Raw genomic sequence first — 54,320 nt, forward strand, 5'->3', positions numbered from 1 at the left:
CAGGGGGTACGGCGCCCGCAAGGTCCCGTTGATCATGGAGAGGTCGGAGTGGCAGACGCCGGCCGCGCGCACCCGCACGCGCACCTGGCCCGGACCGATCTCGGGCAGCCGCAGCTCGGCCACGGCGGGCCGCTCCCCGGATGAACGGACTACCACGCCATTGAAGTAAGTCGTCATCTCTGAATCGCTTTCACCTGACGGAACTCAGCAAGACCGTACTCGCCCAACTCGCGCCCGATGCCCGACTGCTTGTATCCGCCGAACGGGGCGACCGGGTTGAAGGCGCCGCCGTTGATGTCGACCGCGCCCGTGCGCATCCGCCGGGCCACCGCGAGCGCCCGCTCGTCCGACCCCCACACGCCGCCGGCCAGGCCGTACCGCGAGTTGTTGGCGATCGCCACGGCCTCGTCGTCGTCGGCGAACGGGATGATCGACAGCACCGGGCCGAAGATCTCCTCCTGGGCCAGCTCGCTGCCCGGGTCGACGTCGGCGAAGACGGTGGGCGCCACGAAGTGTCCTGTGCCGGGCACCGGCGCGTCGAGGCCGCCGGCGACCAGGCGGGCGGTGGCGCGCTCGACGAAGCCGTGGACTCGCTGACGCTGCGCGCCGGAGACCAGCGGACCCAGCCGGGTGGCCTCGTCGAACGGGTCGCCCACGGGGTAGCCGGCGGCGGTCTTGGCGGCCAGCGAGACGGCCTCGTCGTAGAGCGAGCGGTGCACCAGCATCCGGGTCCACGCCGTGCAGGTCTGCCCCGAGTTGAGGAACGCGTTGCCGACCCCGACCTTCACGGCCTTGACCAGGTCGGCGTCCTCGAGGATCACGTTGGCCGACTTGCCGCCGAGCTCGAGCGCGACCCGGGCGATGCGGTCGGCGGCGGCGTGCGAGATCGCCCGGCCGGTCGCCGTGGACCCGGTGAAGGACACCATGTCGACCCCCGGATGCCCGGCGATGGCCGCGCCGACCACCGGGCCGGTGCCGGTGACCATGTTCAGCACCCCGGCCGGCACGCCGGCCTCGGCAGCCGCGTCCATCAGGAGGTACGCCACCAGCGGCGTCAGCTCGCTCGGCTTGAGCACCACCGTGCAGCCGGCGGCCAGCGCCGCCGCCACCTTGGCCACCACCTGGTGCAGCGGGTAGTTCCAGGGGGTGATCGCGCCGACAACGCCCACCGGTTCATGCTCGATCAGGGAATTTCCGATTTGTTCCGGCGGCACCGGCCGGGCGGCCAAGTCGGCGTACCCGCGAAGGACCGTGAGCGGAAGTCCGGCCTGCACCCGCTGGGCCACCTTGAGCGGGGTGCCCAGCTCGAGGCCGACCGTGCGCGCGATGTCGCCGGCCCGGGCAGCCAGCGCGGTGTGCAGCCGATCCAGGACCGCGCCGCGCTCGGCCGGCGGCAGCGCGGACCACTCCTCGAAGGCGTCGCGGGCCGCCGCCACCGCGCGATCGACGTCCGCGGCCGTGCCCGCCGGCACGTGCGCGATGACCTCCTCGGTCGCCGGGTTCTCCACCGGGATCGTCTCGGTCGAGGCGGGCGGCACCCACTCCCCGCCGAGGAAAAGATGCGGACGGTCCAGGGAAGTCATCGTCGGCTCCCAATCTCTTGACGGGCCATCAGGCCACTGATCATCAGGTCGAGGCCCAGCTCGAAGGCGCCTTCGTCCACGGCCTCGTGATGCGCCGCGAGCAGCGGCGCGCGGTGCAGATGGGGGTACTGGTCGTAGAGGGCCGGGTCGATGTCGAAGCCCAGCGCGAACGAGCCGAGCGCCGAGCCGGTCACCAGGTACCGCATCAGCGCGCCGATGTGGGTGGCGCGCGCGGGCGGCCAGCCGGCGTCGACCAGCGCCCCGAACACCGACTCGGCCATGGCCAGACCGGCCGGGCGGCGGCCGGGCCCCTGCGCGAGGACCGGCACGATGTTCGGGTGCTCGGCCAGCACCGCGTGGTACGCCTTCGCCCAGGCGCGCAACGCCTCGTGCCATTCGAGGCGACCGAACACCGACAGGTCGACCTGCTCCACCACCGCGTCGGCCACGGCGTCGACGATCTCGGCCTTGGTGGCGAAGTGGTTGTAGAGCGACGGCCCCTGCACACCCAGCTCGGTGGCGAGCCGGCGCACCGACAGCGCGTCCAGCCCTTCGGCATCGACCAGCGCCGAAGCCGCCGCGACGATCCGCTCGCGGGTCAGCAACGCCTGCCTCGGTCGCGCCATCTCAGCGAACTCCCATCGAATGCCGAACAACTTGCACTGGACATGCTAAAACTTACGCCGCTAGTTTAAGCGACATGGACTTCTCGCTCACCGACGAGGAACGTGCGATTCGCGACACCGCTCGTCAGTTCATCACCAAAGAGGTCATGCCGCTGGAGCAGGAGGCGCTGCTGCGCGAGCGCCGCCACCAGCCCGGCCTGGAGCTCAGCGAGCTGCGCGAGCTTCAGCAGAAGGCGAAGAAGTTCGGCTTCTGGGGCCTGTCGACGCCCGAGGAGTACGGCGGGATGAACCTGCCGGCCGTCCTCCAGTCGCTGATCTGGACCGAGCTGGGCCGCACCTTCGTGCAGTTCAAGTTCGGCGGCGAGGCCGACAACATCCTCTACTACGCCAATGACGCGCAGAAGGAGGAGTTCCTGCGGCCCACGATCGAGGGCGACCGGATCTCCTGCTTCGCGATCACCGAGCCGGGCGCGGGCTCGGACGCGGCCAACATCAAGCTACGGGCCGTCCGCGACGGCGACGACTGGGTTCTCAACGGCGAGAAGACGTTCATCACCAACGGCAACGACGCCGACTTCGCGATCGTGGTGGCGGTGACCGACCCGTCCAAGAAGGCCAGCAACGGCGGCGCCACGGCCTTCCTGGTGGACCGCTCGATGGGCTGGCGGTCCGAGTTCATCCAGACCATGGGCGAGGGCGGTCCCGCTTCGTTGATCTTCGAAGACGTACGGGTGCCGCACCGCAACATCCTCGGCGAGATCGGCCAGGGCTTCGAGCTCGGCATGAAGTGGATCGGCAAGGGCCGCTACCTCATCCCGTCGCACGCGCTGGGCATCGCCGAGCGGGCGCTGGGCATGGCCATCGAGTACGCGAACACCCGCGAGACCTTCGGCGCCAAGATCGGCACCAACCAGGCCATCCAGTGGATGATCGCCGATTCCGAGGTCGAGCTGGAGGCGGCCCGCTGGCTGATCCTGCGCGCCGCCTGGACGGTGGACCAGGGCGGGGATCCACGGCATGCCTCGTCGATGGCGAAGCTGTACGGGGCCGGCATGGTCAACCGGGTCGTGGACCGGGTGATGCAGATCCACGGCGGCATGGGATACACCCGCGAGCTCCCGATCGAGCGGTGGTACCGCCAGGTCCGCCTGATGCGGATCTACGAGGGCACCGACGAGATGCAGCGACTGATCATCTCCCGCGATCTCCTCCGGGGATACACCAAGATCGGAGGACACCTTTCATGACGCAACTGTCGCTGGCCACCGTCCTGGCCGAAGCGGCCCGGAAGTATCCCGACAAGCTCGCCGTGATCGATTCCGCGACGACCGAGCGCATCACCTACCGCGACCTGTGGCAGCAGACCCTCGCGTACGCGGCGGGCCTGCGCGAGCTCGGCATCGGGCCGGGCGACACGGTCGCGATCCAGATCCCCAACCTCGCCGACTTCCCCCGGGTCTACTACGCCGTCCTGTCGGTCGGCGCCACGATCGTCCCGATGCACCTGCTGCTCACCCCGTCCGAGAACGCGTACGTGCTCTCCGACAGCGGGGCCAAGCTGCTGGTGGCGCACTCCAGTCAGCTGGCGAACGCGACCGAGGCCGCCAAGATCGCCGGGATCTCCGTCGTCTCGGTCGGCCCGGCGGTGCCCGGCGTGCCGCGGCTGGAGGACGCCGCCGCAGCGGTGCCGCCGCTGCGGACCTACGTCTCGCGGGAGGCCGAGGACACGGCGGTGGTCTTCTACACCAGCGGCACCACCGGCAAGCCCAAGGGCGCGCTGCTCACCCACCTCAACCTCGTGATGAACACGATGGTCAACGTCTTCGACATCCACGACCTGCACGAGGACGACATCGTGCTGGGCTGCCTGCCGCTGTTCCACACGTTCGGCCAGACCGTGGGGATGAACGGCACGTTCCGGCTGGGCGGGACGATCGTGCTGCTGGCCCGGTTCACCGGGGAGGCCGCGATCGACCTGATGGTCAAGGAGAACGTGACCATCTTCCACGGCGTGCCGACCATGTACATCGGGCTGCTCGAGGCCGCGGCCAAGGCCGATCGGCTCCCCGCGCTGCGACTGTGTGTGTCGGGCGGCGCCTCACTGCCCGTGGCGGTGCTGGAGAAGTTCAACGAGACCTTCCACGCCACCGTCTTCGAGGGGTACGGCCTCTCCGAGACCTCGCCGACGGCCACCACCAACCAGCCGGCGTTCGGGGTCAAGCCCGGCACCGTGGGACACCCGATCTGGGGCGTCGAGGTCGAGATCGCCCGGCCCGAGATCGACGAGCGGATCGAGTTCATGGCGACCGGGGAGCTCGGCGAGATCGTGATCCGCGGGCACAACGTGTTCTCGGCGTACCTGAACAACCCGGAGGCGACCGCCCAGGCCGTCGTCGACGGCTGGTTCCGCACCGGCGACCTCGGCACCAAGGACGAGGACGGGTTCATCACGATCGTCGACCGCAAGAAGGACCTGGTGATCCGGGGCGGCTTCAACGTCTACCCGCGCGAGGTCGAGGAGGCGCTGGCCCGGCACCCGGCCGTGCAGCAGGTCGCGGTGATCGGCGTGCCCGATCCGGTGCACGGCGAGGAGATCTGCGCCGTGGTGGTGGCCGAGCCGGGCGGGATCACCGCCGAGGAGCTCATCGAGTGGTCGCGGGAGAAGCTCGGCCGGCACAAGTACCCGCGTCAGATCCGCTTCGCCGAGTCGTTGCCGCTCGGGCCCAGCATGAAGGTGCTCAAGCGGGAGCTACGCAAGACCTACGGTCAGTAGCGGCGGCAGGGCGGCGACGATCGGCTTGTCCGCGGGCAGCCAATGGACCGAGTCCAGCTCGTTCGCGGACAACCAGCGCATGGCGGTGTGCTCGAGGGCCCTCGGCTCGTCGCCGTCCAGCAGTCGCACCGCGAAGACCCGCAGCACCGCGCGGCCGTGCGCCAGCGGCACGTCGGGGCCGATCCGGGCGCCGACCTCGACGCGTACGCCCAGCTCCTCGACACACTCGCGGGCCAGGGCCTGCTCGTCGGTCTCGCCCGGCTCCACCTTGCCGCCGGGAAACTCCCACCGGCCGGCCACCTCGGGCGGCGCCGAGCGCTCGCAGGCCAGCACACGACCCTCGGTGATAATTGCGGCCGCAACGATCACTTTGCGTGACTTGACGGCGCTGGCGTGCTGTTCCCCCGGCATGAGGTCAAAGGATCCCACAAAAGTTCACCATTCAGGTTGCCCGAGGCGTCCCGATCGTCACGCAAACACGTATATGTGGGCGTGGACATGGTTGACGTGGAAGGCAAGACTGTGGGGCACCGACCATGACGACACGGCGACAGTTTGGCCACAAGCCGGCAACGACGCCTAGGGGGTGCGGCGATGCGGGCCAGAAGACGTCGGGCACACGGCTCCGACTATCTGAGCGACGCACTTGCTCTGCTGAGCGGATGGACGCGGGATGGCGTCCAGCTCAAGCGTGAGTTGGCATGCGACGAAAGTCAGCATGCCGCATTGACGGAACGGATCAAGGTGGCGGCCGACACACTGCACATTCGCCCCAGCATCCGGCGACACGACGGTCACACCCAGATCTGCCTGGGCGCCCGCGACGGCGACGCCATCACCGACGGCGAGGTGACGCTCGCCGCTCGTATCGAGGACTTCTACCGCACGGTGGTCGGCACGACCTCGCCCACGCCATAGAGGCGGCTCGTTAGGCTGCGCCCATGACTGACGTCATCTACGACAACAAGGGCCAGCTCCAGCAGATCGAGAGCGGCCTGCTCGACGGCGAACAGATCATCGCCGTCTACGACGCCATCGGGGCCGGCACCGGCTTCATCGGGCTGACCAACCGGCGCATCATCATCCAGGACAAGTCCTTCGTGGGTAAGCGCGTGGCGATCACGAGCATCCCGTACTCGAAGGTCAGCAGCGTGAGCGTGGTCAGCAACAAGAGCTGGGCCGGCGAGTTCTTCTCGTCCGGCACGATCGTCATCACCGTCGGCACGCATCAGCACGAGGTCGAGTTCCGCGGCGTGGAAAAGACCCAGCACGTGCACAACGTGATCCTGCACTACGCCGCGTAATCAAGGACCCGGGCAGGCAGCGGCGTCTCCACGACCGAGCCGTCCGCTGCCCGCTTGAGCTCGTATCCCCGCGGGCCGTCCCGGTCGGCCACCACCTCGGCCAGCTCGACACCGCGGTAGACCAGGCCGGCCCCGTCGTCGGTGGCATAGCCGTCGCCGAGCGCGCCGGCCGCGATCAGCTCGTGCATCTTGGGCCGGCGTTGCGGCTCGCCGTCGTAATGCACGCCGTTGCTGTACGGCAGCCAGCCCAGGCCGTCGGTGAAGCCGCGCAGCTCGGGCCCGCCAGACCGCGCAGAGGTTGGCCACGCTGCCGCCCTCGACCCAGATGATGTCCTGGCTCACCGGCGCTGGTGGCGAGGATCGTGGGGGCGTCGGCGGTCACCGGATCATCATGGCGCACGCGTCCGCCGCGTCGAGGACCGCAGTCTTCCCGGGCTGGGGTCGTCGTACACGATCGGGTCGGCTCCGGCGAGGGTCAGCAGGCCAAACCCTCGAGATAGCTCAGGTCGCCGGCCGCGAGGGCGAGGTCGGGCATCGGGACCGACGCGTCCTCCTCGCGGCCCTTGCCGGGGCAGATCGCGTTGCGGCCCAGCGGCACGCAGAAGTTGAGGGCCTCGCCGCAGTTCTTGCGGCCGGCGCCGCGGTGTGTGCCGAGCGCGACCACGCGGTGCCGCGGCTGGCGGGTCACCACCGCGTCGATCAAGGTCCGGCCGGTCGGTCGGCCGTCGGTGAGGGTGACCAGGTAGCGCAGCGTCTCGACGCCCTTGACGCCGGGCGACTCGACCTTCGTGGCGCCGCGCGGCAGCGTGGGGTCGCGCACGAGCTTCGTCTCGTAGGGGATCTCGCGGGTCTCGACCTCGGTACGGGTCGTGCGCACCGGTTCGGCGGAAGCCGGCGGCGGCGCGGCCGGCGCGACCACCGCGGGACGGGAGGCCGCGGGAGCGGCCGCCGCTGTGGTTCGGGGCGGTCGGGCCGCCGTACGATCTGATCGTTTTGTTAAATGACGCTGAGCGCGAGGTTTTTCCGCAGCCGGCGTTGCAGCTCCCGGCTCTTCGCTGGTTCCCGGCGCCGGCGCCGCCTGCCCCACCTCGGTCACGATCCGCGGCCCCGCGCCGCCGCCACCGGTGAGGGTCGCGATGCCGACGACCCCGCTCGCGATCACTGCGAGAACGGCGCCGGCGCCGGCTGCCATCCGGACCCCGAACGGCAGCCTGGCCCACCAAGACTTTCGTGGCATTTCGAGCAGTTGCTGCCAAGAGTCACTAGTTGTCTGGTTTTGCACCAGAGCATTGTGCCGGTCGACGCCCGGAATGCCAACCCCGGGGCCCTTTGTCCGCTTCGGCGGCCGTTAGCCGGCCGCGCCCTCGCGGATCGGCGCGAGCGCCTTGCTCCACGCCACGACCTGGTCGAGCACCGCGGTCAGCGCCTGCTCGTGCTGCTCCTTGGGAAGGAAGATGCGGTAGTTCTCGAAATCCTGCGCCAGCGACAGATGCACCGATGCACGGACGTCGGCCAGCATGAGCTCGCCGGCGATCAGCCGCAGGTGCTCGACCGCGCGGGCGCCGCCGACCGAGCCGTAACCGACGAACCCGGCCGCCTTGTTGTTCCACTCGGCGAAGAGGAAGTCGATCGCGTTCTTGAGCGCGCCCGAGGTCGAGTGGTTGTACTCCGGGGTGACGAAGATGAAGCCGTCGAGCGAGCCGATCTTCTTGGCCCACTCCAGCGTGTGCGGCTTGGTGTACTGCCCCATCGACGGCGGGATCGCCTCGTCGAGGTGGGGCAGGTTGTAGTCGAGCAGGTCGACCAGCTCGAACTCGGCGTCGGTGCGCTTGCTCGCGACGTCCAGCACCCACTTGGCGACGGCTTCGCCGTTGCGCCCCGGGCGGGTGCTGCCGAGGATGATGCCGATCTTCGTCATTGGTGCTCCCATGTTGTGCTTGCGGGTCACGTAATTGATACGTCAAACAAGTACCTGGGCGCAAACGACGTAGGATCGATGTCATGACCGCCACACCCCCGGTTCCGCCGCTGAGCGCGGAAGAGGAAGCGGTCATGCGTGCCCTCGGGCGCCTCATGCTGGTGCTCCCCCGCTCGCTCAACCACGACCTCGAGCGCGGCCAGCGGATGGCGCTCAGCGAGTACAGCGTGCTGCGCCATCTCTCCGAGTCGGAGGGCGGGCTGATGCGGATGAGCGAGCTCGCCCAGGCCTGCGACATGTCACTGAGCGGGATGACCCGGCTGGCGGCCAAGCTCGAGGCGAGCGGTTACGTCAAGCGCATCAAGTGCGAGGACGACGCCCGCGGGTGGAACGCGGTGCTCACTCCCCAGGGGCTGGCTCGCCTCCAGGAGGCCTGGCCGACGCATCTGGTCAGCGTCCGCCGCCGGATCTTCGATCACCTCGGCGATCTCGATCTGCCGTCGCTGGCCAAAGCCCTGGACGCCATCGCCGGCGACGTCTGATTCGCGTTCTACCCGGCCGGCCTCAGTTCGCGGCTTGACGTATTCCGTTATGGGTATACGATTGGCCCATGGCACGAGCGGCAACGACGGCAGACGCGTTCAACGCGGTGGCCGAGCCCCGGCGGCGGCAGATTCTCGACCTGCTGGCCCAGGGCGAGCGTCCCGTCAACGATCTGGTCGCCCTGCTCGGCCTGGCCCAGCCGCAGGTCTCCAAACACCTGCGGGTGCTGCGCGAGGTCGACCTGGTGCGCGTCCGCGACGAGGGGCGGCAACGGCTCTACCGGCTGAACGCCGAGCCGCTGCGCCCGATCCACGACTGGTTGCGCAAGTACGAGCAGGTCTGGAACGAACGTTTCGACCTGATGGACACCATCCTGGCGGAGCTCAACGAGGAGGATTCTCATGGCGACGACTAGCGGCACCGCGAAGGTGACCCTTCCGGCCGACACCCAGATCCTGATCACCCGCGAGTTCGGCGCGCCGCGCGCGAACGTGTGGCGGGCCTACACCGAGCCCCAGTTCATCAAGCGCTGGTGGGCCGGCCAGAAGGGCACGGTGACCAGCGTCGAAGTGGACCTGGTGGTCGGCGGGCGCTGGCGCTACGTGATGGAGGCCAACGGCGGCTTCGAGGTCGCCTTCCACGGCGAGTTCCGCGAGGTCGCCGCCCCGGAGCGCCTGGTCAACACCGAGGCCTTCGAGGGGATCCCCGACCCGGACGACAACGCCGGGCTGGTCACGGTGACGCTGACCGAGAAGGACGGGCGTACGTATCTGGAGGCGCTCTGCGAGTACAAGGACAAGGCGACCCGGGACGCGGTCATCGAGTCCGGCATGGAGTCGGGGATGCAGGAGTCGTATGACGCGCTCGAGCAGGTCGCGATCTCGCTGTCCTGATCACCCTCGCGGCGGCCGGCCGCCCGTGCCCGGGCCACCGGGGATGGGCGGCTGCCGCCGGGTGAGACCGCTCAGATGACCGGGTCGCCTTCGCCGAGGGCGACGGTGGGCAGGTGGCCGTCGAAGTCGACGGCGGAGTAGAGGGCCAGTTTCTCCAGCCGGTGGTAGCTGTCGATCACGCGGATCGTGCCGCTCTTGGACCGCATGACGATCGACTGGGTGTGCGCGCCGCCGGAGCGGTAGCGGACGCCCTTCAGCAGGTCGCCCGAGGTCACGCCGGTGGCGACGAAGAAGCAGTTGTCGCCGGTCACCAGGTCGTCCGTGGTCAGCACGCGGTCAAGGTCGTGGCCGCCCGCCTCCGCCTTCTCGCGCTCGGCGTCGTCCCGCGGCCACAGCTTGGCCTGGATCATGCCGCCCAGGCACTTCAGCGCACACGCCGCGGTGATGCCCTCGGGCGTGCCGCCGATGCCCATCAGCACGTCCACGTCGGACTCGATGCGGGCGGCCGAGATGGCGCCGGCGATGTCGCCGTCCGAGATGAACTTGATGGTGGCGCCGGCCTGGCGCACCTCTTCCACCAGGGTGGTGTGGCGCGGCCGGTCGAGGATGCAGACCGTCACGTCGGAGACGCTGGAGCGCTTGGCCTTGGCGATGCGGCGCAGATTTTCGGCGGTGGGCGCGTTGATGTCGACAACGTCGGCGCAGTCGGGGCCGACCGCGATCTTCTCCATGTAGAAGACGGCGCTGGGGTCGAACATCGCGCCCCGCTCGGCGACCGCGAGAACGCTCACCGACCCGGGCATGCCCTTGCTCATCAGCGTGGTGCCGTCGATCGGGTCGACGGCCACGTCCACCTCGGGCCCGGTGCCGTCGCCCACCTGCTCGCCGTTGAAGAGCATGGGCGCTTCGTCCTTCTCGCCCTCGCCGATGACCACGGTGCCGCGCATCTGGATCGAGTTGATGAGCTTGCGCATGGCGTCCACGGCCGCGCCGTCGCCACCGTTCTTGTCGCCTCGGCCCACCCAGCGGCCCGCGGCCATGGCTGCGGCCTCGGTCACGCGGACCAGGTCAAGGGCGATGTTGCGGTCGAGATCCTGCGGAACCCGGGCCGGCATGGTGCGCCTCCTCGCGACGTTGCGGGGCTTGGTAGTCCCACGATCCTCACATGGGCGGACGCGCAAAGTCCCGCTTCAGCGACATGGTTAACAATGGGTGAGTGGAACCAGCGCCGCGCACCCAGCCCGCGTCCGACCAGCCGCCGTCGACGGCCGCCGGCGATGACGCGGCCCGCCCCGCCAGCGATGACGCGACCCACCCGGTCGGCGGTGATGACGGGGCCCGCCCGGTCGGCGGCGATGACGCGGCTCGCCCGGTCGCCGGCGATGACGCGGCCGTGTCCGAGGGGAACCCGCGTCTCGGCCGCGGGGGTGAGCGCTCGCCGCGCGACATGGTGATGTCGCTGGCGGTGCTGCTCGTGCCGATCGCGCTGCTGCTGATCTTCTACCGGGTGGTGCTGAGCGGGGACGCGCCGATCACGGTCGACCCGGCGCCGACCATCCAGGAGGCGCAGCACGCGGCGGCGTTCACCGTGGTCGTGCCGCAGGGGCTCGGCGACGACTGGCACACCTCCAGCGCCACCTTCAAGCGGCAGAGCGACGGCGCGACGCTGCGGCTCGGCTACGTCGACCCCGACAAGGACCCGGTGCAGCTGGTGGAGAGCAGCGTGCCCACGGCCACACTGCTGCCCGGCGAGCTGGGCGAGAACGCCAAGGCGCTGGGCAATTTCCGCAGCCCCGCCGGGGTGTGGCGGGTGTACGACGGCCGGCCGGGCGAGAAGGCGCTGGTGCTGGCCGACCAGAGCCGCACGATCGTGGTGGTCGGCAAGACCGACATGAAGAACCTGGAAACTCTCGCGACTTCGCTGCGATGAGCGCCGACCGTTAGCCGGCCGACTCGGCGCGAGCAGCCCAGCGGGCGCCGCCGACGCTAACCGGCCGACTCGGCGCGAGCGGCCCGGGCGGCGTCGATGCGCTCGCGGGCGCCGTCGAGCCAGCGCTGGCACACGTCGGCCAGTTTCTCGCCGCGCTCCCACAGGGCGAGCGACTCCTCCAGCGAGCTGCCGCCCTGCTCGAGCCGCTCCACCACGGCGGCCAGCTCGGTGCGGGCCTGCTCGTAGGACAGGGTTTCGTCGGTCATTCGCTCTCCTTGATGGCCGCGTGGAGCTCACCCTCGGCGAGCCGCACCCGTACGATGTCGTCGATTTTGACCTCGGTGGCCGCGCGGACCACGTGGCCGTCGTCGCGCTGCACGATCGCGTACCCCCGCTGCAGGGTCGCCGCCGGCGACAGCGCGCGCAGCCGGGCCAAGGTGTGCCGCAGGTCGTCGTCGGCCCGGCGCAGCCGGTGCTCGAGGCTGCGCGCCGCCCGCTCGCGCAGCGCGGTCACGTCGGTCGCGCGCTGATCGACCAGCAGCTCGGGGCGGGCCAGCGACGGCCGGGACCGCCACTGCTCGATGCGGTGCTCCTCGCGCTCGATCAGCATGAGCAGCGACCGCTCGATGCGGCGGCGGGCGACGTCGATGAGCTGCCGCTCCTCGGCCAGGTCGGGGACGATGCGCTTGGCCGCGTCGGTCGGCGTCGAGGCGCGCAGGTCGGCCACGTAGTCGAGCAGGGGCGTGTCGGTCTCGTGGCCGATCGCGCTGACCACCGGGGTGCGGGCGGCGAAGACCGCGCGGCAGAGCGCCTCGTCGGAGAAGGGCAGCAGGTCTTCCACGCTGCCGCCGCCGCGGGCGATCACGATGACGTCGACGGACTCGTCGCCGTCGAGCACCTTGAGCGCCTCGATGATCTGCGGCACCGCGGTCGGGCCCTGGACCGGCACGTTGTAGACCTTGATGTCGACGGCGGGCCAGCGACGACGCGTGTTCATCAGCACGTCACGCTCGGCGGCGCTGGCCCGGCCGGTGATCAGGCCGATCCGCCGCGGGAGGAACGGCAGGCGGCGCTTGCGCTCGCGGGCGAACAGGCCCTCGGCGGCGAGCAGCTTTTTGAGCCGCTCGAGCCGGGCGAGCAGCTCGCCGAGGCCGACCTGGCGGATCTCGTCGGCGCGCAGGCTGAGCGTGCCGCGGGCCGGATAGAACTCCGGCTTGGCATGCAAGGTGACCCGAGCGCCCTCGGCGAGCTCGGGGGCGCCGGCGTCGAGCACGTCGCGGTGCGCGGTCACGGTGAGGCTGAGATCGGCCGACGGGTCGCGCAGGGTGAGGAACACCACCGCGGAGCCGGGGCGGCGGCTGATCTGGGCGACCTGGCCGTCGACCCAGACCCAGCCGAGCTTGGCGATCCAGGCGCCGACCTTTTGGCTGACGACCCGCACCGGCCACGGCTCGTCGGCGGTGCTCTTGGGCGTCGCGTTCTGGTCGGGCTCGCTCACCGGGCCAGACTACGGAAGGCCTCCGACACTTTCGTCGTCCGCTACCTCGGCCCGCTGTTCGGCATGCGCGGTGTGCCCGGCCGGGTGATCCGGCGCCGGCTCGGCGCGCGGCGCCACGAGGGCGATCACGACCAGCGGCAACAGGCCGGCACAGGCCCAGAAGACCAGGTCGGCGACGGCGCGCCAGGGGTCGAGGTGGCCGCCGGCCAGGAAGGCGAACGGGAAGCCGTGCGGATGGTCGTAGCCGGCGAGACGGCAGCACACCACGGCCGAGGCCCGCGGCAGCGCGGAGATCACCAGGCCGAGCACGGCCACCGCGGCGCCGGCCAGGTAGGCGATCGGCCGCGGGCGCCGGAACATCGGCCGGAAACCGAGCATGGCCAGCCCGGCGACCAGCAGCACCGCGTGGAAGATCACGTAGTGGGTGTCCGCGAAGCCCATCAGCAGGCCGAGCGCGCCGAGCGCGGCGATGCACCACGCGACCAGCAGCCGCAGCATGATCAGGACCGATGCCAGCGGGCCTTGATCGTCCGTCCCGGCATCGCCCATGCGCCGAGTATCTCCGCAGAACCGGCCCTTTCGGGCCGAATCCGGCGGGTTGTCACGCTCGGCGGCGACGCGCCAGCACGCCGATCACCACGATCAACATTCCCGCGTACGCCCACAGCAGCAGGTTCGCCGCGAGCGAGACGAGATCGACCGTCCAGTTGGCCGACCCGGCGAGGCGCTCGGCGGAGGTCGGGTCGGGGCCCACCGCGGCGCGCTGTGCCCAGGTGATCGGGAAGCCGCGGTCCAGCACATACGCGTACGCGCAGCAGGTGCGCTCGGTCGAGGCGGTCAGGCCGGCGGCCGTGCCGGCGATCGCCGTCATCGTCATCACGATCGTGGTGACCAGCCGCGGCAGCCGGATCCGGTGCGGCATCAGCAGCACCAGGCCGGCCGCCGCGAGCACCAGCCCGACCGCGAGGTCGAGCAGCGCGGTCGGCCCGTGCACCGTGAACAGGATCCAGGTCAGCCCCGCGACCAGGGAGAACGCGCCCAACAGCCCGCGGGTCAAGCGGCCGGCCCGAACCCAACGGCCGGGTGGCCCATCGATCCTCGTCTCGTCCGTGGTGTCCGTCACCGGACGAGTATCGCTCAGGTTGTGGCGCTGCTCGCAGCCGAGCAGGCCGCTGGGGACGGCACGTACCATGGCCGGGTGACCGAACCTCGTAAGCGTGTGTTGCTGGCCAAGCCGCGCGGCTACTGCGCCGGCGTCGACCGGGCGGTGCAGACCGTCGAGGAGGCGCTGAAGCTGTATGGAGCCCCGGTCTACGTGCGCAAGCAGATCGTGCACAACAAGCACGTGGTGAGCACGCTCGAGGCGCGCGGCGCCGTCTTCGTGGAGGAGAACGAGGAGGTTCCCGAGGGGGCCACGGTCGTCTTCTCCGCGCACGGGGTCGCGCCCGAGGTGCACGAGCAGGCCCGCGCCCGCAACCTCAAGGCGATCGACGCGACCTGCCCGCTGGTCACCAAGGTGCACCACGAGGCCAAGCGGTTCGCCGCCGACGACTACGACATCCTGCTCATCGGCCACGAGGGCCACGAGGAGGTCATCGGCACCTCCGGCGAGGCCCCGGCGCACATCCAGCTGGTCGACGGCCCCGACGCGGTCGACCAGGTCGTCGTGCGCGACCCGGCCAAGGTCGTCTGGCTGTCGCAGACCACGCTCTCGGTCGACGAGACGATGGAGACGGTGGCCCGGCTCAAGACCCGGCTGCCGCTGCTGCAGTCACCGCCGAGTGACGACATCTGCTACGCCACGCAGAACAGGCAGCACGTGGTCAAGGAGATCGCAGCCGAGTGCGACGTGGTGATCGTCGTCGGCTCCAAGAACTCGTCGAACTCGGTGCGCCTGGTCGAGGTGGCGGTCGACGCCGGCGCGCGCGCCGGTTACCTGGTCGACTACGCCGCCGAGATCCAGGACGCATGGCTCGCCGACGCCACCACGGTCGGCGTCTCGTCCGGCGCGAGCGTGCCCGACGACCTGGTCATGGACGTGCTGGCGCACCTGGCGTCGCGGGGCTTCGGCGAGGTCACCGAATTCACGACGGCCGAGGAACGGCTGACGTTCTCCCTGCCGCAGGAGCTGCGCCGCGACATGAAGAGAGCTGAGTTGAGCTAGAAGGCTCAGCTGAGCTCGGGGGCCTGAGGCTGGCGCGGGGCGACCTCGACCTGGGGCGGGGTGGGCAGCTCCTCGCGCGCGACGCCCATCTCGGCCAGCTTGCGGGCGCTCACCAGCACGCGTGACTCCAGCGAGCCGACGGCCTTGTTGTAGGCCGTGACCGCGCCGCCCAGCGCGGTGCCGACCTTGCCGACGTGGTCGCCGAGGGTAGCCAGCCGGGCGTAGAGCTCGCGAGCCAGGCTGTGCACCTCGGCCGCGTTGCGGGCCAGCTCCTCCTGCCGCCACGAATACGCCACCGTGCGCAGCAGCGCGACCAGCGTGGCCGGGGTGGCCAGCACGACGTTGCGCCGGAAGGCGTGCTCCATCAGCGTCGGGTCGTGCCGCAGCGCGGCGTCGAGGAACGGGTCGGCCGGCACGAACAGCACCACGAAGTCGGGGGACGGCTCGAAGGCCGTCCAATACTCCTTGGCGGACAGCGCGTCGACGTGCGCCCGCAGGTGGCGGGCGTGCTGGTCGAGGCAGGCGTCGCGGGTGCGCTCGTCGCGCGCCTCGGCGGCGGCCAGATAGCCCTCCAGCGGCGCCTTGGCGTCCACCACCACGCTGCGGCCGCCGTGCAGGCGCACCACCAGGTCGGGACGGACCCAGCCCTGCCCATCGACGGCCGCGGTGACCTGCTCGGCGAAGTCGCAATGCTCCAGCAGGCCGGCCGCCTCGACCACCCGGCGCAGCTGGTGCTCACCCCAGCGGCCCCGCACCTGCGGCGCGCGCAACGCGGCCACCAGTTGCTTGGTCTCGGTGCGCAGCTCGCCGGAGACCGCGCCCATCTGCCGGACCTGCTCGCGCAGCTCCGCATACGCGTCCACCCGCTCGCGCTCGAGCTCGGCGACGCGCACCTCGTACCGGCGGAGGGTGTCGTGCAGCGGGGCGACCGCGAGGGCCACCGCCTCCTGGGACTGGGCGGCCGACTCGTACGACAGCGCGCGCATCGACTGCTCCAGACGATCCTCACCGTCGCGATGGGCCTGGACCGTGGCCTCGAGCCGGGCGATGTCGGCCGCCGCGCGGGTGCGGGCGGCGAGCCAGCCGAGGGCGGCGCCCGCCGCGAGACAGAGCAGCACCACGGCCAGCGTCGAGACGGTCACAACCGGCACATTGCCAGATGGGTACGACAAGAACGGCGAGGGTACCGTTGAAACATGAGTGTGTTGCTGATCTTGGCCATCGTCATCGTCGTCCTGTTGGTGGTCATGCTCGCGCGCCGCAACGGCGCCGCCACCCAGCAGACACGACTCGAGGACGCGCGGGCCGACGCCCAGCGGTGGTATGAGCGCCTCGGCGGCCAGTTGATGAATCTGCACGGCGAGGACACCGCGACCCGGCAGGCCCTGGCCGACGCGGGCGAGCGGTACAACGCCGCCGGCGGGCAGCTCCAGCAGGCCAACACGATCAGGCAGTTCGAGCTGGCTCGCGAGTCCGCGCTCGAGGGCCTCAACTACGTGCGCGCGGCCCGAGTGGCGATGGGCATCGACCCCGGACCCGACCTGCCGCCGCTGGCCAGCGCCGCGGGCGCCGGGCGGATCACCCAGGAGCGCGAGGTCAACGTGCAGGGGCAGCACTACAAGGCGGGCCCGGCGGCCGGCCCCGACACGCCGTACTACTACCCGGGCGGCCGGGTGCAGGGCCGTCCGGTGCCCGCCGGCTGGTATTCGACGCCGGTGTGGAAGACGGCGCTCGGCGCCGGGGCCGGCGTGCTCGGCGGCATGCTGATCTTCGACGCGCTCTTCTCGCCGGGCTTCGGCGACATGGGCTACGGCGACGGCTTTCAGGACGCCGCCGGCGACTTCGGCGGCGACAACATGGGCGACTTCGGCGGCGGAGACTTCGGCGGCGGAGACTTCGGTGGTGGCGACTTCGGCGGCGACTTCGACTTCTGAGAAGGCGTCGCCCGTCCGCGGCCGGGTCGCCGTTCCCGGTAAGCGTCGGCCGCCTACGCCGCCGGCAGCCGGCGGGCCAGCTCGCGCCGCAGCGCGCGGGGGCCGGGCCACACCTCGGTGAGGTCGGCGGTGAAGGCGGTCCCGGTGGCCGTCTCGGTCAGGGCCGGCCCGCCCGGGCCCTCGCCCTGCACCGGGTGCACCCGGTCGAGGTCGAGCGGCGTGACCTCGAGGACCGCGCGGAGTCCCTGCCGGCGCACCTCCACGTGCGCGATGTCCGGCCAGGCCAGCAGGATCGGGTCGCTGTCCTGGGCGGCCACCTCGAGCCCGCCCGACGAGATCCGGATCCAGGTCTTCAGCGCGCCCCGCGTCGACCAGGCGTAGCCGCCGGCCGCCAGCGCGCTGATCGTGCCGGCCTCGAGGGCGGTCTGCCACCACGGGTTGCCGGTGCCGCCCGCCATCAGCGCGACGATCGGCGACACCGCGCCGAACGAGATCATCAGCAGCGCGAAGACGGCGATGAAGGTCCGCCACGGCGAGGACCGGAACAGCACGGCGTCGGCGGCGGGCGCCTCCACCTGCTCGGGCGCGATCGACATGTCCTCATGCTGCCCCGCTCCGCGGCACCGGGACCGGCATTTCGCCGGTCCCGAACCACGCGATGGCCACCCGCCGCCCGGGACGCGGGCGACGCGAGACACGGGCGACCCCGGCCGCGTCAGAAGGCGCAGGCGATGACCAGCTCGGGCGAGCGGTCGGGCAGGCGGTCGAGCTTGGCTATCCGGCCGGCCGCCTTGAGATCGCCCTCGATCAGGGCCAGCCGGTCGAGCACCGCCGCCGGGCCGAGCGCCTCGGCCAGCGGCACTTCGGCCTTCACCGACAGCTTGCGGTCGGACTTGGCCCGCCGGACCTGGCGCAGCGCCTCACCGGCCAGGTCGAGCAGGTCGGCCTCGCCCTCGCCGGCGACCCGGGTCAGCTCGTACCTCGTCGGCCAGGTCGAGCGGTGCACCGAGCCGTACCGCCACCACGACCAGACCTCCTCCGTGACGTACGGCAGGAACGGCGCGAACAGCCGCAGCAGCACCGACAGGCCGGCGGCGAGCGCCGCCCGCGCCGAGTCGGCGGCCGGGCCCTCGGCGTACGCCCGCTCCTTGACCAGCTCGATGTAGTCGTCGCAGAACGTCCAGAAGAACGCCTCGGTGACCTGCAGCGCGTCGGTGTGGTCGTACCGGTCGAACGCCTCCGTCGCCGCGGTGACCACGGTCGCGAGCCGGGCCAGCATCGCCCGATCGAGCGGCTCGGTCACCGGCTGCCGCAGCGCCTCGGCCGCGCCCAGCCCGAGCGCGAACTTCGACGCGTTGAGCAGCTTGGTCGCGAGCCGCCGGCCGACCTTGATCTGGGCCGTGTCGAAGGCCACGTCGGCGCCCGGCCGGCCATTCGCGGCCCAGTAGCGGACCGCGTCCGAGCCGCTCGCCTCGAGCAGGTCGATCGGGGTGATCACGTTGCCCTTGGACTTCGACATCTTCTTGCGGTCGGGGTCGAGGATCCAGCCGGACAGGATGGCGTTGCGCCACGGCAGCACGTCGCTTTCCAGCTCGGCGCGCAGCACCGTGGTGAACAGCCAGGTCCGGATGATCTCGTGAGCCTGGGGCCGGTGGTCCATCGGGAAGACCCGGCGGAAGAGGTCCTGGTCGTGGTGCCAGCCGGCGACGATCTGCGGGGTCAGCGACGACGTGGCCCACGTGTCCATGACGTCGGGGTCGCCGGTGAAGCCGCCCGGGACGCCGCGCTGGGACTCGTCGAAGCCCGGCGGACACTCCGAGGAAGGGTCAACCGGCAGTGATGATTCGTCCGGTATGAGAAGCTGGGCGTAGTCCGGTTCGCCAGCGTCGTCGAGCCGGTACCAAACCGGGATCGGCACGCCGAAGAAGCGCTGTCGGCTGATCAGCCAATCCCCGGTCAGCCCGTTCACCCAGTGCTCGTAGCGGTGCCGCATGTGCTCGGGGAACCAGTGCAGCTCCCGGCCGCGGGCCAGCATGCGCTCACGAAGATCGGCGTCGCGGCCGCCGTTGCGGATGAACCATTGCCGGCTCGTGACGATCTCGAGCGGCGAGTCGCCCTTCTCGTAGAACTTCACCGGATGGGTGATCGGCGTCGGCTCACCGATCAGGTCGCCCGCCTCGCGCAGCAGCCGGACCATCTCACGGCGGGCCGCGTTGACCGTCAGGCCGGCGAAGGGCTGGTAGGCCGCCGCCGGGACGCCCTCGGGCCGGTCGGGCCGGAAGCGGCCGTCGCGACCCAGCACGACCCGGGTCTCCAGCCGCAGGTCACGCCACCAGGTGACGTCGGTCAGGTCGCCGAACGTGCAGACCATCGCGATGCCGGTGCCCTTGTCGGGCGCCGCGAGCGGGTGCTCGTGGACCGGCACCTCGACGCCGAAGAACGGCGTGCGGACCGTCCGGCCGAGCAGGTGCTGATAGCGCTCGTCGCCCGGGTGGAAGACCAGCGCGACGCAGGCCGGCAGCAGCTCGGGCCGGGTCGTGTCGACCTCGACCGGGCCGTCCGGGCCGTGGAAGCGCAGCTTGTAATAGGCGCCGGGACGTTCCCGGTCCTCCAGCTCGGCCTGCGCGACCGCGGTGCGGAAGCCGACGTCCCACAGGGTCGGGGCCTCGGCCGTGTACGCCTCACCGCGCGCCACGTTGCGGAGAAACGCGCGCTGCGAGACCGCCCGGGCCCGGACGCCGATCGTCGTGTACGTCAATCCCCAGTCGACGGACAGCCCGAGCTTGCGCCACAACGCCTCGAACGCCTGCTCGTCCTCGGCGGTGACGCGCTCGCACAGCTCGACGAAGTTGCGCCGCGGGATCGAGACCGCGTCCTTGGCTGCCCGGCTCTTGCCGGCGCCTGGTGTCGCGGACGGCGCCGCCTCGCCCGCGGCCAGCGCCGACGGCTCCCAGGACGGGTCGTGCGGCAGGCTCGGGTCGCACCGGACGCCGTAGCGGTTCTGCACCCGGCGCTCGGTGGGCAGCCCGTTGTCGTCCCAGCCCATCGGGTAGAAGACGGTCTTGCCGCGCATGCGCTGGAACCGCGCGACCGTGTCGGTGTGGGTGTACGAGAAGACGTGCCCCATGTGCAGCTCGCCCGATACGGTCGGCGGAGGCGTGTCGATCGCGTATACATCCGCCCGCTCCTTGGAACGGTCGAACGTATACGTGCCCTCCTCCTGCCAGCGACGCGCCCACTTGTCCTCGAGCCCGTCCAGCGACGGCCGCTCGGGGAGACCGGCGCGCGCGGTCATACCCGTATCAGTCATGCGCAGAATGCTACGGCGCGACCGGTCGCCGGTCTCCCGATAAAGACGGCCCCGCTCAGACGGCGACCCGGCCACCGTCCACCGGAAGCACCGCGCCGTGGATGAAGCTCGCGCCGCCATCAGTGGGGGTGGCCCGGCATCACGCGGCCTCGTGGTCGAGCAGGAGCCGCTTGACGGTCAGGCCCCAGCGGTAGCCACCGAGCGAGCCGTCGAGCCGCAGCACCCGATGGCACGGGGTGAACAGGGCCACCGGGTTGCGCGCGCAGGCGGCCGCGGCCCCGCGCACCGCCGCCGGGCGGCCGGCCATGACGGCGAACTGGCTGTAGGTCACCGGGCTGCCCGGCTTGATGTCGCGCATGACCTGCCAGGCGTGCGCGATGAACTCGCCGCCGGTGCGCTGCTCGACCGCGACCGCGTCGAGCGCGGTCAGGTCACCCTCGAAATAGGAGCGCACGTGGCCGGTGACCGGGCCGATGTCGTCGTCGGGCACCGCCTGGCCGGACAGCGCGGGGTGGATCAGCGGGAGAAGCTCGTCGAGCCGCTCGGTGAAGCCGGCGGCACGCACGCCACCCGTCTCACCCACCACGATCGTCAGCGGGCCGGCCGGGGTGGGCATGGTCTGATATTTCAACATCTCGTCCTCCAGGGGTTGGCACACAGCCTGACCCGGCGCGGCCGCCCGCGGGCAACTTTTTCCGGGCCTGTGGATAACTCGGCCGAGGGATAGCGGGCCGGTGGACAACCGGCGATCAGGACGCACGCCACAGGCGGATCAGCGCGTACGAACGCCAGGGCCGCCACCGCTCGGCGTGCTTCTCGAGGGCCTTCGGCGTCGACGGCAGGCCCAGGGCCGCCGCGCCGCGCCGCACGGCCAGGTCGGTCTCGAGGAACACGTCCGGGTCGCCGATCGCGCGCATCGCCACATATCCGGCGGTCCACGCGCCGATGCCGGGCAGCTCCATCAGCTTGGCCACCGACTCCTCCCGGTCGGCGCCGGGCTCGAGGTCGATCTTTCCGTCCGCGACCGCCTCGGCGAGGCGCCGGATCGTGTCGCGCCGGGCGGCCGGCATGCCGAACGCGGAATCGGGCAGTTCGGCGACCACGCGCGCGGCCGGGAAACCGACGAGGCCGACGCCGCCACCCGAGCCCGGAGCAGCATCGATCCGCGGAGTGTCGGCGAAGCCGCCGGCCGCGCGGATCATGCGGGTCAGCGTGGTGCGAGCTCCGGCCACACTGACCTGCTGCCCGACGACGGCGCGAACGGCCATCTCGAACCCGTCGACCGCGCGCGGTACCCGTACACCCGGCTCGGTTTTGATCGACGCGCTCAGCGCGACGTCGGCACCCAGGGTGAGATCGACGGCGTCGGGGTCGGCATCGAGATCGAAGAGCCGGCGGCACCGGGCCACGGCCGGCGCGAGATCACGCACGTCGCTCAACCGCAGCGTCGCCGAGACCCAGCGGTCGGCCGGGGTGAGCGCCACGGTCGCGCTTCCGTGCGGCAAGATCAAACCTCGGCGGTACGTGTCACCCGACCGTTCCTCCACGCCCGGCAGCGCCCGCAACTCGAGGAAATCCAGCAGCGCCGGAATGTGCAACGGCGACCGGTACGGCAGTCGCAGCGAGATCGTGCCCGGCTCGGCCGCCGTCACCCGGCGACGCTCGCGAAGCTGGCTCGGCGCCTGCGCGTAGACCTCCTGGATCGTGTCGTTGAACTGCCGCACGCTGCCGAAACCCGAAGCGAACGCGATCTCGGCCAGGCCCAGGTCGGTCGTCTCGATGAGGATGCGCGCGGTCTGCGCGCGCTGCGCCCGGGCCAGAGCGAGCGGCCCGGCGCCCAGTTCTGCCGTCAGCAGACGATTCAGATGACGCTCGGTGTAGCCCAGACGGCTCGCCAGGCCGGGCACGCCCTCCCGGTCGACCACGCCGTCGCCGATCAGCCGCATGGCCCGCCCGACCAGGTCGGCCCGCACGTCCCACTCCGGGGAGCCCGGCACGGCGTCCGGCAGGCAGCGCTTGCAGGCGCGGAAGCCGGCGCGCTGAGCGGCGGCCGCGGACGGGAAGAACGTGACGTTCTCCCGCTTCGGCGTAATGGCCGGGCAGGACGGGCGGCAGTAGATGCCGGTGCTGGTCACCGCGGTGAAGAACCAGCCGTCGAACCGCTGGTCCCGGCTGTCCACGGCCCGGTAGCACCGTTCGAAGTCCAGTTCCATGCCCTTGAGTTTGCTCTGCTTACCGCGGCGAGCGCTGGCGGGATTCGGACATGACCGTCGGCCCGGGTGTTGTTCTCGGCGGCTGCGTAGACTGGACGCCCGTGAGCCTCACCATCGGAATCGTCGGCCTGCCGAACGTCGGCAAGAGCACCCTGTTCAACGCCCTGACCAAGAACGACGTGCTCGCCGCGAACTACCCGTTCGCGACGATCGAGCCGAACGTCGGGGTCGTCGGGCTGCCCGACGAGCGCCTGGAGAAGCTCGCCGAGCTGTTCGGCAGCGAAAAGATCATCCCGGCGCCGGTGAGCTTCGTCGACATCGCCGGCCTGGTGCGCGGCGCGTCCAAGGGCCAGGGCCGCGGCAACGCGTTCCTCGCGAACATCCGCGACGCCTCGGCGATCTGCCAGGTCGTGCGCGCGTTCTCGGACCCGAACGTGCTGCACGTCGACGGCAAGATCTCCCCCGCCGACGACATCGAGACGATCAACACCGAGCTCATCCTGGCCGACCTGCAGACCGTCGAGAAGGCCCTGCCCCGCCTGCAGAAGGAGGCGAAGCTCAAGAAGGACCGCGCGCCGGTGGTGGCCGCCGCCGAGGCCGCGTACAAGGTTCTCGACGAGGGCGCGACGCTCTACTCGGGCGGCGCCGGCATCGAGCTCCCGCTGCTGGCCGAGCTGCACCTGCTGACGATCAAGCCGTTCCTGTACGTCTTCAACGTGGACGAGGCCGAGCTGGGCAACGCGGCGTTCCTCGACGAGCTGCGCGCCCTGGTCGCGCCGGCCGAGGCCGTCTTCATGGACGCGAAGATCGAGTCGGAGCTGATCGATCTGCCGCCGGACGAGGCGATGGAGCTGCTCGAGTCGACGGGCCAGACCGAGCCCGGCCTCAACCAGCTGATCCGCGTCGGCTTCGACACCCTGGGCCTGCAGACCTACCTGACGGCCGGCCCGAAGGAGGCCCGCGCCTGGGTGATCCCGCGCGGCGCCACCGCGCCCGAGGCCGCCGGCGTCATCCACAGCGACTTCCAGCGCGGCTTCATCAAGGCCGAGATCGTCAGCTACGACGACCTGATGGCCGCGGGCTCGATGGCGGCCGCGAAGGCGGCCGGCAAGGTCCGCATGGAGGGCAAGGACTACCTCATGAGGGACGGCGACGTCGTCGAGTTCCGCTTCAATGTGTAGTTCGGTGATCCGGTGATGATCCGAGACGCCGAGGACGGCGACTGGCCCGCGATCTACCCGTTCTTCCGGGAGATCGTGGTGCAGGGCCGCACATACGCGTTCCCCGAGAATCTGTCCCTGGAACAGGCTCGCGAGTGGTGGATGGAGTCCCCTCCGGGTCGCACCGTCGTCGCGGTGGATGGATCGACCGTTCTCGGAAGCGCGAAGATGGGTCCGAACCGGCCCGGCCGGGGCGCACATGTGGCAACGGCCAGTTTCATGGTTGACCCACGGCATTCCGGCCGCGGCGTCGGTCGCGCTCTCGGCGAGCACGTCGTCGGCTGGGCGCGCGCCGCCGGCTACCGAAGCATCCAGTTCAACGCGGTCGTCGAGTCGAACGAGGTCGCGGTCCGGCTGTGGCGTTCGTTGGGTTTCGAGGTGCTCGCCACCGTCCCGGAGGCGTTCGACCACCCCGAGCACGGCCTGGTGGGGCTGCACGTGATGTTCTTGAATCTGAGCGCTCCCGATCAACCGTCACGTTGATCGGCGACGGAATCCAGTCGAGTCGAACTCTGCGGCGATCGCGTCCGGCTTGTGGCAGTTTGAGCTCCTGCCCTCGCCCTGTGCTGTCGGCTCAGCCCCGGCGGCCTGGCACCAGACCGTCGAGATCGAGCTTGATCGGGAACGGCCTCGAGGCGCGCAGCTCGTGGCGATGGATTGCGGTCGGCACGTAGGACCGAGTAGGCGCGTCAAGCTCGTAGGTGTGGACCACTGGTGATCCGTCCTCGTCCTCGACGCGCCAGTAGTTCGCGATGCCGGCTTCCGCGTACTTGCGCAGCTTGACCGTCTCATCGCGGTGCGCCGACTCCGGGGAGACCACCTCGACGACGAGCAGAGTCTCCTCAGGGGTGTAGCAGGTGCGGTGCGGATCGTAGGGCGCCGTGGTGACCAGCAGATCGGGCTCAGGACGATTCCATTTGTCGAGCCGGATCGTGATCTCCCGGTCGACCTCGATGCCCGGCGGCGCCTGATCCGTCAGGGAATTCACCAGCGCGGTAATCATCCGGGCGTGCCAAACCCGCTGCGGAGAAATCATGAAGACGAGCGCTCCATCGATCAACTCGGTATGGCGTGGCGCTTCGGCGAGCCTGTCGAGGTCGTCGGCATACCAGCCCTCGGGCCGAGGCGGCCGCATCCACTCGGGCACCGCAGTCATCGTGCCACCGTAGCATTCGGTAATCACCGCCTGGCTGGTTCAATAGATCACCGTGGAATGGGTGTTCGACGGAGAGATCTTCGAGTGGCGCGGGCCGGCCCCGTACCACTTCGTGGCCATGTCCGAAGCCGACAGCGCCGAGCTCAAGGAAGAGGCGCGGTCGCTGATCTACTGGGGCCAAGTGCCGGTGCAGGTGGTCATCGGCGGCACGGAGTTCCGGACCGCGCTGTTTCCCCGCGACGGACGCTATCTGGTTCCGCTGAAGGACGCGGTCCGCAAGGCCGAGGACATCGGCGACGGTGACGTCGTGACGGTGGTCCTGCGGCCCGCTCGGCAGCCTAGGTGATAGTCAGTATTACTGACGATCGGTTACGCTGACAGATATGCGGATCGGATGGAAAGCGTCGCAACAGCACTTCACGATCGATGAGTACCGGCGGCTCTGGCGGCTGGTGGACGAGGCCGGCTTCGACTCCTGCTGGGTGTTCGACCACCTCAAGCCGATGGGACGGGACCGCAGCGGCGACATCTTCGAGGCCTGGACGATCCTCGCGGCGATGGCCGAGACGACCACCCGGGTGCGGCTCGGCACGCTGGTCACCGGCAACCTCTATCGGCACCCGGCGCTGCTGGCCAAGATGGCGGCGACCGTCGACCACGTCAGCGGCGGGCGGCTCGACGTGGGGCTGGGCGCGGGCGGCGACCCGGGCGTCGACCCGGCGATCGGACTGCCCGAGGCGTCGCCGGGGGAACGGGTGCAGCGCCTGGATGAGGCGGCCCGGATCCTGCGGATGCTCTGGACCCGGCCGGAGACGACGTTCTCGGGCGAGCACTTCCGGCTCGACGGCGTGCCGTCGGAGCCGAAGCCGGTGCAGGCGCGGCTGCCGCTCTGGCTGGCCAGCAACGGCGAGCGCCGCGGCATGCGGGTGGTGGCCGAACACGCCGACGGCTGGCTGACGGCGACCTTCGAGACCGCGCCGGGCGACCTGAGCCGGCTGATGGCGGTGCTGGACGGCCACTGCGAGGCGGTCGGGCGCGATCCGGGGTCGCTGCGGCGCGGCGTCCAGTTCCCGGTCCCGGAGACCGGCGATGAGATACTCCACGCCGTCGAGGCGTTCGCGGCGGCCGGATTCACCGACCTCGTTCTGATGCCTCGCGGCGGCGGGCTGGGGCGCGTCGCGGACGTCGGAGAGCTGCTGCCCAGGATGAGGGAAGTGGGATGCGGGACCGCCTCGGCTACTTGCTGAAACACGCCCAGCTGGCGCTCACCGAGCGCACCACGGCCGCGCTGGGCCCGCTCGGGATCAACGGGCGCGAACTGGCCGTGCTGACCGTGCTGGGCGACGGGCCGGCGCTCGCGCAGCAGCAGGCCGCCGGGCGGCTGAACGTGGACCGCACGACGATGGTCGACCTGGTCGACGCGCTGGAGCGGAAGGGCCTGGTCGAGCGGCGGTCCGACCCGGCCGACCGGCGGCGCAACCTGGTGCATCTCACCGCGGACGGGCAGCGCGTCCTGGCCGAGGGCGAGCGCCTCTACCAGGAGGCCGAGCGCGCGCTGGGATTCACCGACGCCGAGCTGGCCGAGTTGAAGGCCCTCCTGCGGCGGGTCTCCTACGGTGAACCCAGCGTCGGCGTGTAGAGCGCGGGCTCGGCCTTGGCCCGCTTGCGCCGGAACAGGATCGCCGCGATCACCCCGCCGAGCAGGCCCAGCAGGTGACCCTGCCAGGAGATCGGCTGGTCGGTGGGGAGGATGTTGTAGAGCTGGTACCAGTACAGCAGGCCGATGAAGGCGGCGACGGCGAGGTTCCACCAGCTGCGCTCGACCAGGCCGCGGGTCAGCAGCAGGCCGAGATAGCCGAAGATGACGCCGCTGGCCCCGACCACCACGCTGTTGGGGTCGCCGACGAACCAGACGCCCACGCCGCTGACCAGCATGATCACGAGCGTCGACCAGATGAAGCGCTTGAGGCCGCCGGCGAGCGCGAACGTGCCGACGAGGATCAGCGGCACGGCGTTGCCGTACAGATGATCCCAGCCGGCGTGCAGGAACGGGCTGAACAGCACCCCGTCCAGCCCGGCCAGGTGGTGCGGGATGATCCCGCCGGCCACGTCGAGCTGGCCCGACCCGATCCCCTTGTCGATCACCTCGATCAGGAACAGGATCGGGATCACGGCGCACATGGTCACGAAGGCCCGGCCCAGCGAGGCATAGAACGCCTCGGTGCCGAACCGGGTGGCATCTGACTGAGGGTCCGCCCCGCCGTAACTCATGGTTCCCATGGTTCCAGGCGACGGCAAACGCTGCCACGTCAGCCGAGCTTCTTGGCCGCCTGGCGAATCTCGTCGCGAAAAGCGGAGATCTGGGTGTAGACGCCCGGGTAACCGTCCCGCGCGCAGCCGAGTCCCCAGCTGACGATGCCCACCTGCACCCACTCGCCGGCGGCGCCGTGCCCGATCATCGGCCCGCCGGAGTCGCCCTGGCAGGTGTCGACGCCGCGCTTGCCGGCGCAGATGGACTCCTTGGCGACGAGCTTGACGCCGGCCTTCTGATACTCGGCCGCGCATTTCGCGTCGGGCACGGTGGGGACGGTCGCGTAGTGCAGGCGCCGCTCCTGCTTCATCGAGTTCTCGCCGGTCTGTCCCCAGCCCAGCACGACGAACTTCCCGCGGTCGTTCGCCCCCTCGGCGAGCGGCAGCGTGGGCAGGGCGAACGCGTGGTCGAGCCGGATGACGGCCCAGTCGTCGCCGCGGGTCTCGTCGCGGAAACCGACCGCGCGGATCACCGATACCGAGTGGGCGGTGAGCGCCTTCGCCGATTTCAGGTCCACCGCCCCGGCCGTCACCTCGATGCTTTTCGTGTCCCCCGTGCCGTCGACGCAGTGGCCGGCGGTGAGCACCACGCGGGGCCCGATCAGCGTGCCGCCGCAGCCCATCGACAGCCGCACCATCCACGGGAACTTCCCGGGCGGCGCGACGTCGCCGCCCACGACCGTCACCCCGGCGCGCGCCGGAGGCGCCGCCATCACGCTCACCACGATGCCGATGAGGATGAGCGCGACTTTTCGGACCATGAACATATTTGATCACAAGAAAACGGGCCGCGCGGTGATGCCGCGCGGCCCGTTTTGTCCACTTAGGGGATTCTCAGTACCAGCCCGTGCTCTGCGAATGCGACCAGGCGCCGCAGGGCGTGTCGTACCGGCCCTCGATATAACCGAGACCCCACTTGATCTGGGTGGCGGGGTTGGTCTTCCAGTCATCGGCGACCGAGGCCATCTTGCTGCCCGGCAGGGCTTGGGGAATCCCGTACGCGCCGGAGCTGGAATTGGAAGCGCGGTAGTTCCAGCCGCTCTCCTTCTTCCACAGCTTGTCCAGGCACGGGAACTGGTCGATGTCGAAGCCGGCCTCGAGCATCAGGGCGCACCCGGTCTTGCGGCTGCCCGAGTACTCGTTGCAGGAGGAGGGGACGGGCCCGGTGTACTCGACCGGCCCGCCGGACTCCTCGGCCTTCTTCTTGGCCGCGGCTTCGGCGGCCGCCTTCTCCTCGGCCTTCTTGGCCGCGATGGCTTTGGTCTCGAGCTCGTGCGCCTTGCCGGCCGCCGCCTTCGCCTCGGCGGCCGCCTTGGCGGCGGCGTCGCCCTCGGCCTGGCGCTGGTAGGCGCGGGCCGCGGCGTGCTGGCCGGCTCGCTGCTTGAGCAGCTGCATGTCGTCGACATCCACCTGGACGACGTTCGACGCTTCGGAACTCTGCTGTGGTGCCTGGACCACACGGTCCTTGCCGAGGTACACGCCGCCGATCAGGCCCGCCACCAGCAGGCCGACCGACGCGGAACGTACTCCGACCCGGCTCCAAGGCCGACTCACGAAGTATCCCTTCGTCGGGGGCAGGGACGCGGCATGCCCGGCCACCGGGAAGGTGGCGGCCCATGCCGCGAGCACCGCGACCACTCGGGCCGACACCCCGATCAGCTTCGATCGGGGTGGTGGCCCGACGTCGATCTCCGACGAAGAGGACCACGCGATGGCGCTCGCCGAACACCATTGCGCAACGTGAAGTGGATGTGAAATGCCGACGCACTCTTGTGAGGTTGCCCACACGAAATTTAGGCGTAAACCAGTTGAAAGTTCCCCAGCCCGGGGGTCACCTCAGAGAGGGATGTCCTCCAGCAGATCGGTCACCACCTCGGCGATCGGCGACCGCTCGGAACGCGTCAAGGTCACGTGCGCGAAGATCGGATGTCCCTTGAGCGCCTCGATCACGGCCGTGACGCCGTCGTGCCGGCCCACCCGCAGGTTGTCCCGCTGGGCGACGTCGTGGGTGAGCACCACCCGTGACCCCTGCCCGATACGGGAGAGCACGGTGAGCAGCACGTTGCGCTCCAGCGACTGGGCCTCGTCGACGATGACGAACGCGTCGTGCAGGCTGCGGCCGCGGATGTGGGTCAGCGGCAGCACCTCGAGCATGCCGCGGGCCATGACCTCCTCCATGACATTCGCATGCACCACCGCGCCGAGCGTGTCGAACACCGCCTGCGCCCAGGGCGACATCTTCTCGTTCTCGGTGCCGGGCAGATATCCCAGCTCCTGGCCGCCGACGGCGTACAGCGGGCGGAAGACGATCACCTTCTTGTGGCGGTTGCGCTCCATGGTCGCCTCGAGGCCGGCGCACAGCGCCAGCGCCGACTTCCCGGTGCCGGCCCGGCCGCCCAGCGAGACGATGCCGATCGACTCGTCGAGCAGGAGGTCGAGCGCGACCCGCTGCTCGGCCGAGCGGCCACGGAGCCCGAACGCCTCCCGGTCGCCGCGGACGAGGCGGACCGTCTTGTCGGGGTTGACCCGGCCGAGCGCCGAGCCGCGCGGCGAGTGGATCACCAGGCCGGTGTGGCAGGGCAGGTGCTCGGCCTCCTCGAGCTCGAGCTCCTCGCCGGCGTAGAGCGCGTTGACGTCCTCCTCGGCCAGCTTGAGGTCGGCCATGCCGGTCCAGGTCGGGTCGCTGGCCTGGCCGTGGAGGTATTCGTCGGCGGTGAGGCCCACCGAGGCCGCCTTGACCCGCAGCGGCATGTCCTTGCTGACCAGCGTGACGTCTCGGCCTTCGGCGGCGAGGCCCAGCGCCACGGAGAGGATGCGGGTGTCGTTCGAGTCGTTGCGGAAACCGTGCGGGAGCACACTCTGATCGGCGTGGTTGAGCTCCACCCGCAGGGTGCCGCCCTCGTCGTTGCAGAGCACCGGTTGATCGAGCCGGCCGAACTTGATCCGCAGCTCGTCCAGATTGCGCAGCGCCTGCCGCGCGAACCAGCCCAGCTCGGGGTGGTGACGCTTGCCCTCCAACTCCGTGATGACCACGAGCGGGATGACCAGCTCGTGATCGGTGAACCGGCGGATGGCCGCCGGGTCGGACAGCAGGACCGAGGTGTCCAGAACAAAAACCCGGCCCATCGGGGCCGGTTCGGCGTCGGCGTGGCGGTCGCGGGAGGGGCGACGGGACGCGGCGCGAGTGCTGGAAGGGGTGCCCTCGGCGTCAGATCGGCGTGGTGTCACAGGCCTGCTCCAGCGGGCGTGCAACCCGTCGACGCCCGCGGTCCGCACCTCCGGCGGCCGGCTTACAGCACGGGGTCGGATTGCGGGGCCCCGTGGCGCACTTGTCGCAGGTCCGGGCCGTCCGGCTGACTCGGGATGACCCCGCGTCATGTCTAGAACGCTAGCGGTCAACAAGCCACCGCGCCAGCACGCAAAACCGGGGTCAAGGCGATTTCTCCGGCCGCCAATCGGACTTCCGGCAGGTAATCTGACGTCGTGGCAGAGACTCAGCGTCCGATCCATCCGCCGAGCATCGCCGACGCGTGGGCCGTCACGGCCGAGCGCGCGGCCGAGACCACCTTCTTCTTCGACTTCGACGGCGTCCTGTCCCCGGTGACCGACGACCCCGACGCGTCCCAGCCGGTCGATGCCGTGCCCGGGGTGCTGGAGAGCCTGGCGGCCGCCGTCCGCCGGGTGGCGATCGTCTCGGCGCGCCCGGTGAGCTTCCTCCGGTCGAGATTCGCGTCACTCGAGCGCGTGGACCTCTACGGCCTCTACGGGCTCGAGGTGTGGCACGACGGCGAGGTGGTGACCGAGCCGGCCGCCCTGCCGTGGATCCCGGCGATGTCCGACCTGGCCGAGCGGGCCCGGAAGGAGCTGCCGGCGCAGATCCTGGTGGAGTTCAAGCGGCTGTCGGTGGCCCTGCACTACCGCACGGCGCCGCAACTGGCCGGCGAGGTCGAGCGCTGGGGGCACGAGCAGGCCGAGCGCCACGGTCTCAAGATCCAGGGCGGCCGCATGGTGATCGAGCTGAAGCCGCCGGTCGACCAGGACAAGGGCATGGTCATCACCGAGGCCGTCCGCAACGCGCGCTGCGGGTGGTATTTCGGGGACGACATGTCCGACATCAAGGCATTCGACGCGCTGCGGGCCCGCGAGGCGGTCGACCCCGACTTCTTCGGCGTGGCGGTCGCGGTCGCCAACCCCGAGACCGGCGCCGAGGTGTCCATCGCCGCCGACCTGACCTTGGAGTCGCCCGACGCGGTGGCGGCCTTCCTCGCCGAGGGGCTGAAGACCTTCTAGGCGCCGAAGCGTCGCTGCCGGTTGGCGTACGAGCGCAGCGCCCGCAGGAAGTCGATGCGCCGGAAGTCGGGCCAGTTGGCGTCGTGGAAGTAGAACTCCGACTGGGCCGACTGCCACAGCAGGAAGCCGGAGAGCCGCTGCTCGCCGCTGGTCCGGATGATCAGATCGGGGTCGGGCTGGCCGCGGGTGTAGAGGTGCTCGGCGATGTGCTCGACGTCCAGGATCTCGGCCAGCTCCTCGAGCGTGCCGCCGGCCGCCGCATGCTGCTGCATGAGCGAGCGCACCGCGTCGGCGATCTCGCGCCGGCCGCCGTACCCGACCGCCATGTTGACCTCGACGCCGACCGTGCGGTCGCGGGTCTTTTCCTGCGCGGCCTTCAGGGTCGCGGCGGTGGGGGCGGGCAGCACGTCGAGCGCGCCGACCATGCGCAGGCGCCACGGGTTGCCGTCCTCGGCCAGCTCGGTCGCGAGGTCCTCGATGATCCGCACGAGCGGGTCGAGCTCGGCCGCCGGCCGCCGCAGGTTGTCGGTGGCGAGCAGGTAGAGCGTCACGTGCTTGATGCCCGCCTGGTCGCACCAGGTGAGCAGCTCTTTGACCCGCGCGGCGCCGACCCGATGCCCGTCGTTGGGATCGACGAACCCCATTTCCTTGGCCCAGCGCCGGTTGCCGTCACACATGACGCCGACGTGCTGAGGAACGGGCTTGCCGACCAGCTTTCCAGCCAGCCGCCGCTCGTAGAACGAATAGACCAGGGACCGCACACTCATCGCCCCAAACCCTAGCCCTCAAGCAGAGCGGCGGCGTCGGCTGGGCGGTTCGCTTGCGCTGAGCGTCGGTCTTTCTTCCCTCAGATGTACGGGTAACGGCAGCTCTGCGCCGAACATGCCGTCCCCGCTGCTCGCCCACGCGAGCTGGCGCGCGGCAACCGCCGGCTGCCGCGCGCAGAGCTCCGTGCCGGGTCAGGCTGCTTCCGTCAGTCGGGCTCGGAGGGCGTCGAGCTCGGCCCACAGGACCGTCGGCAGCTTGTCGCCGAACTTGGTGAACCACTCGGTGACCTGGGGGATCTCGGCCAGCCACTCGTCGCGGTCGACCTTGAGCGCGGCCGCGAGATCCGCCTCCGAGATGTCCAGACCGGTGGTGTCCAGGGCGTCTGGGGTCGGCACGTGTCCGATGGCCGTCTCCACGGCCTCGCCGCGACCGTCGAGGCGCTCGGCGATCCACTTCAGGACGCGGCTGTTCTCGCCGAAGCCGGGCCACAGGAAGCGGCCGTCCTCGCCGCGGCGGAACCAGTTGACGTAGAAGACCTTCGGCAGCTTGGCGGCGTCGCCGGAGGCGCCCTTGGCCATGTCGATCCAGTGCTGGAAGTAGTCGCCGGCGTGGTAGCCGATGAACGGCAGCATCGCCATCGGGTCGCGGCGCACGACACCAACCTGGCCGACCGCCGCGGCAGTGGTCTCCGACGAGAGGGTGGCGCCGAGGTAGACGCCGTGCACCCAGTCACGCGCCTCGGTGACCAGCGGGATCGTCGTCTTGCGCCGGCCACCGAACAGGATCGCGTCGATCGGTACGCCGCGCGGGTCGTGATACTCCTCGGCCAGGATCGGGCACTGCTCGATCGGCGTACAGAATCGGCTGTTGGGGTGGCTCGAGGGCGCGTCGGAGGAAGGCGTCCAATCCTGGTTCTTCCAGTCCGTCAGGTGCGCCGGGGGCGAGCCCATGCCCTCCCACCAGATGTCGCCGTCGTCGGTGAGCGCGACGTTGGTGAAGATCGAGTTGCCCTGGGCCAGCGTGCGCATCGCGTTCGGATTGGTGTGGAAGTCGGTGCCGGGCGCGACGCCGAACAGGCCGAACTCGGGGTTGGTGGCCCACAGGCGGCCGTCCTCGCCGAACCGCATCCAGGCGATGTCGTCGCCGACGGTCTCGACCTTCCAGCCGGGCAGCGTCGGCTCGAGCATCGCGAGGTTGGTCTTGCCGCAGGCCGAGGGGAACGCGCCGGCGATGTAGCGGACTCGGCCCTCGGGCGAGGTCAGCTTCATGATCAGCATGTGCTCGGCGAGCCACCCCTCGTCGCGGGCGGCCACGCTGGCGATGCGCAGCGCGTAGCACTTCTTGCCGAGCAGCGAGTTGCCGCCGTACCCGGAGCCGAACGACCAGATCTCGCGGGTCTCGGGGAAGTGCGAGATGTATTTGGTCTCGTTGCACGGCCAGGGGACATCCTGCTGTCCCGGCTCGAGCGGCGCGCCGACCGAGTGCAGCGCCGGCACGAAATCGGCGCCGGAACTCTCCAGAGCGGAAAGCACCTCGGCGCCCATCCGGGTCATGATCCGCATGCTCGCCACCACGTACGGGCTGTCGGTGAGCTCCACGCCGAACATGGGTTGCGGCGCGTCGAGCGGGCCCATGCAGAACGGGACGACGTACATCGTCCGGCCGCGCATGCAGCCGCGGTACAGCTCGGTCATGGTCGCCTTCATCTCGGCCGGCGCCATCCAGTTGTTGGTCGGCCCGGCGTCGGCCTCGTCGACCGAGCAGATGAAGGTGCGTTCCTCGACGCGGGCGACGTCACCGGGGTCGGTGCGGGCCCAGAACGAGTTGGGTTTCTTGGCCGGGTCGAGGCGGACCAGGGCGCCGGAGTCGACCAGGGCATCGGTGATGCCGGTCCACTCGGACTCCGAGCCGTCGCACCAGACGATCCGGTCGGGCGTGGTCAGGGCTGCTACCTCGTCGACCCACGCCTGGAGGCGGGCGTGCGAGGTCGGGGGCTGCTGCATGCGATCTCCTTCGGTCGGCGCTGACCAATGACCTCGGGGAGGGAGGTCATGGGAGTCACCTGAGCCTAAGGCCGCACCACCGGAGGTTCATCGGGAAATCCTGTGGAAGACCGCACAATCCTCGGAAACCTTGCTTGCAGACGATCGATTCTTCGCCACTTAGCGCACGTGCGCGCAGCGTCGGCTGTTCCGCCCTCGACGCCCGGCCGTTCGGCGGACTTCCGCAAATCGGATTAAACACCTTAAACTGCGGATATCTGGTCTTCCCGTCTTTAGGGGGCAGGAATGACGATGCCGGTAGCAGAACCGGACTCGGACACCGATCTCTTGGCGGCGGTCCGGGCCGGCGACACCGCCGCCTACGGCACGCTCTACGAGCGCCATCGCACCGCGGCACGGCAACTGGCATACGGGCTCTCCCGCGATCCGGCGGACGCCGACGACCTGGTCGCCGAGACCTTCGCGAAGGTGTTCGCCTCGTTGCGCGCCGGGCGCGGGCCGCTGGTCGCCTTCCGCGCCTACCTGCACACGACCATGCGACACGTCTGCTACCACCGCGCCCGCCGCGACCGGCGGCTCGAGTTCACCGACGACCTCACCCGCTACGACGAAGGCGAGCCGTTCACCGACCCGGCGCTCGACCGGCTGGAGCGGGCGTATGCGGCGGCCGCCTTCCGGCAGCTGCCCGAGCGCTGGCGCGACGTGCTCTGGCAGACCGCCGTCGAGGGCAACACGCCGGCCGAGGTGGCCGGCATGTTCGGCATGACGCCGAACGCGGTGGCCGTGCTCGCCCACCGCGCCCGGGAGGGGCTGCGCAGCCTGTATCTCCAACAACACATCGCGGTCGCCGAACACCCGGAGTGCCGCTGGGCGGGCGACCGGCTCGGCGGGCACCTGCGCGGCCGCCTCGCGCCACGTGACGACGGCCGGATGCGGGCTCACCTAGGGTGGTGCGGCGAATGCCGGGGGCGGTTCGCCGAGATCCGGGAGGTCGACGGGCTGCGTCACCTTTCGTACCGGCAGCGTCACCGGGCCAACGGAACCGGTTAAGACTCGCCAACGAAAACTGCGGTCCGTGACAGCGGCCGGTACTCTCGGGGCGTGCCTGATACCTCGCCGACGCCACAGTCCCGCCTGCGAGCGAGGCTTCGGGCGCTGATTCGCGAGCTGGGCAAGTTCGGCACGGTCGGCACGATCTCGTTCGCGATCGATGTGGCGATCTTCAATGTCCTGCTCGGCGTGGGCTGGGAGACACTGTTCGCCAAGACCGTGTCCACGGTCATCGCGACCACGTTCGCGTTCGCCGGCAACCGGTTCTGGACCTGGCGTGATCGGGTCCACGACCACATGGCCCGGCAGTACACGTTGTTCTTCGTGCTGAACGCGATCGGCCTCGGCATCGGCCTGGCCTGCCTCGCGATCAGCCACTACGGCCTGGGCTCGGTCTGGCCGTCGTTCCAGTCGGCGCTCGCCGACAACATCTCGGGCCTGCTCATCGGGACGGGCCTGGGCACACTGTTCCGCTTCTGGTCGTACCGGCGATTCGTGTTCCGCGCCACCGCATCCCCAGTCAAGAGCGCCGTGGAGCAGCATCCCGAACCCCGCGCGACCAACGTGGCAGCGCCCTCGCCGGTGCGTGACACGGCGTGACAGATTCCTCTCCTCACCAAAGGTTGTCCCCCATGCCTTCAGCCAGCACGCTGACGGAACGCCTGCGCCGCCTGGCCCCCGAAGCCATCGCCTTCGGAGTCATCGGCGCCGGCAACACGCTGCTCTACATGGCGATCACGTGGGCAGCGCTGCCGATCGGCGCGGTCAAGGCGAGCGTCATCGCGACGCTCGTGACCACGACGCTGGCGTACTTCGCGAACCGTTACTGGACGTACCGGCATCACACGCGTACGGCGTTGCGCCGGGAGTACACGCTGTTCTTCGGCTTCAACCTGGTCGGCATGGTCATCCAGTCCGGCGCGGTGGCGACCGCCAAGTACGGCTTCGGCCTCACCGAGGAGCACGACGAGCTGCTCTTCATGGGCGTTACCCTGCTCGGCATCGTGTGCGCGACGATCTTCCGCTTCTGGGCGTACCGCACGTTCGTCTTCCTGAAGCCCCCGGTCGACGGCCACGAGGCCGAGCTGGCCGAGCTCGACCCGGTAGCCGGTTTCGCCGAACTGAGCGCCGAGGCTGAGGCTGAGCCAGCTGGCTCCGCTTCGCTCCGCGGGCGATCGCCTAGTAACCGGTGAGTTAGCGGTCGTTGGGCGCAGTTGGCTCGGATGTCCCTCGCCGGAAGAGCGATCGCCGCTGCGGGGGCAATCCGTGTCGCTCCTCTTCCAGGTCGTCGGCTTCTTCGTCTTCGTCGTCCGGTAGCAGCTCGATCAGCTCGTAGAGGGCGGTCTGCAGCTGGTGCGCGTGCGGGACGGCGGTCAGGACCGCGGCCTGGTCGCCGATCGAGTCGATGGTCAGGGTGCCGCTGCCGAAGAGGCGGTCGAGGACCGTCTGGGTCAGCAGGTGGTCGTTGATCCGGTTGAGCGGGAGGTCGCGGCGCTCGCGGGCGATCACGCCGTCCTGGAGCAGGACGCGCTCGTTGGTCACCACGTAGTGGGTGCAGCGCCAGACGACCAGCGGGGCGACGCCGTACCGGATGCCGTAGTAACCCATGATCAGCGCGACCACGCCGAAGCCCAGCAGGCCGCCGGTGTTCTGCGGCAGCATCACCCAGGCGAAAGCCGCGGTGACCAGCGCCAGCAACACGACCAGGGCCGGGCGGAGCGCCGTCTTCCAGTGCGGATGCAGGTGGAGGACGACCTCCTCCTCGTCGGTGAGAACCTCGTCCGGGAATGCCACGCCGTCAGCGTACGTGCAGCACGTCACCCGCCGAGACGCGATGCACGGTGGCGTCAGCCGTACGGATCACCACCAACTGGCCGTCGTTGTCCACGTCGGTCGCCTCGCCGGTGATCTCGCCGCCGCCGGGCAGCAGCGCCCGCACCCGCCGGCCGATGGTGGCGCACTCCCGGCGATACGCGGCGAGCAGGCCGGACAGCTCCGCGTCGCCGCCCGCCTCGCGCCACCCGCCGTACCACCCGGCGATGCCGCGCAGCAGGGCCCGCAGGATCGGATCGCGATCGGTGGCGGCCGCGCCGGCCAGCCGCAGCGAGGTCGCGGGCAGCCCGCCCGTCGCGGGAAGCCCGGCGCTCGGGGGCGGCCCACTCGTCGCGGGCAGTTCCTCGGCGCGGGTGGTCACGTTGAGTCCGATCCCGACGATCACGGCGTCGCCGGACACCTCGGCCAGGATGCCCGCGCATTTGCCGTCACCGACCAGCAGGTCGTTGGGCCACTTCAGGGCCGCTTCCACCTCGGCGACCCGGCGGACCGCCTCGACCAGGGCGACGCCGGCCAGCAGCGGCAACCAGCCGTAACCGCCGGTGGGCGCGGCGGGCCAGCCCCGCTCGGAGTCGGCGGCGCCGGGGCGGAGCAGGACGCTCAGGGTTAGCCCGGCGCGCGGCGGAGAGGTCCACCGCCGATCGCGGCGCCCACGGCCGGCGGTCTGCTGCTCGGCCACCACGACCAGGCCCTCGGGCTCGCCGCGCAGGGCGGCCGCGGCGGCGTCGGCATTGGTGGAGCCGGTCTCGGCACGGATGTCAATCTTGGTCCAGAGGCTGCGGGGAGTCACCAGGGCCCGCTCGAGGCCGCGCGACGAGAGCGGCGGCCGGTCCAGGTCCGTGTACGGCGAAGCGGGCATCCGACGAGCGTAGTCCGGGCTGATCCGCGAGGGGTCCGCCCGCGGCCGGAGGCCAGACCTCAGATGCCCCGGCGCGGCGTCAAGTCAGCGGCCCAGCGCGGCGTCAACTCAGCGGCCCAGCGCGGCGTCAAGTCAGCGGCCCGGGCCCGGCGTCGGATCGGCGGCGTGCCGGCTGACGTACACGGTGGTGTTGCGCTCGGCCGGCGGCTCCGGGCGGGGCCGCGGGCGCGGACGACGGCGCGCGACCGGCGGCGGCTGATCCGGTTGCTCGTCACGAGACGGCTTGTGGTCGCGAGACAGCTTGTCGCTGCCGGACAGCTTGTCGGCGCGAGACGGCTTGTCGGCACGGGACGGCTTGTCGTTGCGGGCCGCCCACGAGCGGGGCAACCGGATCCGCCCCGCCCGGTCGTCGTTCATCGGCCACGTCGGCACCACCTCGGTCGGCTCGGAGACCACCGGGACGAGGTCGAAGCCGGTGGCCGGCTCGTAGTCGGGGACGGCGGGGAGGCGCTCGACCGGGCGTGGCCAGCCGTAGCCCTTCGCCGACGGCTCGGGATCGCCGGCCAGGTCGACCGGGATGGGCGTCCAGTACTCGCCGGGACGGGGCTCGCCGGCCTGCTCGTGGTACTCCGGGCGGACCCAGCCCTCGACCCGGTCGCCGTAGCGGTCGGAAGGAAGGCCGGCCGGCGCGAGCTCCTCTTCCTCCTCGGCGTCGGCGCAGCTGTCGGCGTACGCGTCAAAAGCGTCCGCACCCACCGCCGGGACCGCATCGGCCTCCTCCTCGCCGGCGAAGCCGATCGAGGCCAGCCCACCGAGATCGTCCTCCTCGGCCCCCGGCGACATCGACGGGATCTCGTGCTCGCCGGATGCCATGGCCAGCGCGCGCCGCCGCCCGCGCCGCGCACGCCTCGACGGCTCGCCGAGCGCATCCGGCTGCCCCTCCGGGTGCTCGGCGACCGGGCCCGCGGGCAATGCCGGACGACTGCGCGGCGCCTCCAAAGACCGCCGGCCGGCCCGGCGTGCCCCGCGGCCGAACAGCATCGACCGGAAGCTGATCAATGTGGCGAGGCCACCGGCGATGAGGGCGAGCCCGGCCGCGGTCATCCAGTTCGTCACGCCTGAAGTAACGAATAGGGCATTGGGTGCGAAACGCACTCGTAGCGCCGCCCCGACGCCCCGGCATTACGATCACGAGCGAGGCTCTTCATCTACCCGAGGAACACCGTGACGACGCAGCAGGGACCGGTCGAGGCCGACATCCACACCACCGCCGGGAAGCTCGCCGACCTCGAGCGCCGCACCGAGGAAGCGGTCCACGCCGGCTCCGCCCGCGCGGTCGAGAAGCAGCACGCCCGCGGCAAGAAGACCGCCCGCGAACGCATCGAGCTGCTGCTCGACGAGGGCTCGTTCGTCGAACTGGACGAGCTCGCCCGGCACCGCAGCACCAACTTCGGCCTCGACAAGAACAGGCCCTACGGCGACGGCGTGGTCACCGGCTACGGCACCGTCGACGGCCGCCAGGTCTGCGTCTTCTCCCAGGACTTCACCGTCTTCGGCGGCTCCCTCGGCGAAGTCTTCGGCGAGAAGATCGTCAAGGTCCTCGATCTCGCCATGAAGACCGGCTGCCCGATCATCGGCATCAACGACTCCGGCGGCGCCCGCATCCAAGAGGGCGTCGTCGCCCTCGGCCTCTACGCCGACATCTTCTTCCGCAACGTGCGCGCCAGCGGCGTCATCCCGCAGATCTCCCTGATCATGGGCCCCTGCGCCGGCGGCGCCGTCTACTCCCCCGCGATCACCGACTTCACCGTCATGGTCGACCAGACCTCGCACATGTTCATCACCGGCCCCGACGTGATCAAGACGGTCACCGGCGAAGAGGTCGGCTTCGAGGAGCTCGGCGGCGCGCGCACCCACAACTCGCGGTCGGGCAACGCCCACTACCTGGCCTCCGATGAGGACGACGCCATCGACTACGTGCGGGCGCTGCTGTCCTACCTGCCGTCGAACAACCTGGACGAACCAGTTGCTTATGAGGATTTGTCCGACTTGTCGATGACGGCGGCGGACGAGGGGCTCAACACGCTGATCCCCGACTCGGCCAACCAGCCCTACGACATCAAGAAGGTCGTCGAGACCGTCGTCGACGACTTCCTCGAGGTCCAGCCGCTCTACGCCCAGAACATCGTGGTCGGCTTCGGCCGCATCGAGGGCCGCCCCGTCGGCGTGGTCGCCAACCAGCCCATGCACTTCGCCGGCACCCTCGACATCGCCGCCAGCGAAAAAGCCGCCCGCTTCGTGCGCACCTGCGACGCCTTCAACATTCCGGTGGTCACCTTCGTCGACGTCCCCGGATTCCTCCCCGGCACCTCGCAGGAGTGGGACGGCATCATCCGCCGAGGGGCAAAACTGATTTACGCGTACGCCGAAGCCACGGTCCCCAAGGTCACCGTCATCACCCGCAAGGCCTACGGCGGGGCGTACGACGTGATGGGCTCCAAGCACCTCGGCGCCGACCTCAACTTCGCCTGGCCCACCGCCCAGATCGCCGTCATGGGCGCCCAGGGCGCCGTCAACATCCTCTACCGCGGCGAGATCGACTCGCCCGAGCGCCGGGCCGAGCTCATTCAGGAGTACGAGGACACGCTCGCGAACCCGTACATCGCGGCCGAGCGCGGCTACGTCGACGCCGTGATCCAGCCGTCGGAGACCCGCGCGCAGATCACCCGGGGGCTGCGGATGCTGCGCACCAAGCGGGAGTCGCTGCCGCCCAAGAAGCACGGCAACATCCCGCTCTAAACCGGATGCCGCAGCAGCAGAACCCCGCCATAGACGAGCGCTGCCAGCGACGCGGCCCAGAACAGCGCAACGAAGAAGGCGCTGGACAGGCCCGATTTGTCGGACAGCGATCTGGTGTCCGGCTCGCTGCCCTCCTTCCATACGCTGAACAGCTCGGGAATCTGGCGGGTGCCGCCCATCAGCAAGAACCACACCCAGACGTACGCGAAAACCAGCTGCACCTGCTCAGTCGCGCGCATTGCTACCACCCAGATCAGGGCTCCGGTCAACGGCACCACGAAGAGGCCGAAGAGGTTGCGCACCATGACCAGAAGCATGGCCATGAGCAGGAGCGTCATCAGCAGAACGGAACGCGGCGAAATACCGTGCACCAGCATCCACGCACCGGCCAGCCCGAACAGCGACGGTCCGAGATAGCCCGCCAGACCCGACATGAGCGTCTCCAGCAGACTCAAATCCTTGATGTCTTTGGAATACGCCGTTTCGCCGGCACCGCCCCTATCTATCCTGATCCTCTTCACGAAGAGGCCGGTCAGCGACCCGAACATTGCGTGACCGCCCTCGTGGGCGATCGTGATGGCGTGGGTCGTGTACTTCCACAGCGGCACGGCGGCGACGAAGGCGACCACCCCGGTCGTCCAGGCCATCCCGACATCGCTCGCCATCTCCGGAACATATCGACGAAGGTGGCTCCGCTCTATCGCTCAACAGAGTGCTGTTGTGTCGTCAGGCGGACTGCGGCAGCCACTGGCCGGCCAACAGGAACGCGCCGATCACCAGGGCGGCCAGGTTCACGATCAGGAAGACGCCGACCCAGAACAGCGCCGGGACGTGCGTGATGTGGGCGAGCTGGTCGGCGTCCGACTCGGGCATCCGGCCGCGCCGCCGGAGGCTCTGCAGCTCGAAGACGGGACGCACACCCCCGAAAAGCAGGAACCAGACCCCGGCGTACGCGAAAATCGCCTGCACCTGGGGTGAGGCGAACCAGGAGACCGCGAAGACGACGGCGCCCGTGATGACCACCGAGACCACGCCGAACAGGTTGCGGATGTTGATCAGCATGAGCAGCAGCAGAACCACCGCCAGCCAGAGCAGCAGCGTGATCCGGTTGCCGCCGAGCAGCCAGGCGCCGAGCACGCCCACGAGCGACGGCGCGATATAGCCGCCGAGCAGCGTCAGCATCATGCCGGGGCCGGTCGGGCGGCCGGACGAGAGCGTCAGGCCGGACGTGTCGAACTCCAGGCGGATGCCGCGCAATCGGCGCCCGGTCAGCAGAGCCGCCAGCGCGTGACCACCCTCGTGCGCGATCGTCACCGCGTTGCGGGCCACTCGCCACACCGGGCGGAACGCCACCGCGAGCAGGCCGGCCAGGGCGGTGAGCAGCACGAGCAGGCCGGGCGGATCCGGCTGAGCGCCGAGCAGCTTGTCCCAGAGATCAGTCACACCGTCGATCGACACCCGGGCGACTGTAGCCGATCACGTTAGGCGCGTCGGCGGGCCACTACCTTCGCGGGCTGGGCCGGTGGCCGAAACAGCGACCGGGAGGCGACCACGCCGCCGCCGACCGCGAGCATGGCCACCACGATCAGAAGCATGGCGACCACGCCGGTGGCGGCGACCAGAATCGCGAGGTCAGCGACCGCGACCAGCATCCAGAGGGCGATTGTGGGCTTACTGCCGTGTCGTCGGCAGTTCATGGGACTGCACCTCCATCCGTGATACCGGATGAATTACCCATTCATTCGGCTTACGCACATCGGCGCGCCCCTCGGGCCCGTTATTTCGGCTGAAAGCCCTGGTAGAGCAGCTGCAAATCGCTCTGCGAAGCGGCCCAGTCCGCCGGGGTCGTGTACCAGGAGATGGAGTACGCGGCACTGCTGTCGACGCGGATGTTCCGCTTGACCGCGTGCTGGCGATTGCCGTCGTCCGTGGTGTACAGGAACTCCCAGTCGGCGACCGAGTCGTAGTCGCGGTACTTCACGCGCTCGATCTTGATGAGCGAGTAGTTGCGGTAGCCGCCGCGGCGGGCCGACTCCTGGTTCTTCCAGTCCTGGTAGGCGTCGGCCTGCGGCGAGTTGCTGCGGTCGACGATCAGCAGTCGGTTGTTCCAGCGGAACCGCACCTCGGTGCCGCCGCCACCGGCGGGCTTGGCGCCGTTCGGCAGCGGGATGGTGAAGCCGGGGCCGCGGCCGGTCGCGCCCGCGGTGTACATGCGCCAGCCGGCCGGCAGCGTGAAGGCGGCCGAGCTGGTCGGGGGCGCGCTCGACGGGTTCGTGGGCGCGGTCGTTGCCGGGTTGCCGGTGCCGTTGCCGTTGTTGGTGCCGGTGCCCGCGCCCGGCTGGGCGCCGGCGCTCGCGTTGCCGCCCGGCTGCGAGGCTCCGGCCTGCTGCTGGGTGGTGGGCGCGACGGTGGGCGCGGCGCCGGGCTGGTCGTCGCCGAAGGCCTGGGCGGTGAGCACGCCGATCAGGACCAGAACCAGCAGGAGTACGCCGGCGCCGACCGCGGCCTGGGGATAGGTCAGGCGGGTGCCGAAGACGGTGACCCCGCCGCGGCGGGCCGGGGCGATCTCCATGGGCCGCCAGGCGGGACGGGTGGAGCGGCCGATCGCCGGCGAGACGGGGTTCGGGTCGCCGGGGGTGTCGGGGCCTTCCGGGGCGGGCGCCGTTGCGGGCCCTATCGGGGTCGCCGCCTCGGCCTCGGGCTCGGCCTTCGTCTCGTCCTCGCCCTTGGTCTCGTCCTGGGGTTTGGTCCCGTCCTGGCTCTTGCTTTGCTGGTCGGCCTCGGGCTCGGCGGCGGTCGTGCTCTTGCCCAGCGTCCCGGCATCGGGCGTGTCCGCGATGGCCTTGGCCTCGCCGGTCTCGGCGTCCTTGTCGGTCGCCGGAGCGTCGGCTTCCTCCGACACCGGCTCGGCGACCTCTGTCTCGACCGCCTGCGCACCGGTCAGTGACTCCGGCGGCTCAGCGTCGGTCGGCTCAGCGTCGGTCGGGTCGGTCTCAGCCGGCTTCGCCTCGGCCGCCTTTACCTCGGCTGACTTTGCCTCAGCCGTCTCTGCCTCGGCCGACGTTTTCTCGGTGGTCGTCGCTTTTGTCTCGACGGGGGTCGCCTCGACCTCGACCGGTGCGGACGTGGCTGTGGCTGCCTCCGTCGTCGCCTTTGCCTGCGCGGGGCCCGCCTTGGTGGGCTTTGCATTGGCGGGGTTTGCCTTGGTGGGGGCCTTCCTCGACTTTTGCGCACCCTTCTTGGGCGCGTCGACGACCGTGGTGGCGTCGGCGGGCGAGCCGACGACCCCCGCTGCGTCGGTCGCCGGACCACTGACGACCCTGGTGGCATCGGCCGCCGGGCCGCTGACGACCCTGGTGGCGTCGGCCGGGGGGCCGCCGACAACGGTGGTGGCGTCGGCGGGTGCGGTGTCGATGCGGCCGACCAGGGCAGTCGCGTCGGCCAGCGACTGCTCGTGTTCGGGGGCGGCCTGGCGGCGGCGGTTGGCGGCGACGTCAGCCGCCGTCAGACCGCCGGCCTCGCCACGGCTGGTACCGAAAAGCTTTGCCGTCCGGTCGTCGCGGACCGGCGGCGTATCGACCCGCGTGGCGTCGAGACGCGGAGCGTCGACCTTGGGGCCGTCGACTCGCGTCGGCGTCTCGGCCGGGCCGACCTGTGCCTTCCCCGGGATATAGACCGGCGGCCGGCCACCGCCGGCCGCCGGGCGGCCACCCGACACGGGCGGACGGCCCGGCGGGTCGACCGGCCGCGCGGGCACCACCGGCGGGCGCGGACCCGGAACCACCGGGGTGGAGCCGGTCGGCGCCATCAAGCCGCTCGGCCGGTCGCGGCCAGCGCCGGGGCGGCGCATGGTCGGGCTCATCGGGAAGGCCAGCTTGGAGCGGCGGCCGGCGGCGCGGTTGAGCAGGCGCTCGGCCTCCTCCGCGTTGATCCGGTGCGTCGGGTCCTTGCGGAGCAGGCCGTTGAGCACCGGCTTGAGCGGGCCGGCGTTGCGCGCCGGGGGCGGATTTTCGGTGGCCAGGGCCGCGAGGGTGGCGATCGCGGAGGGGCGGGCGAACGGCGAGGTGCCCTCCACCGCGGCGTAGAGGGTGGCGCCCAGCGACCAGAGGTCGGCGGCGGGGCCGGCCGTGCCGTCGCGAGCACGCTCCGGCGCGATGTACGCCGGGGAGCCGAGCACCAGACCCGTACGTGTGACGTTGGGGTCGCCCGGCACGGTGGCCAGGCCGAAGTCGGTGAGCACCACCCGGCCGTCGGCGCCGAGCAGCACGTTGCCCGGCTTGACATCGCGGTGCACCACCCCGGCGCGGTGCGCGGCGCGCAGGGCGCCCAGCACGCCGAGCCCGATCTCGGCCGCGCGCACCGGGCTGAACGGGCCGTCGGCGGCCAGCGTGTCCTGCAGCGAGCGGGACGGAACGTACTCCATGACGATCCACGGGTCGGCGTCCGTACGCAGAACGTCGAAAACGCGGACCACGTTGATGTTGTTGAGCCGCGCGATCGCGCGCGCCTCGCGCAGCGAGCGCTCGCGCATCTCCTGCCGCTCGCCCGGCGTCAGCCCGGGCGGCGGAACCAGCTCCTTGATGGCGACATCGCGGTGCAGGACGACATCGGTCGCCCGCCAGACGCGACCCATCCCGCCCTGACCGAGCGGCGCGACGAGCCGGTAACGGTCAGCGACAACGGCTGGGGGAGAAGAAGACATCACGCAGAAAATACCCGGTCATGTCCAGCCACAGCGAATCGATCAGCCGAGTGTGGGATTCGTGTCACCGGACCACCCCACCAAGGTCGTAAGCTTGGTCGATGGATGCGGAACCCCTGGTCAGCGTCGTGCGCGGCACTCCAACCGATCAAGAGCTGGCCGCTCTGGCCGCGATCTTCGCGATCCGATCCACGGCGATGGATGCGACGTCCCGGCCGGCCGCGCGCTCCGCGTGGACAATGTCCGCGCGTCCGTCCATGGGCCCCCTTTCCTGGCGCCACTCCGCCCTCCCCCGGTAAATCATCGAGCATCGATCGATTTCGGATGGGTTTCGACTGTCCACAGGCGGCGAGGTGGGCTCCCCGTCGCTGGCGGTGACCCACTACGCTCACCTATGCGTCGCCGGTGTCCGGCGTTCGAGAGCTGGATTCAGTACGGGGAGGGCAACAAGTGATTCCAGAGGAGGACCGCGGCCCCGCTTGGCTGCGCGACTACGGGTATGCGGACTTCAGCCAGATCGAGGCCGACATCCAGGCGATGGAGCAGTTCGCCACGAAGTTGTCCGCGAACGTGAAGGACAGCTACGCCCCGCACCTCTCGCCCGTCACCGACGCGATGTCGACGAAGCTCCCCGACCCGCCCAGCGAGTTCATCGAGCTGCTCACGTTCCTCTTCGTCCACCACGAGGCGGCCGACGTCGCCCACCAGAACGTGTACAACTACGCGAACGGGACGCAGGGCTTCGCGACCGCCGCCGAGGACATCAGCAAGACATACAGCGGCTCCGACGCCTTCGCCCACGCGAAGGTGCGCGATGTGGACAAGGCATTCGAACAGGTCGGCATCCCGTCCGACCAGACCGGTGAGGGGGCGGCCTGATGCTGGACGCAGGTGGCGGTGGCGGCGGCACCCCGTGGGAGTCGATGACGCTCGAAAAGATGCAGGAGCTCATCCAGAATCCCAACACCGACGCCCAGTGGGATCTGGTCAGCGGCTGGCAGAAATCGGCCGAGCTGCTGAGCTCGCACCGTTACCAGGTGCAGGAGTATCGCGACAACCTCGCGGCGGCCTGGCCCCCCGAGCGCAGCGCGGCCTCGGCGGCGTACCTGGCCCGGCTCGACGAGCTCATCAAGAACCTCACCGACACGTACGAGGCGTCGCTCACCAACCACGACGCCTTCTCCGCGGCCACCGGGTCGATCTACCAGGCCCAGGTCAAGATGAACAAGATCTACGCGGAGTACCAGAGCAACAAGACGGCGCTGGACACCTACAACGCCAAGAAGCAGGCCGCGCAGAACAGCAGCACTCCGACCCCAAGCCCCAGCCCGAGCGGCGACGAGTCCCCGGTCGCACCGGGCCGCCAGGAGGAGTTGCGCCGCCAGGCAGCGACCTTGCTCAGCAGCGTAAGCACCGACTTGGCCCAGGCCCAGTCCAGAATCGTCACGCCACCGCGCTATACCAAGCTGGAAGTCCGCGACGAGAACAAGACCGTCAAAGACGGAGACACCTACACCCCTCCCCCGATCCCGCCGATTACACCGAGCTACCCAGACAACGGTGGCATTTCTACAAGACCGGCGAACGCCACTGGGACCTTCGCGACATCCACGCCGACGACGCTTCCCCCGCCGGTTAACCCGCCAAGCGTCGGAACGGTGCAACCGGGGCTCGTCCTGGGCGGGGCCCAGCCCACGCTGCCCACGCCGACCGCACCGGGCATCAGCCCGATTACTCCGACACTTCCTGGCGGCACCGGCCCGCTGCCCAACCCAGGCCTGCTTCCGCCGACCCCGGGCGTGTTGCCGGGCGGCACCTCACCCCTGACACCAACCACGCCCGGCCTCGGACGTGGCGGCGGAGTACCGCGTGAGGGGCTCCTGCGGCCGGGCGGAAGCCTGCCCGAGGGCGGGCTGCGCGCGATGGCGCCCAACGGGGTGATCGGCGGAATGCCAGTCGGCGGCACGCCGGCCCGCGGCGCCTCGGGCATCGGCCTGGGCCAGCCGGGTGCCGGTCGTGTCGGTGCGCGCATCAACCCGGTCGGTGGCGTGATCGGCGAGGGCGGAGGCGCCACTGGACCGCGCCGCGGCGCTGTGGGCGGCATGTCCGCCGCCGCTGAGCACCCCGCGAACGCCGGCATGTACGGACAGGGTGCGGCTGGTCGACGGTCCGGCCGCCGAGACCAGGCGGAGAGCGCAAGCTGGGACCCGGACAACCCGTGGGAGACCGCTGAGGGCGTCGACCCCGTGGTGTCGCCGGCACCCGTGCAGCGTGTCGACCCGGGGCCGGCCATCGGGCTCGGCTGACAAATGCGTTTTCGATTCATCGCGGCCGCAGGCGCTCTTACGCTTGCGGCCGCCCTCGCACTTCCGGAGACTCCCGCCTATGCGGACGGAATCCGCAACGATCAGTGGCATCTGAAAAGTCTGGATATAGCGCAGGCCCAGGCCATCAGCAAGGGATCCGGCGTAACAGTTGCCGTTTTGGACACTGGCGTATACCCCCATCCCGATCTCGCGCGGAACCTCCTAGCCGGAGTCGATCTTCAGCCTGGCGGCAAAGGGGACGGGCGCGCGGATGCCGTCGGCCACGGAACTAATGTGGCGGCATTGATCGCCGCCCACGGAAAGAGCGGCGGCAACGGAGTTCTTGGGCTCGCTCCTGCCGCCAAGATACTTCCCGTAAAAGTCACCGACAAGATAAGCGACGTGTCCCTGGACGGAGCGATCAAGGGTGTTAGCTGGGCGGCGGCTCACGGCGCGAAGGTAATCAACTTCTCCGCGGTGACCGGGCCATCGGGCGATCTGATCGACGCAGTCGATACTGCGATCGACGATGACGTCGTTGTGGTGGCCGCCGTGGGAAACACCAGCAAGGACGCCATCATCGGGTATCCGGCAGCGATCGATGGCGTTCTGGCCGTCGGGGCAGTCGACAAAAACGGAAAGCACTCATCGGGCTCAGTCGTCGACAAAAAGGTTGACATCTGCGCCCCCGGCGTCGACATCACTACTGCCGAGCCCAAGAACCGATATGCCGAGGCTGACGGGACATCCTTGTCGACGGCCATCGTCTCGGGAGCTGTCGCGCTTGTGCGGGCGAAGTTTCCCGACTTGTCGGGGCCTGAAATTGTTCACCGCCTGGAGGCCACGGCAGACGACATCGGTCCACCCGGGCGCGACGACGAATGTGGCTACGGCAAGCTGAACGTCATCAAGGCGTTGACCGCCGATGTGGCTCCGCTGGGAAGCGGTGCCGCGTCCGCCGCCCCGAAGGGAAGCGCCACCTGGAATGGCAACGACGGATATATCGATCCGGCCGCTACCACTGCTGCGGCGCCGGACGCCAGCGACGCCGAACCGGCGTCGAGTAGCACTCCGTTGATTCTTGGGGTGCTTGCCGGGCTGGTCGTGGCGGGCGGCTTGATCGGGTTTCTGGTGGTGCGGCGGCGGCGGAACTTCTGAGACTCTGGGCGGAAACGCGGGGGTCTGTCCGCCTTCCGCGCGGTTCCGGCTTGTAGCCTCTTGGGCGTGGGAAACGACGTGGACTACCGCCTTGTCCTTGCTTCGGCCAGTCCCGCGCGGCGGGCTCTGCTCAGCGCCGCGGGGATCGAGGCCGAAGTGATGGTCAGCGGCGTGGATGAGTCCGTCGTCGCGGCCGGCGACGCCTATGAGCTCAGCCTCGCGCTGGCCCGGATGAAGGCGCGCGCCGTCGCGGCCGAGCTGCCGGCCGATCCGGGGATTCTGGTGCTCGGGTGTGATTCGGTGCTGGCCTTCGAGGGGGAGATCTTCGGGAAGCCGGCGAACGCCGAGGAGGCCGCCAAGCGGTGGCAGGTGATGCGCGGCCGCTCGGGCGTGCTGCACACCGGCCATCATGTCACCGGGCTGGTCAGCGGGCGGCAGGCCGAGGCCGTGGGCACGACCGTGGTGCACTTCGCCGACATCACCGACGAGGAGATCGCGGCCTACGTGGCGACCGACGAGCCGCTCAACGTGGCCGGGTCGTTCACGATCGATGGGCGCGGAGGAGCGTTCATCGACCGGATCGAGGGCGACCCGGGCAACGTCATCGGGCTGTCGCTGCCGCTCCTCCGCAAACTCCTCATCGAAATGGGCGTCTCGATCACCCAGCTGTGGCGGGCCTGAAACCAGGCGCCGAGGCCAACCGAGCGCCGAGGCCTCAGCGCACGCTCTTCGCGAACATCCGCGCCGCCCAGCCCACCGCCACGGCCGCCAGCGCCGCCATGATGAGCAGGCCCTGCCAGACGTCGGGCGAGCCCAGGTCGCCGCGGAACAGCGCCCGCGTGCCGTCCACCGCCCACGAGAACGGATTCCAGTCGGCGATGCCCTGCAGCCAGCCGGGGGCGAACGTCAGCGGCAGCAGGATCCCGGAGAGCAGCAGCACGGGCTGGGCCACCGTGTTCATCACCGGCGCCAGCGCGTCCTCGCTCTTCACCGCGAGCGCGACGCCGTAGCTGAGCGCCGAGGTCATCAGCGAGATCAGCGCGAGCATCAGGTAGGCCAGCAGCAGGTTGCCGAGGACCACCCGCAGGTCGAAGAGCAGCGCCAGCAGCGTGATGATCACCGCCTGGGCGATCAGCGAGACCACGTCGCGCAACGACCGGCCGAGCAGGAGGGCCAGGCGGCTGACGGGCGTCACCCGGGAGCGTTCGATCACCCCGGCGCGCAGCTCCGCGATCAGGCCGAACCCCTGGAAGAGGCCCCCGAAGATCGCGAGCAGAACCAGAAGACCGGGCACGAAGATCTCGTACGCCTCGGCGTTGGAGCGCACCTGGAGCGCGGGTTTCAGCAGCGGCGCGAACAGCAGCAGATACATCACCGGCTGGAAGACGCCCACGAAGATCCAGACCGGATTGCGCAGCAGCAGCTGCATCTGGCGCTGAAAGATCAGTGAGGTGTCACGCAGAAGCTTCATGAGTCAGCTCTCCCGCAGGGATCGGCCGGTCTTGGTCAGGAAGACGTCGTCGAGGCTGGGGCGGTGCAGCTCGATCGTGCCCAGCGGGACGTCGGCCGCGTCGAGGGCGCGCAGGATCTGCGGGATCGCGGTCGCCCCGTCGTCCACGTAGAGGCGCACGCTGTCGTCGTACGTCTCCATCTTGTAAGCCGCCAGGGCGGAAGCCGCGGCAGCGACCGCATCCACCGGCAGACCGACGCGAACCACGTCGCCGGAGATCTCGCGCTTGAGCGCGGCGGGCGTGCCGGAAGCGACGATCTCACCGTGGTCCATGATGGAGATGCGATCGCAGAGCGCGTCGGCCTCGTCGAGGTAGTGCGTGGTGATGAAAACCGTCATGCCCTCCGCACGCAGACGGCGGATCTCGTCCCACATGTGCGCGCGGCTCTGCGGGTCGAGACCGGTGGTCGGCTCGTCGAGAAAGACGACCTTGGGTTCGTGGATGATGCCGAGCGCGATGTCGACCCGGCGGCGCTGACCGCCGGAGTACGTCTTGCACTTGCGGTCGGCGTACTCGGTCAATTGGAAACCCTCGAGCACCTTCGCGGCACGGGCCTGGGCCGACGCCTTGCTCGCGCCGTAGAGGCGCGCCTGCAGCACCAGCTCCTCGCGCGCGGTGGAGTCGTCCCACGTGCTGCCGCCCTGGGCGACATATCCGATACGGCGGCGCACCTCGGCCGGATCACGCAGCAGGTCGGCGCCGGCGATCGTGGCGGTGCCGCCGTCCGGCTCGATCAGCGTGGCGAGCATCCGCAGCGTGGTGGTCTTGCCGGCCCCGTTCGGACCGAGGAACCCGAATATCTCCCCCTCGGACACGTCCAGATCAACGCCGCGTACGGCCTCGACGGTCTTTTTCTCGCGCCCCTGGCGCGACGAGAACGCCTTGCGCAACCCGCGAGTCTCTATCATGCGGGAAGCGTAGGTTATTCATCTCGGCCCCGGCCCCGGCCCCGGCACGGACCCTACTTCCGAGTAGAACTGTCGGTGCCTGCCATTAAGCTCAGACCGTGCGCAAGGTATTGATCGCCAACCGAGGCGAGATCGCCGTCCGGGTCATCCGGGCCTGCCAGGACGCGGGCCTCGCCAGCGTCGCCGTCTATGCCGACAGCGACCGGGAGGCCCCGCATGCCCGGCTGGCCGGCGAGGCGTACGCGTTGGGTGGCGACACCGCGGCCGAGAGCTACCTGCGCATTGACAAGCTGCTCGACGTCGCGGCGCGCAGCGGCGCCGACGCGGTGCACCCGGGCTATGGCTTCCTCTCCGAGAACGCCGAGTTCGCGCAGGCCGTGCTCGACGCCGGCCGCACCTGGATCGGTCCCACCCCGCAGGCGATCCGCGACCTGGGCGACAAGGTGACCGCCCGGCACATCGCCCAGCGGGCGGGAGCGCCGCTGGTGGCCGGCACCGCCGAGCCGGTGGCCGACGCGAGCGAGATCATCGCGTTCGCCGAGGAGCACGGGCTGCCCGTGGCGATCAAGGCGGCGTTCGGCGGCGGCGGCCGCGGGCTCAAGGTGGCCCGCACCCTCGATGAGATCCCAGCGCTGTTCGAGAGCGCGACCCGCGAGGCGGTGGCGGCCTTCGGGCGCGGCGAGTGCTTCGTCGAGCGCTATCTGGATCGTCCCCGCCACGTGGAGGCGCAGGTCCTGGCCGACACGCACGGCAACGTCATCGTGGTCGGCACCCGCGACTGCTCCCTCCAGCGCCGCCACCAGAAGCTGGTCGAGGAGGCGCCGGCGCCGTTCCTCACCGACGCCCAGCGCGCCGAGATCCACTCGAGCGCCAAGGCGATCTGCCGCGAGGCGGGGTACCACGGCGCCGGCACCGTCGAATACCTGGTGGGCCAGGACGGCACCATCTCGTTCCTCGAGGTCAACACCCGCCTGCAGGTCGAGCACCCGGTGAGCGAGGAGACGGCCGGTCTCGACCTGGTGCGCGAGCAGTTCCGCATCGCCGACGGTTCTCCGCTGGCGCTGACCGACGATCCGGCGCCGCGCGGGCACGCGATCGAGTTCCGCCTCAACGGCGAGGATCCGGGCCGGGGCTTCCTGCCGGCGCCGGGCACGGTCACCGCGCTGGCCTGGCCGCTCGGCCCCGGCGTGCGGGTCGACGCGGGCGTCGAGGCGGGCAGCGTGATCGGCGGCAACTTCGACTCGCTGCTGGCCAAGATCATCATCGTGGGCGCGACCCGCGAGGAGGCACTCGAGCGGGCCCGCCGAGCTCTCGACGAGACGGTCGTCGAGGGCATCGCGACGGTGCTGCCCTTCCACCGGGCCGTGGTGCGCGACCCGGCGTTCACGAGCTCGCCGTTCACCGTCCACACGCGGTGGATCGAGACCGAGTGGGCCGGCGGGGTGCCGGCGTTCAGCGCGCCGTCCGCCGCCGCGGGCGCGCCGGGCGAGCGCGAGACCGTCGTGGTCGAGGTGGGCGGAAAGCGGCTGGAGGTGAGCCTTCCGGCAAGCCTTTTCACGCGTACGGGCGGGGCCGCACCGGCACGTCCGGCCGCGCGCCGGTCCGGTGGCGGCGCGGCGGCGGCCGCCGCGGGCGGGGCGGCCGCCCTGACCGCGCCGATGCAGGGCACGATCGTGAAGGTCGCGGTCTCCGACGGCGACCAGGTGCAGGAGGGCGACACGATCGTGGTGGTCGAGGCGATGAAGATGGAACAGCCGTTGCAGGCCCACCGATCGGGCACGGTCGCGGGGTTGTCGGCCGAGGTCGGCGCGACGGTGACGGCCGGCACGGTGATCTGCACGATCGACTGAGGCGACGCGCGCAGACGCGGCTGCCACCGCGAAGGGGGCGGGCCGTCGGTACGGGACCTACCGACGGCCCGCGGCCGGCACGCCGAGAACGGGGGACCCGGCGTCTCCGGCAAATCAAACGGTACGCCCGCCAGAGGCGAGCAAAAAACCGGTGCCACGCCTAGGGTGAAATGGCCGGAGATAACCGGCGGAACCGCGCCGGAACGATCGTGATGACACCGTGTCGGGCATCACCGTGGGCGCGGCCTGATCAGGGCGCATGCTGTAACACAGCACATTCTCAGGTACGCCCGTCAAGAATGTGGCGAGCCCTGAAGGCGTGAGGTGGCCGAAGCGATGACCGAATTGTTGACCATGATGGCCACACCCGTGTGGGCCTACTTGGCGCTGTTCGGCTTCCTGACGGTCGACGCGATGATCCCGGTCGTTCCGATCCAGGCGATCATGATCACATCCGGGGCGCTCACTGTCTACGGCAATCTCGATCTCCCCGTGGTGATCGCGATCGGCGCGGCCGGCATGCTGGCGGGCGACTCCATCGCCTACTTCCTGGGCCGCTCGACCGGCCAGGTCGGCCGCGGCTGGCTCGCGTCGCTGCGGGCCCGCTGCGCCCCGAAACACGACGACGACCACCCCCGCGAGCAGTCCCGGACCCGCAAGGCCGCGGTCCGCTTCACCCGCGGGCTGCGCCGGCCGGGCCCCCTGGTGCTGCTGCTCTGCCGATTCGTGCCCGGCGGCCGGATGGCCGCCGGTTTCCACGCCGGTCGCACGGGCTATCCGCTCAAGCTGTTCGCCCTCTACGACGGGGCCGCCGCGCTCTGCTGGGCCAGCTACGGCGGCCTGGTCGGTCACGTCGGCGGCACGGCCGTCACCCAGTCGGCGTGGCGACTGTTCTCGATCGCCGCCAC

General features: G+C 70.4%; 58 protein-coding genes and 2 pseudogenes (2 of these 60 only partly in view). 27 read left to right on the forward strand and 33 right to left on the reverse strand.

The features are described from left to right. The 3 genes in view from ACFQS1_RS16755 to ACFQS1_RS16765 are tightly spaced (each overlapping or abutting the next) and all read right to left on the reverse strand, a layout consistent with a single transcriptional unit that may run on beyond the window. Positions 1-177, reverse strand: the beginning of a protein-coding gene (locus ACFQS1_RS16755) for an alcohol dehydrogenase catalytic domain-containing protein (protein ID WP_378968966.1). The gene continues 912 nt to the left of window position 1, outside the view; only the first 177 of its 1,089 coding nucleotides appear in the window; the start codon lies at positions 175-177; its stop codon lies off the left edge, out of view. Further along, positions 174-1,583, reverse strand: a complete 1,410-nt coding sequence (locus ACFQS1_RS16760; RefSeq protein WP_378968968.1) for an aldehyde dehydrogenase family protein — start codon at positions 1,581-1,583, stop codon at positions 174-176. The genes ACFQS1_RS16755 and ACFQS1_RS16760 overlap by 4 nt, the downstream gene beginning before the upstream one ends. After that, positions 1,580-2,209 (reverse strand): TetR/AcrR family transcriptional regulator, encoded by a 630-nt coding sequence (locus tag ACFQS1_RS16765; protein ID WP_378968971.1) that lies wholly within the window; start codon positions 2,207-2,209, stop codon positions 1,580-1,582. The genes ACFQS1_RS16760 and ACFQS1_RS16765 overlap by 4 nt, the downstream gene beginning before the upstream one ends. A 74-nt stretch (positions 2,210-2,283) precedes the next feature. On the opposite strand from ACFQS1_RS16765, the gene ACFQS1_RS16770 reads away from it, so the two are divergent. Next, positions 2,284-3,456 carry an acyl-CoA dehydrogenase family protein gene (locus ACFQS1_RS16770; RefSeq protein WP_378968973.1) on the forward strand — a complete coding sequence of 391 codons (1,173 nt, stop codon included), beginning with the start codon at positions 2,284-2,286 and terminating at the stop codon, positions 3,454-3,456. Further along, entirely contained in the window at positions 3,453-4,982 is a 1,530-nt protein-coding gene (locus ACFQS1_RS16775; protein ID WP_378968976.1) for a long-chain-fatty-acid--CoA ligase, read from the forward strand. The genes ACFQS1_RS16770 and ACFQS1_RS16775 overlap by 4 nt, the downstream gene beginning before the upstream one ends. Here the strand turns inward: ACFQS1_RS16775 and ACFQS1_RS16780 are convergent. Beyond that, positions 4,959-5,393, reverse strand: coding sequence for a (deoxy)nucleoside triphosphate pyrophosphohydrolase (locus tag ACFQS1_RS16780; RefSeq protein ID WP_378968978.1), 435 nt, complete (start codon positions 5,391-5,393; stop codon positions 4,959-4,961). The two genes, ACFQS1_RS16775 and ACFQS1_RS16780, sit on opposite strands and share 24 nt — an antisense overlap. Positions 5,394-5,576: 183 nt before the next feature. Between ACFQS1_RS16780 and ACFQS1_RS16785 the strand changes: the two genes are divergently transcribed. After that, complete coding sequence (locus tag ACFQS1_RS16785; protein ID WP_378968981.1) at positions 5,577-5,900, forward strand: pterin dehydratase; 324 nt, start codon at positions 5,577-5,579, stop codon at positions 5,898-5,900. Positions 5,901-5,923: 23 nt separating this feature from the next. Next, positions 5,924-6,286, forward strand: coding sequence for a PH domain-containing protein (locus tag ACFQS1_RS16790; protein WP_378968983.1), 363 nt, complete (start codon positions 5,924-5,926; stop codon positions 6,284-6,286). On the opposite strand, the pseudogene ACFQS1_RS16795 reads toward ACFQS1_RS16790, so the two are convergent. The 3 genes and pseudogenes from ACFQS1_RS16795 to ACFQS1_RS16805 form a co-directional block, all read right to left on the reverse strand. Then, positions 6,274-6,625: pseudogene (locus ACFQS1_RS16795) on the reverse strand (peptidase E); the annotation flags it as partial. The gene ACFQS1_RS16790 and the pseudogene ACFQS1_RS16795 sit on opposite strands and share 13 nt — an antisense overlap. A 136-nt stretch (positions 6,626-6,761) precedes the next feature. Then, positions 6,762-7,205: a G5 domain-containing protein gene (locus ACFQS1_RS16800; RefSeq protein WP_378968985.1), complete on the reverse strand. Its 444-nt coding sequence runs from the start codon at positions 7,203-7,205 to the stop codon at positions 6,762-6,764. A gap of 429 nt (positions 7,206-7,634) precedes the next feature. Continuing rightward, positions 7,635-8,204, reverse strand: a complete 570-nt coding sequence (locus ACFQS1_RS16805) for an NADPH-dependent FMN reductase (protein ID WP_378968988.1) — start codon at positions 8,202-8,204, stop codon at positions 7,635-7,637. Positions 8,205-8,287: 83 nt separating this feature from the next. On the opposite strand from ACFQS1_RS16805, the gene ACFQS1_RS16810 reads away from it, so the two are divergent. The 3 genes from ACFQS1_RS16810 to ACFQS1_RS16820 all read left to right on the forward strand — a co-directional run bounded on the left by ACFQS1_RS16810 (position 8,288) and on the right by ACFQS1_RS16820 (position 9,640). Then, positions 8,288-8,746, forward strand: coding sequence for a MarR family winged helix-turn-helix transcriptional regulator (locus tag ACFQS1_RS16810; protein ID WP_378968990.1), 459 nt, complete (start codon positions 8,288-8,290; stop codon positions 8,744-8,746). Positions 8,747-8,814: 68 nt separating this feature from the next. Beyond that, entirely contained in the window at positions 8,815-9,162 is a 348-nt protein-coding gene (locus ACFQS1_RS16815; RefSeq protein WP_378968993.1) for an ArsR/SmtB family transcription factor, read from the forward strand. Further along, positions 9,149-9,640, forward strand: a complete 492-nt coding sequence (locus ACFQS1_RS16820) for an SRPBCC family protein (protein WP_378968995.1) — start codon at positions 9,149-9,151, stop codon at positions 9,638-9,640. Before ACFQS1_RS16815 ends, ACFQS1_RS16820 begins: the two co-directional genes overlap by 14 nt. A gap of 71 nt (positions 9,641-9,711) precedes the next feature. On the opposite strand, the gene glpX is transcribed toward ACFQS1_RS16820, so the two are convergent. Beyond that, positions 9,712-10,755: a class II fructose-bisphosphatase gene (glpX, locus tag ACFQS1_RS16825; RefSeq protein WP_378968997.1), complete on the reverse strand. Its 1,044-nt coding sequence runs from the start codon at positions 10,753-10,755 to the stop codon at positions 9,712-9,714. A 101-nt stretch (positions 10,756-10,856) separates the two neighbouring features. Between glpX and ACFQS1_RS16830 the strand changes: the two genes are divergently transcribed. Then, on the forward strand, positions 10,857-11,570 hold the full coding sequence (locus tag ACFQS1_RS16830; RefSeq protein WP_378969000.1) for a DUF4245 domain-containing protein: 714 nt from the start codon (positions 10,857-10,859) through the stop codon (positions 11,568-11,570). A gap of 56 nt (positions 11,571-11,626) precedes the next feature. Here the strand turns inward: ACFQS1_RS16830 and ACFQS1_RS16835 are convergent, their stop codons facing one another. Genes ACFQS1_RS16835 through ACFQS1_RS16850 form a run of 4 tightly spaced genes read right to left on the reverse strand, consistent with a single transcriptional unit; the run spans position 11,627 to position 14,191 of the window. Then, positions 11,627-11,836: an exodeoxyribonuclease VII small subunit gene (locus ACFQS1_RS16835; protein WP_378969003.1), complete on the reverse strand. Its 210-nt coding sequence runs from the start codon at positions 11,834-11,836 to the stop codon at positions 11,627-11,629. Further along, complete coding sequence (xseA, locus tag ACFQS1_RS16840) at positions 11,833-13,068, reverse strand: exodeoxyribonuclease VII large subunit (protein ID WP_378969005.1); 1,236 nt, start codon at positions 13,066-13,068, stop codon at positions 11,833-11,835. The genes ACFQS1_RS16835 and xseA overlap by 4 nt, the downstream gene beginning before the upstream one ends. A 9-nt stretch (positions 13,069-13,077) precedes the next feature. Further along, positions 13,078-13,617 carry a hypothetical protein gene (locus ACFQS1_RS16845; protein WP_378969007.1) on the reverse strand — a complete coding sequence of 180 codons (540 nt, stop codon included), beginning with the start codon at positions 13,615-13,617 and terminating at the stop codon, positions 13,078-13,080. A gap of 52 nt (positions 13,618-13,669) precedes the next feature. After that, entirely contained in the window at positions 13,670-14,191 is a 522-nt protein-coding gene (locus ACFQS1_RS16850; protein WP_378969009.1) for a hypothetical protein, read from the reverse strand. A gap of 75 nt (positions 14,192-14,266) precedes the next feature. Here ACFQS1_RS16850 and ACFQS1_RS16855 point away from each other — a divergent pair, with 75 nt between their 5' ends. Further along, the gene (locus tag ACFQS1_RS16855) at positions 14,267-15,232 is read left to right on the forward strand and encodes a 4-hydroxy-3-methylbut-2-enyl diphosphate reductase (protein WP_378969011.1); all 966 of its coding nucleotides are present in this window, start codon (positions 14,267-14,269) and stop codon (positions 15,230-15,232) included. A 5-nt stretch (positions 15,233-15,237) separates the two neighbouring features. Here ACFQS1_RS16855 and ACFQS1_RS16860 read toward each other — a convergent pair whose 3' ends face one another. Next, on the reverse strand, positions 15,238-16,374 hold the full coding sequence (locus ACFQS1_RS16860; protein WP_378969013.1) for a DNA recombination protein RmuC: 1,137 nt from the start codon (positions 16,372-16,374) through the stop codon (positions 15,238-15,240). 54 nt (positions 16,375-16,428) lie between these two features. Between ACFQS1_RS16860 and ACFQS1_RS16865 the strand changes: the two genes are divergently transcribed. Beyond that, the gene (locus ACFQS1_RS16865) at positions 16,429-17,166 is read left to right on the forward strand and encodes a hypothetical protein (RefSeq protein WP_378969016.1); all 738 of its coding nucleotides are present in this window, start codon (positions 16,429-16,431) and stop codon (positions 17,164-17,166) included. 53 nt (positions 17,167-17,219) lie between these two features. On the opposite strand, the gene ACFQS1_RS16870 is transcribed toward ACFQS1_RS16865, so the two are convergent. The 4 genes from ACFQS1_RS16870 to ACFQS1_RS16885 all read right to left on the reverse strand — a co-directional run bounded on the left by ACFQS1_RS16870 (position 17,220) and on the right by ACFQS1_RS16885 (position 22,689). Further along, positions 17,220-17,762: a hypothetical protein gene (locus ACFQS1_RS16870; protein ID WP_378969018.1), complete on the reverse strand. Its 543-nt coding sequence runs from the start codon at positions 17,760-17,762 to the stop codon at positions 17,220-17,222. 119 nt (positions 17,763-17,881) lie between these two features. Beyond that, positions 17,882-20,476, reverse strand: a complete 2,595-nt coding sequence (gene valS, locus ACFQS1_RS16875; protein ID WP_378969020.1) for a valine--tRNA ligase — start codon at positions 20,474-20,476, stop codon at positions 17,882-17,884. A gap of 139 nt (positions 20,477-20,615) precedes the next feature. After that, entirely contained in the window at positions 20,616-21,110 is a 495-nt protein-coding gene (locus ACFQS1_RS16880) for a methylated-DNA--[protein]-cysteine S-methyltransferase (protein WP_378969023.1), read from the reverse strand. Positions 21,111-21,225: 115 nt separating this feature from the next. Beyond that, the gene (locus ACFQS1_RS16885; protein WP_378969025.1) at positions 21,226-22,689 is read right to left on the reverse strand and encodes a DNA-3-methyladenine glycosylase 2 family protein; all 1,464 of its coding nucleotides are present in this window, start codon (positions 22,687-22,689) and stop codon (positions 21,226-21,228) included. A gap of 101 nt (positions 22,690-22,790) precedes the next feature. On the opposite strand from ACFQS1_RS16885, the gene ychF reads away from it, so the two are divergent. Beyond that, complete coding sequence (gene ychF, locus ACFQS1_RS16890) at positions 22,791-23,870, forward strand: redox-regulated ATPase YchF (protein WP_378969028.1); 1,080 nt, start codon at positions 22,791-22,793, stop codon at positions 23,868-23,870. Between the two features lie 15 nt (positions 23,871-23,885). Continuing rightward, complete coding sequence (locus tag ACFQS1_RS16895) at positions 23,886-24,392, forward strand: GNAT family N-acetyltransferase (RefSeq protein ID WP_378969124.1); 507 nt, start codon at positions 23,886-23,888, stop codon at positions 24,390-24,392. A gap of 91 nt (positions 24,393-24,483) precedes the next feature. On the opposite strand, the gene ACFQS1_RS16900 is transcribed toward ACFQS1_RS16895, so the two are convergent. Further along, positions 24,484-25,065 (reverse strand): Uma2 family endonuclease, encoded by a 582-nt coding sequence (locus ACFQS1_RS16900; protein ID WP_378969031.1) that lies wholly within the window; start codon positions 25,063-25,065, stop codon positions 24,484-24,486. Between the two features lie 61 nt (positions 25,066-25,126). Here ACFQS1_RS16900 and ACFQS1_RS16905 point away from each other — a divergent pair, with 61 nt between their 5' ends. The 3 genes from ACFQS1_RS16905 to ACFQS1_RS16915 are packed head-to-tail and all read left to right on the forward strand — an operon-like array spanning position 25,127 to position 26,704. Beyond that, positions 25,127-25,411, forward strand: coding sequence for a DUF1905 domain-containing protein (locus ACFQS1_RS16905; RefSeq protein ID WP_378969033.1), 285 nt, complete (start codon positions 25,127-25,129; stop codon positions 25,409-25,411). Between the two features lie 37 nt (positions 25,412-25,448). Further along, entirely contained in the window at positions 25,449-26,312 is an 864-nt protein-coding gene (locus tag ACFQS1_RS16910) for an LLM class flavin-dependent oxidoreductase (protein WP_378969035.1), read from the forward strand. Further along, positions 26,285-26,704: a MarR family winged helix-turn-helix transcriptional regulator gene (locus ACFQS1_RS16915; protein ID WP_378969037.1), complete on the forward strand. Its 420-nt coding sequence runs from the start codon at positions 26,285-26,287 to the stop codon at positions 26,702-26,704. Before ACFQS1_RS16910 ends, ACFQS1_RS16915 begins: the two co-directional genes overlap by 28 nt. On the opposite strand, the gene ACFQS1_RS16920 is transcribed toward ACFQS1_RS16915, so the two are convergent. From ACFQS1_RS16920 to ACFQS1_RS16935, 4 genes are all read right to left on the reverse strand, one after another. Continuing rightward, the gene (locus tag ACFQS1_RS16920; protein WP_378969039.1) at positions 26,677-27,336 is read right to left on the reverse strand and encodes a rhomboid family intramembrane serine protease; all 660 of its coding nucleotides are present in this window, start codon (positions 27,334-27,336) and stop codon (positions 26,677-26,679) included. The genes ACFQS1_RS16915 and ACFQS1_RS16920 overlap by 28 nt on opposite strands. 38 nt (positions 27,337-27,374) lie before the next feature. Continuing rightward, positions 27,375-28,136, reverse strand: coding sequence for a S1 family peptidase (locus tag ACFQS1_RS16925; protein WP_378969041.1), 762 nt, complete (start codon positions 28,134-28,136; stop codon positions 27,375-27,377). 73 nt (positions 28,137-28,209) lie between these two features. Next, positions 28,210-28,929, reverse strand: a complete 720-nt coding sequence (locus ACFQS1_RS16930; RefSeq protein WP_378969127.1) for an aggregation-promoting factor C-terminal-like domain-containing protein — start codon at positions 28,927-28,929, stop codon at positions 28,210-28,212. 282 nt (positions 28,930-29,211) lie between these two features. Next, a complete protein-coding gene (locus ACFQS1_RS16935) occupies positions 29,212-30,603 on the reverse strand; it encodes a PhoH family protein (RefSeq protein WP_378969044.1) in 1,392 nt (463 codons plus the stop codon). A 255-nt stretch (positions 30,604-30,858) separates the two neighbouring features. Between ACFQS1_RS16935 and otsB the strand changes: the two genes are divergently transcribed. Beyond that, the gene (otsB, locus tag ACFQS1_RS16940) at positions 30,859-31,665 is read left to right on the forward strand and encodes a trehalose-phosphatase (RefSeq protein ID WP_378969046.1); all 807 of its coding nucleotides are present in this window, start codon (positions 30,859-30,861) and stop codon (positions 31,663-31,665) included. Here otsB and ACFQS1_RS16945 read toward each other — a convergent pair. Continuing rightward, entirely contained in the window at positions 31,662-32,432 is a 771-nt protein-coding gene (locus tag ACFQS1_RS16945; RefSeq protein WP_378969048.1) for an isoprenyl transferase, read from the reverse strand. The two genes, otsB and ACFQS1_RS16945, sit on opposite strands and share 4 nt — an antisense overlap. 192 nt (positions 32,433-32,624) lie before the next feature. Then, the gene (locus ACFQS1_RS16950; RefSeq protein ID WP_378969050.1) at positions 32,625-34,436 is read right to left on the reverse strand and encodes a phosphoenolpyruvate carboxykinase (GTP); all 1,812 of its coding nucleotides are present in this window, start codon (positions 34,434-34,436) and stop codon (positions 32,625-32,627) included. A 291-nt stretch (positions 34,437-34,727) separates the two neighbouring features. Here ACFQS1_RS16950 and ACFQS1_RS16955 point away from each other — a divergent pair, with 291 nt between their 5' ends. The 3 genes from ACFQS1_RS16955 to ACFQS1_RS16965 are packed head-to-tail and all read left to right on the forward strand — an operon-like array spanning position 34,728 to position 36,679. After that, complete coding sequence (locus ACFQS1_RS16955; RefSeq protein ID WP_378969052.1) at positions 34,728-35,486, forward strand: sigma-70 family RNA polymerase sigma factor; 759 nt, start codon at positions 34,728-34,730, stop codon at positions 35,484-35,486. A 51-nt stretch (positions 35,487-35,537) separates the two neighbouring features. After that, positions 35,538-36,086: a GtrA family protein gene (locus ACFQS1_RS16960; protein WP_378969055.1), complete on the forward strand. Its 549-nt coding sequence runs from the start codon at positions 35,538-35,540 to the stop codon at positions 36,084-36,086. Between the two features lie 32 nt (positions 36,087-36,118). Beyond that, positions 36,119-36,679 carry a GtrA family protein gene (locus ACFQS1_RS16965; RefSeq protein ID WP_378969057.1) on the forward strand — a complete coding sequence of 187 codons (561 nt, stop codon included), beginning with the start codon at positions 36,119-36,121 and terminating at the stop codon, positions 36,677-36,679. Between the two features lies 1 nt (position 36,680). Here the strand turns inward: ACFQS1_RS16965 and ACFQS1_RS16970 are convergent, their stop codons facing one another. The 3 genes from ACFQS1_RS16970 to ACFQS1_RS16980 all read right to left on the reverse strand — a co-directional run bounded on the left by ACFQS1_RS16970 (position 36,681) and on the right by ACFQS1_RS16980 (position 39,294). Continuing rightward, positions 36,681-37,280, reverse strand: a complete 600-nt coding sequence (locus tag ACFQS1_RS16970; RefSeq protein ID WP_378969060.1) for a PH domain-containing protein — start codon at positions 37,278-37,280, stop codon at positions 36,681-36,683. Positions 37,281-37,284: 4 nt separating this feature from the next. Continuing rightward, positions 37,285-38,178: a biotin--[acetyl-CoA-carboxylase] ligase gene (locus ACFQS1_RS16975; protein ID WP_378969062.1), complete on the reverse strand. Its 894-nt coding sequence runs from the start codon at positions 38,176-38,178 to the stop codon at positions 37,285-37,287. Between the two features lie 132 nt (positions 38,179-38,310). Continuing rightward, positions 38,311-39,294: a hypothetical protein gene (locus tag ACFQS1_RS16980; RefSeq protein WP_378969065.1), complete on the reverse strand. Its 984-nt coding sequence runs from the start codon at positions 39,292-39,294 to the stop codon at positions 38,311-38,313. Positions 39,295-39,402: 108 nt separating this feature from the next. Here ACFQS1_RS16980 and ACFQS1_RS16985 point away from each other — a divergent pair, with 108 nt between their 5' ends. Beyond that, complete coding sequence (locus ACFQS1_RS16985) at positions 39,403-40,977, forward strand: acyl-CoA carboxylase subunit beta (protein WP_378969067.1); 1,575 nt, start codon at positions 39,403-39,405, stop codon at positions 40,975-40,977. Here the strand turns inward: ACFQS1_RS16985 and ACFQS1_RS16990 are convergent. The 4 genes and pseudogenes from ACFQS1_RS16990 to ACFQS1_RS40630 form a co-directional block, all read right to left on the reverse strand. Then, positions 40,974-41,642 (reverse strand): M50 family metallopeptidase, encoded by a 669-nt coding sequence (locus ACFQS1_RS16990; protein ID WP_378969070.1) that lies wholly within the window; start codon positions 41,640-41,642, stop codon positions 40,974-40,976. The two genes, ACFQS1_RS16985 and ACFQS1_RS16990, sit on opposite strands and share 4 nt — an antisense overlap. Before the next feature lie 61 nt (positions 41,643-41,703). Next, positions 41,704-42,435 carry a M50 family metallopeptidase gene (locus ACFQS1_RS16995; protein WP_378969072.1) on the reverse strand — a complete coding sequence of 244 codons (732 nt, stop codon included), beginning with the start codon at positions 42,433-42,435 and terminating at the stop codon, positions 41,704-41,706. 23 nt (positions 42,436-42,458) lie between these two features. Continuing rightward, on the reverse strand, positions 42,459-42,674 hold the full coding sequence (locus ACFQS1_RS17000; protein WP_378969075.1) for a hypothetical protein: 216 nt from the start codon (positions 42,672-42,674) through the stop codon (positions 42,459-42,461). 1,400 nt (positions 42,675-44,074) lie between these two features. Then, positions 44,075-45,679 (reverse strand): annotated as a pseudogene (locus tag ACFQS1_RS40630) (serine/threonine-protein kinase); the annotation flags it as partial. A gap of 101 nt (positions 45,680-45,780) precedes the next feature. On the opposite strand from ACFQS1_RS40630, the gene ACFQS1_RS17010 reads away from it, so the two are divergent. The 5 genes from ACFQS1_RS17010 (at position 45,781) to ACFQS1_RS17030 (ending at position 49,824) form a co-directional block, all read left to right on the forward strand. Next, positions 45,781-45,978, forward strand: coding sequence for an acyl-CoA carboxylase epsilon subunit (locus ACFQS1_RS17010; RefSeq protein ID WP_378969079.1), 198 nt, complete (start codon positions 45,781-45,783; stop codon positions 45,976-45,978). A 151-nt stretch (positions 45,979-46,129) separates the two neighbouring features. Then, entirely contained in the window at positions 46,130-46,558 is a 429-nt protein-coding gene (locus ACFQS1_RS17015) for a hypothetical protein (RefSeq protein ID WP_378969082.1), read from the forward strand. Continuing rightward, positions 46,558-47,985 carry a hypothetical protein gene (locus ACFQS1_RS17020; protein ID WP_378969084.1) on the forward strand — a complete coding sequence of 476 codons (1,428 nt, stop codon included), beginning with the start codon at positions 46,558-46,560 and terminating at the stop codon, positions 47,983-47,985. Before ACFQS1_RS17015 ends, ACFQS1_RS17020 begins: the two co-directional genes overlap by 1 nt. Positions 47,986-47,988: 3 nt before the next feature. Beyond that, positions 47,989-49,143 (forward strand): S8 family serine peptidase, encoded by a 1,155-nt coding sequence (locus ACFQS1_RS17025; protein WP_378969087.1) that lies wholly within the window; start codon positions 47,989-47,991, stop codon positions 49,141-49,143. Positions 49,144-49,209: 66 nt separating this feature from the next. Beyond that, positions 49,210-49,824 carry a Maf family protein gene (locus ACFQS1_RS17030; RefSeq protein WP_378969090.1) on the forward strand — a complete coding sequence of 205 codons (615 nt, stop codon included), beginning with the start codon at positions 49,210-49,212 and terminating at the stop codon, positions 49,822-49,824. Positions 49,825-49,858: 34 nt separating this feature from the next. Here ACFQS1_RS17030 and ACFQS1_RS17035 read toward each other — a convergent pair whose 3' ends face one another. After that, on the reverse strand, positions 49,859-50,614 hold the full coding sequence (locus ACFQS1_RS17035) for an ABC transporter permease (protein WP_378969092.1): 756 nt from the start codon (positions 50,612-50,614) through the stop codon (positions 49,859-49,861). Positions 50,615-50,617: 3 nt separating this feature from the next. Continuing rightward, on the reverse strand, positions 50,618-51,562 hold the full coding sequence (locus ACFQS1_RS17040; RefSeq protein WP_378969095.1) for an ATP-binding cassette domain-containing protein: 945 nt from the start codon (positions 51,560-51,562) through the stop codon (positions 50,618-50,620). Between the two features lie 98 nt (positions 51,563-51,660). Here ACFQS1_RS17040 and ACFQS1_RS17045 point away from each other — a divergent pair, with 98 nt between their 5' ends. Then, positions 51,661-53,412 carry an acetyl/propionyl/methylcrotonyl-CoA carboxylase subunit alpha gene (locus ACFQS1_RS17045; protein WP_378969098.1) on the forward strand — a complete coding sequence of 584 codons (1,752 nt, stop codon included), beginning with the start codon at positions 51,661-51,663 and terminating at the stop codon, positions 53,410-53,412. Between the two features lie 336 nt (positions 53,413-53,748). Then, positions 53,749-54,320, forward strand: partial view of a DedA family protein gene (locus ACFQS1_RS17050; RefSeq protein WP_378969100.1) — the 5' portion only. 190 nt of this gene lie beyond the right edge of the window; only the first 572 of its 762 coding nucleotides appear in the window; the start codon lies at positions 53,749-53,751; its stop codon lies beyond the right edge, outside the window.

This window comes from Paractinoplanes rhizophilus, assembly GCF_042664765.1.
Classification (GTDB): domain Bacteria; phylum Actinomycetota; class Actinomycetes; order Mycobacteriales; family Micromonosporaceae; genus Actinoplanes; species Actinoplanes rhizophilus.

Bases quoted from the DNA above. Each gene is read 5' to 3' on its own strand.
- ACFQS1_RS16760 (WP_378968968.1), bottom strand. From the start codon at position 1,583: ATGACTTCCCTGGACCGTCCGCATCTTTTCCTCGGCGGGGAGTGGGTG.
- ACFQS1_RS16765 (WP_378968971.1), bottom strand. From the start codon at position 2,209: ATGGCGCGACCGAGGCAGGCGTTGCTGACCCGCGAGCGGATCGTCGCG.
- ACFQS1_RS16770 (WP_378968973.1), top strand. From the start codon at position 2,284: ATGGACTTCTCGCTCACCGACGAGGAACGTGCGATTCGCGACACCGCT.
- ACFQS1_RS16775 (WP_378968976.1), top strand. From the start codon at position 3,453: ATGACGCAACTGTCGCTGGCCACCGTCCTGGCCGAAGCGGCCCGGAAG.
- ACFQS1_RS16780 (WP_378968978.1), bottom strand. From the start codon at position 5,393: ATGCCGGGGGAACAGCACGCCAGCGCCGTCAAGTCACGCAAAGTGATC.
- ACFQS1_RS16785 (WP_378968981.1), top strand. From the start codon at position 5,577: ATGCGGGCCAGAAGACGTCGGGCACACGGCTCCGACTATCTGAGCGAC.
- ACFQS1_RS16790 (WP_378968983.1), top strand. From the start codon at position 5,924: ATGACTGACGTCATCTACGACAACAAGGGCCAGCTCCAGCAGATCGAG.
- ACFQS1_RS16805 (WP_378968988.1), bottom strand. From the start codon at position 8,204: ATGACGAAGATCGGCATCATCCTCGGCAGCACCCGCCCGGGGCGCAAC.
- ACFQS1_RS16810 (WP_378968990.1), top strand. From the start codon at position 8,288: ATGACCGCCACACCCCCGGTTCCGCCGCTGAGCGCGGAAGAGGAAGCG.
- ACFQS1_RS16815 (WP_378968993.1), top strand. From the start codon at position 8,815: ATGGCACGAGCGGCAACGACGGCAGACGCGTTCAACGCGGTGGCCGAG.
- ACFQS1_RS16820 (WP_378968995.1), top strand. From the start codon at position 9,149: ATGGCGACGACTAGCGGCACCGCGAAGGTGACCCTTCCGGCCGACACC.
- glpX (WP_378968997.1), bottom strand. From the start codon at position 10,755: ATGCCGGCCCGGGTTCCGCAGGATCTCGACCGCAACATCGCCCTTGAC.
- ACFQS1_RS16835 (WP_378969003.1), bottom strand. From the start codon at position 11,836: ATGACCGACGAAACCCTGTCCTACGAGCAGGCCCGCACCGAGCTGGCC.
- ACFQS1_RS16845 (WP_378969007.1), bottom strand. From the start codon at position 13,617: ATGGGCGATGCCGGGACGGACGATCAAGGCCCGCTGGCATCGGTCCTG.
- ACFQS1_RS16865 (WP_378969016.1), top strand. From the start codon at position 16,429: ATGAGTGTGTTGCTGATCTTGGCCATCGTCATCGTCGTCCTGTTGGTG.
- ACFQS1_RS16870 (WP_378969018.1), bottom strand. From the start codon at position 17,762: ATGTCGATCGCGCCCGAGCAGGTGGAGGCGCCCGCCGCCGACGCCGTG.
- valS (WP_378969020.1), bottom strand. From the start codon at position 20,476: ATGACTGATACGGGTATGACCGCGCGCGCCGGTCTCCCCGAGCGGCCG.
- ACFQS1_RS16880 (WP_378969023.1), bottom strand. From the start codon at position 21,110: ATGTTGAAATATCAGACCATGCCCACCCCGGCCGGCCCGCTGACGATC.
- ACFQS1_RS16885 (WP_378969025.1), bottom strand. From the start codon at position 22,689: ATGGAACTGGACTTCGAACGGTGCTACCGGGCCGTGGACAGCCGGGAC.
- ACFQS1_RS16895 (WP_378969124.1), top strand. From the start codon at position 23,886: ATGATCCGAGACGCCGAGGACGGCGACTGGCCCGCGATCTACCCGTTC.
- ACFQS1_RS16900 (WP_378969031.1), bottom strand. From the start codon at position 25,065: ATGACTGCGGTGCCCGAGTGGATGCGGCCGCCTCGGCCCGAGGGCTGG.
- ACFQS1_RS16910 (WP_378969035.1), top strand. From the start codon at position 25,449: ATGCGGATCGGATGGAAAGCGTCGCAACAGCACTTCACGATCGATGAG.
- ACFQS1_RS16915 (WP_378969037.1), top strand. From the start codon at position 26,285: ATGCGGGACCGCCTCGGCTACTTGCTGAAACACGCCCAGCTGGCGCTC.
- ACFQS1_RS16920 (WP_378969039.1), bottom strand. From the start codon at position 27,336: ATGAGTTACGGCGGGGCGGACCCTCAGTCAGATGCCACCCGGTTCGGC.
- ACFQS1_RS16925 (WP_378969041.1), bottom strand. From the start codon at position 28,136: ATGGTCCGAAAAGTCGCGCTCATCCTCATCGGCATCGTGGTGAGCGTG.
- ACFQS1_RS16945 (WP_378969048.1), bottom strand. From the start codon at position 32,432: ATGAGTGTGCGGTCCCTGGTCTATTCGTTCTACGAGCGGCGGCTGGCT.
- ACFQS1_RS16950 (WP_378969050.1), bottom strand. From the start codon at position 34,436: ATGCAGCAGCCCCCGACCTCGCACGCCCGCCTCCAGGCGTGGGTCGAC.
- ACFQS1_RS16955 (WP_378969052.1), top strand. From the start codon at position 34,728: ATGCCGGTAGCAGAACCGGACTCGGACACCGATCTCTTGGCGGCGGTC.
- ACFQS1_RS16965 (WP_378969057.1), top strand. From the start codon at position 36,119: ATGCCTTCAGCCAGCACGCTGACGGAACGCCTGCGCCGCCTGGCCCCC.
- ACFQS1_RS16975 (WP_378969062.1), bottom strand. From the start codon at position 38,178: ATGCCCGCTTCGCCGTACACGGACCTGGACCGGCCGCCGCTCTCGTCG.
- ACFQS1_RS16990 (WP_378969070.1), bottom strand. From the start codon at position 41,642: ATGGCGAGCGATGTCGGGATGGCCTGGACGACCGGGGTGGTCGCCTTC.
- ACFQS1_RS17000 (WP_378969075.1), bottom strand. From the start codon at position 42,674: ATGAACTGCCGACGACACGGCAGTAAGCCCACAATCGCCCTCTGGATG.
- ACFQS1_RS17010 (WP_378969079.1), top strand. From the start codon at position 45,781: ATGGATGCGGAACCCCTGGTCAGCGTCGTGCGCGGCACTCCAACCGAT.
- ACFQS1_RS17020 (WP_378969084.1), top strand. From the start codon at position 46,558: ATGCTGGACGCAGGTGGCGGTGGCGGCGGCACCCCGTGGGAGTCGATG.
- ACFQS1_RS17025 (WP_378969087.1), top strand. From the start codon at position 47,989: ATGCGTTTTCGATTCATCGCGGCCGCAGGCGCTCTTACGCTTGCGGCC.
- ACFQS1_RS17035 (WP_378969092.1), bottom strand. From the start codon at position 50,614: ATGAAGCTTCTGCGTGACACCTCACTGATCTTTCAGCGCCAGATGCAG.
- ACFQS1_RS17040 (WP_378969095.1), bottom strand. From the start codon at position 51,562: ATGATAGAGACTCGCGGGTTGCGCAAGGCGTTCTCGTCGCGCCAGGGG.